Origin of the sequence: Allobosea sp. R86505, assembly GCF_042466375.1 — a bacterium.
Classification (GTDB): domain Bacteria; phylum Pseudomonadota; class Alphaproteobacteria; order Rhizobiales; family Beijerinckiaceae; genus Allobosea.
Genome location: NZ_JAXHPY010000001.1, coordinates 3020411 through 3074731, shown reverse-complemented (window position 1 = coordinate 3074731; position 54321 = coordinate 3020411). Strand labels below are relative to the sequence as shown.

Here is a 54321-nt window from a genome sequence, read left to right as displayed (position 1 = left end):
CTTTCCCTTCGTCTTCAGCATCTCGAAGGTGAAGAGCACGTCCTGCGCCGTGACGGGCGTGCCGTCGGAGAAGCGGGCGCGCTCGTCGATCTCGAAGGCGAGGCGGGTGCGCGCCTCGTTCAGTTCCACCCGCGAGGCGAGCAGGCCATAGGCGGTGAAGGGCTCGTCGGCCGAGCGGAAGAGCAGGCTCTGCTGGACATAGCGCGGCACCGCATCGGGCGCGACGCCGAGCACCACCAGCGGATTGAGGCTGTCGAAGGTGCCCTGCTGGCCGAAGACGATGCGCCCGCCCTTCGGCGCGTCAGGATCGGCATAGGGCAGATGCGCGAAGCCGCGCGGCAGGGCCGGCTCGCCATGCATCGCGATCGCGTGGTCGACCGGCGGCTGCGATTCGGCGCGAGCCGTCGTGGCCGAGGCGACGAGCAGGGCCAGCAGGGCGAGGAGGGCCATGGCGGCGGCCCTGAATGCCGTCTCGGCCGCGTGAAGCAAATGCATCGTCCAACCTGATTCTGGCTTTCAGGATAGCATGCCGGGCTGTCTCTTCGTCAGCTTTTCGGGCTGGAAACCCGCAGCGGAACTGGCTAAGCCGGATCAAGACGTCATGCTCACGCCGCATTCGCCCCTGATGCACCGCTTGCGATGGCCGGCAGGGATATGCGATGGGGGCTGCCGGTGGTGACGTGCGCGGCTTGCGAAGTCGTGATCCCGAATTCGCTGATAAGGAAAACTACATGTCCGCTTCGTTTCGCCTGTCCACCCGTGCCCTGAGCATCGCTCTCAGCACGGCGATCGGCCTCGCTCCGATGGCTTCCCTCGCGCAGCAGCCGCGCCAGGCTCCGCGCCCGGCCCAGCCGGCGCAGCCCGCCCAGCCGCCGGCCGGCACCGGCCCGACGGTGGTGCAGGTCAAGCCCGAGCCCTCGCAGACCACCTGGACCAAGGTCTGCGGCAAGGACGAGGCCGCCAACAAGGAAATCTGCTACACCACGCGTGATTTCGTTTCGGACCAGGGGCAGCCGGTGCTCGCCGTCGCGGTCTATGACGTGAAGGGCGATCCCAACAAGATCGTGCGCTTCCTGATGCCGCTCGGCCTGCTGCTGCAGCCCGGCATCCGCTTCGGCGTCGACACCGCCCAGCCGACCGCCGGCCGCTACGCGATCTGCTTCCCCAATGGCTGCTTCGCCGAGGCGCAGGTGAAGGACGACTTCATCAATGCGATGAAGAAGGGCAACACGCTCAGCGTCAGCGTCCAGAACCAGGGCGCCCGCGAGGTCTCCTTCGCCATCCCGCTGACCGATTTCGCCAAGGGCTTCGACGGCGCGGCGATCGACCCCAAGGTGCTGGAACAGCAGCAGAAGCAGCTTCAGGACGAGCTGGCCAAGCGCCAGGAGGAACTGCGCCAGCGGCTCGGCGGCGGCGGCGCCAATGCGGCGCCGGGCGCCGCGCCGGCGCCGGGAGCTGCCCCGGCGACCCCGCCGAAGCCCTGAGCGGTCACACGCCCCCATACGCAAACAGGCCGCCCGGAAGGGCGGCCTGTTTCGTTTCTGGTGAGGGTAAAGTCCGGAAGGGTCCCGGTCAGTTCAGGCCGGCGCGGTCGATCTGGTAGCGGCCCTTGCGGTCGCGGCGGAAGAACTCCTTCGCCTGCGGATGGCGCACGGGGCGCCCGGTCTCGTCGATGACGAGGTTCTGCTCCGAGACATAGGCGACGTACTCCGTCTCGTCGTTCTCGGCGAAGAGATGGTAGAAGGGCTGGTCCTTGGACGGGCGCAGATGCTCGGGGATCGCCAGCCACCACTCCTCGGTGTTGGAGAAGACCGGGTCGACGTCGAAGATCACGCCCCGGAACGGGTAGACCCGGTGCTTGACGACCTGGCCGATCCTGAACTTGGCGGAACGTGCTTCCATGGGTGGGCGATCCATCCTGTCTTGGGGCGCTGGTCTGAAGCGCTGTCTTTGGCGCGAGCGAGCCTGAACCTGCGCGCTTGCGTGAGAATTGCGTCGCAAATGCGTCGAAATCAACCGTTTTGACGCGCGCCGCCGATCACATCCCGTAGCGGGCCGCCAGATCGGGGTCGCGCGCGGCGACCTGGCGGGCGAGATCGACGATGACCTTGGCCTGTTTCCAGGTGGCGTCGTCCTGCATCTTGCCGTCGATCATCACCGCGCCCGAGCCGTCGGGCATGGCCTCAAGGATACGCATCGCGAAGGCGACCTCGGCCGGGTCGGGGCTGAACACGCGCTTGGCGATGGCGATCTGGGAGGGGTGCAGCGTCCAGGCGCCGGCGCAGCCGAGCAGGAAGGCGTTGCGGAACTGGGCCTCGCAGGCGGCCTCGTCGGAGAAATCCCCGAAGGGGCCGTAGAAGGGCTTGATGCCGGCCGCCGCGCAGGCATCGACCATCTTCGCCAGCGTGTAGTGCCAGAGATCCTGCTGGGCGACGGCACGCGGCCCGCCATCGGGCGTAGGGTCGGCGATGACCTTGTACTCGGGATGCCCGCCGCCGACGCGGGTCGTCTTCATGGCGCGGGAGGCGGCGAGATCGGCCGGGCCCAGGCTCATGCCGTGCATCCGCGGCGAGGCGGTGGCGATGGTCTCGACGTTCTTCACGCCCTCCGCCGTCTCCAGGATGGCGTGGATCAGGATCGGCTTGGGCAGGCAATGCTTCGCCTCGAACTGGGCGAGCAGCTGGTCGACATAATGGATGTCCCAGGGGCCCTCGACCTTGGGCACCATCACGACGTCGAGCTTGCCGCCGATCGCCGCTATGATCGCGGTGATGTCGTCGAGAAACCAGGGCGAGTTCAGCGCGTTCACCCGCGTCCACAGCCCGGTTTTGCCAAAGTCGACGGCCTGGCCCATGGCGATGAAGCCGTCCCGCGCCGCCTGCTTGGCCTCGACGGGGATGGCGTCCTCGAGATTGCCGAGCACGATGTCGACCTGGCCTGCGAGGTCGCCGACCTTGGCGCGGACCTTCTCGAGATGCGGCGGCACGAAATGGATCATCCGCTCGAGCCGCAGCGGCAGCTCCCGAAACGGCTCTGGCGCGCCGATCGCGAGAGGCCGGAAGAACTGGCGCGGCGTCTTGGTGGTCATGCGGGCGCTCCTGCTGCGGTGCAGCGAATGTGGCCCAGCAGGGAGGGCGCGTCCATCGTCCTTTGGGGGGCAGGCGAGTGGGGATAAGGATGAAAACCTAGGAAAACAATCCAAAGCCAAATTTCCTAGGAATCAGCTCCCCTACCTCGGACAGGGACTGCTTCTTAACGATGCGCTGTCGGAATTTCCGATCATTTCGACGTGGGTGGGCAATACTCAAACGAGCGCCGGGCAATTTTTAAGTCGCGAAGCGTCTACTCCTTCAATTCGCGAGCAATAACGTCGAAAAAACTCCTTACGTGATTCAGTACAGTAAGGGCCTGAGGCTCGCCATAAGTTGACCGGTTATGCGCAATATGATTGCGCCATCCATCCTTGAAATGGCTGAATTCCTTTGCCGCTTCTGATAGAAATTGTAGACGAGCAGCCTTTGCCGTCCCTGCCGGCAGTCTTTGCCCTTCGGTTTTGATGGCAGCTTCAATCTGGTCGATAATTGGCTGCCAGTTTTGGACGCCGGGTTTAACGACTACCTCTGCAGCGAGCGCATTAAGCCCAGTCTCTAGCGCACGCATACAATGGTAGGCACACGCGGTGGGAGCGCCTGCAGCGTAGCAATTTCCAGCAAGCCGAAGCTCAGCATCAGCAGTAGGAAAAGCGATTTTTGCTGAAGGTGTGATCAAGACATCGCTTTCATAATATTCCGATCGATGAGACGGAACGTATAAAAAAAAAGTCTATTATTCAATTCGTTGTATAGGCATTCGATCAGAAGATTGTATTCCCCCTCTGATTGTGGGAGGGCTTTTAAGCGAGGCTCGATTAATTGAGCTGTTGTTTTCAAATTTAACTCGTTAGCCAATTTGTAAATTCGGCCCAAATCACGCCTGAATTCGTCGTCATGGCGCGCACGTTCTGATTCATTCTTACTGCCTTCGCGCAAGCCAAAATGACCGGTCATATCGGTAATCAGGCCGCCCATGTTTAAATAGCGAGTAGCGTTAAAGCGCAGCATTTCTTGCAAGCTCCACGACTTACCGAGGAAGGAGCCGATTCCCCCGGTATGAGCACATCATAGCGCTTTTGGCCGTTTCTCGCTGTCCGCCACCCGCCCCGGCGCCGTTGCCGCTTGCGTGCGGGCCGGCACCGGCTAAACAGCGCCGGGCAGGTCGATCCCTCTCGCGGTCGGCGCCTCCGCTGGGACTGTCGACCGCATGGCCGATCTCGCCACCATCGCCAATCTCGTCGCGCCCTTCTTCGGGCTGATCCTGCTCGGCTTCGTCATCGGCCGGTGGAAGCGCCTGCCGGAGGCGGGGCTGGTCTGGCTGCAGTTCTTCCTGATCTATGTCGCGCTGCCGCCGCTGTTCTACCGGCTGATCGCCGACAAGCCGGTGACGGAGCTCGCCAATGGCCGCTTCATCCTGGCGACGACGCTCTCAACCTTCCTGGTCTTCATGCTCTCGCTGGTGGTGGGCCTGCGGGCGACGCGGGGCGACCTGCCGCAGGCGGTGATGCAGGGCGTCGCCGGCTCCTATTCCAATATCGGCTATATGGGCCCGCCTCTGCTGCTGGCGGCGCTGGGACCGGGCGCGAGCGCGCCGCTGGTGCTGATCTTCGTCTTCGACAGCCTGCTGCTGTTCTCGATCATCCCCTTCCTGATGGCGCTGGCCGGGGTCGAGAAGAAGAGCCCGCTCGAAACCGCCCGCCAGGTCGCCTGGCAGGTGGCGACGCATCCCTTCAACGTCGCGACGCTGCTCGGCATCCTCGCCAGCGCGACCCATTTCGAGCTGCCCTCGGTGCTCGACAAGATGACGCTGTGGCTCGCGCAGGCGGCCGCGCCCTGCGCGCTCTTCCTGCTCGGCGTCACCGTGGCGCTGCGGCCGATGAAGACGCTGCCGGCCGAGGTGCCGGTGCTGGTCGCGATCAAGCTCGTGCTGCACCCGCTGCTGATCTGGGTGCTGCTCTCGGCGATCGGCAATTTCCCCGACATCTGGATCTTCACCGGCGTGATCATGGCGGCGCTGCCGCCGGCGCTGAACATCTTCATGATCTCGACGCAGTACCGCGTCGGCATCGACCGCGCCTCGGCCTGCATCCTGATCGGCACCGTCGTCTCGATGGTGTCGCTGACGGGCTTCCTGTGGCTGGTGAAGACGGGCAGGATGGCGGCCGACCTCTTCCCCTGACGCCGGTGCGCCGGCCCCGCGCCGGATTTCCGATGCTGCCGCTGGACGACCTCACGGTCCTCGATTTCTCCACCCTGCTGCCGGGGCCCATGGCGAGCCTGTTCCTGGCCGAGGCGGGGGCCCGCATCATCCGCATCGAGCGGCCGGGCGGGGAGGAGATGCGCCGCTTTCCGCCGCGCTTCGGCGAGACCTCGGCCCCCTATGCCGTGCTCAACCGCGGCAAGGCCAGCGTCGAGATCGATTTAAAGGCGCGCGACGCCCTGGCGCGGCTGACGCCGCTTATCGCGCAGGCGGACATCCTGATCGAGCAGTTCCGGCCCGGCGTGATGGACCGGCTCGGCTTCGGTTATGAGGCGCTGGCAGCGATCAACCCGCGGCTGATCTACTGCTCGATCAGCGGCTACGGCCAGTTCGGCCCGCGCGCGCAGGAGGCCGGGCACGACATCAACTACCAGGCGATCGGCGGGCTGCTCGGGCAGTCGCTGCGGGCGGGCGCGCCGCCGCCGCTGCCGCCGCCGCTGGTCGCCGACATCGCCGGCGGCACGATGCCGGCCGTGCTCAACATCCTGCTGGCGCTGCGCCAGCGCGAGCGCAGCGGACAGGGCTGCCATCTCGACATCGCCATGGCTGACTCCATGCCGGCCTTCGCCTGGTACGGGCTGGCGCAGGGCCAGGTCACGGGGCGTTATCCCGAGGGCGGTGAGGGGCTGCTGACCGGGGGAAGCCCGCGCTACGGCCTCTATGCGACGCAGGATGGCTGGTTCCTGGCGGTGGGCGCGCTGGAGCCGAAGTTCTGGGAGGTGTTCTGCGAGGCGATCGGGCTTTCGCCCGCCCTGCGCGACGACCGCGCCGATCCCGAGGCCACGCGTGCCGCGATCGCGGCGATCATCGCCGGCCGGCCGGCCGCTCACTGGCGCGAGACGCTGGAGCCGCGCGATTGCTGCTGCACGGTGGTGCGGACGCTTGCAGAGGCGGTGGCCGATCCGCATCTGACGGCGCGCGGCCTGTTCGACGCACAGGCTCAGGAGCCCGGCGGGCGCCGGCTGGTCTCGACGCCCCTGCCGCTGGCGCCGGTGTTTCGCGAGCAGGCGGTGGCCCTGCGCGAGGTCGCGGCGAGCGGCGCGGATACGGAGCGGCTGCTGGGGTAAGGCGGAAACCTCAACCGTCATCCTGGCGCCAGTCGCGCAGCGACGCAGCGCCGGGATCCATCATGGGGCTGCGGCGGTGCTCGACGATGGATCCCGGGCCGACCTGCGGTCGTCCCAGGATGACGGGGAGAGGTTGGTCGGTCCGGAAAGCGCTACCGCGCCATCCCGCCTGCGAGCCCCTGCCGCATCACCAGCCGCCGCAGCGGGCCGATGCGGGACAGCGCCAGGAGACCGGCGCCGCGCAGCAGATCGGCCGGCATCAGATCGGTGAGCAGGGTCCGGTTCAGCGTGTCGACCGCACCGGTGCGCAGGCGCACATCGGCCTGCCGCGCCCGGTCATAGGCCGCGACCGCCACTGGGGCGCCGGGATCGGAGGTTTCGTCCACCGCATCGCGCAGAGCCATCACGTCGCGCAGGCCGAGATTGAGGCCCTGCGCGCCGATCGGCGGGAAGACATGGGCGACCTCGCCGACCAGAACCATGCGATCTGCGCCGAAGCGCTCAACCGAGAGCCCGCCCATCGGCACGCGGCCGCGCGGCCCGTCGAGCCGCATCGCGCCCAGCAGGGAATGCGCCTGACGCTCGACCCGGCGGGCGAAGGCGGCGTCGTCGAGCGAGGCGACCTCGTCGGCCTCGGCCGGATCCAGCAGCCAGACCAGCGACGAGCGGCGGCCGGGCAGGGGGACGAGGGTGAAGGGACCCTTGCGGGTGTGGAATTCGGTCGAGACGTCGCGATGGTCGCGGGTATGGGCGAAGATCGCGGTCAGCGCGCTCTGCGGATAATCCCAGTCGCGGGCGGCGATGCCGGCCGCCTCGCGCACCCGCGAGCGGCGACCGTCCGCACCGACGACGAGCCTCGCCCGCAGTGAAAACCCGTCTCCGGACACCACGACGCCGTCCTCGTCGGGCGCGATGCCGGAGACCAGCCCCGGCTCGTGCCGAATGGCAGGGGTCTCCCGGATCCTGGCCGCCAGCGCCGCGACCAGCTCGGCATTCTCGACATTCCAGCCGAAGGCGGGCAGCCTGACCTCGGAGGCGCGGAACTCGACCGGGGGCTGGCGGAACAGGCTGCCGGTGTCGTCGACGAGCCGCATCACGGCCAGCGGCGCGGCCTTGTCGGCCAGCGCGTCATACAGGCCGAGCTCGCCGAGCAGCCGCCAGGAGCCGTAGAGCAGGGCAACGGTGCGGCCGTCGCGGTGGGTCGGGACGGGGCCGAGCAGGGCGATGCGGCGCCCGCCCTCGGCCAGCGCGAGCGCGGCCGCGAGCCCGACGGCGCCGGCCCCGACGATGGCGATGTCGACCTGGTCCCTGCGCGGTGTCGTCATGACGTTCTGGTTACGCCAGACGGGCGGGATTGGCCACGGGGCGGGGCGTCGCAGGATCGCAGGGACGTGATGCGCCGGCCGCGCCCCTGCCCCGTTGCGCAGCCGCGCCAAGGCCTTATGGTCCTGCCCCAACGTTCAGGGAGATGACGACATGGTCAAGGCGATCCGCATCCACAAGACCGGCGGGCCCGAGGTGCTGCAGCTCGAGGACATCACGCTGCCGGCACCGGGGCCGGGCGAGTTGCGGGTGCGCAACCGGGCGATCGGCCTGAACTTCATCGACACCTATTTCCGCACCGGGCTCTATCCCACCCCGCATCTGCCCTTCGTGCCGGGCAACGAGGCGGCGGGCGAGGTTCTGGAGGTCGGGCCCAACGTCACCGAGTTCAAGCCGGGCGACCGCGTCGCCTATGTCGCGACGCTCGGCTCCTATGCCGAGGAGCGCATCGTCGCGGTCAACTCCACCGTCGCGCTGCCGGAGGCGGTCTCCTTCGAGGCCGCCGCGAGCATGATGCTGAAGGGCATGACGGCGGAGTATCTGCTGCACCGGACCTACAAGGTGAAGCCGGGCGACACGATCCTCGTCCATGCCGCGGCCGGCGGCACCGGGCTCATCCTCTGCCAGTGGGGCAAGGCGCTGGGCGCGACCGTGATCGGCACCGTCGGCTCGAAGGAAAAGGGCGAACTCGCCAAGGCTCATGGCTGCGACCATGTCATCCTCTATCGCGAGGAGGATTTCGTGGTGCGGGTGAAGGAGATCACCGGCGGCAAGCTCTGCGCCGTGGTCTATGACGGCGTCGGCAAGGACACCTTCCTGCCCTCGCTCGACTGCCTTCAGCCCTTCGGCGTGCTGGCGAGCTTCGGCAATGCCTCCGGCACGGTCGAGCCGTTCAATCTCGGCCTGCTTGGCCCCAAGGGCTCGCTCTATGTGACCAGGCCGACGCTCTTCACCCATATCGCCAAACGCGAGACCATGGTCGAGATGGCGGCGAACCTGTTCGGCGCTGTGGCGTCCGGCAAGGTCGTGGTGCCGGTCAACGCCCGCTTCGCGCTCGCCGACGCGGCCAATGCGCACCGCGCCCTGGAGAGCCGCGGCACGACGGGGTCGACGGTGCTGATTCCCTGACACGAGGCGCAGTGCCCTGAAATCTCGCCCCAATCGGCTGCTATCGCCGAACCGTCCCGCGGGTGCGGGATGGTTCGGGCAAAGGTCGCAGGCGGAATGAAACGGGTTGTGCTCGGCCTCGGGCTCGGGTTGTCGCTGGCGGCGGCCGGGTCGCTCGTGCTGCCGCAGGGCGTGCAACACTGGCGCGAGGTCGCGGCGGCGGAGAATCCCGCTGCGCTGGCCGACCTGCGCCTCGCGGGCGCGCTGACCGCTGCCCGGCTCGATGCCGAGATCGACGCGGCGCTGGCCGCGCGCGACACGGACCTGGCCGAGAGCTTCGTCGCTCTGGCGGCCGAGCGCGGTCTGCCGGTCTCGCCCGAGCGGCGGCAAAAGCTGCAGGCGCTGAAAGACGGCGCCATCATCCAGGCCGTCAGCGATTTCGGCCAGGGCTTCCTCGCCGGCGACCGCGAGAGCGGCGCGGCCTTTGCGGGCGCGCTCGTCGGTGACGTCACCGGCTATGGCGATCTGCGCGACCTCGCCGTCGAGGGCCGCAAATGGCTCGGCGGGGAGGGGGCGGACGGCACCGTGCTCGCCATCGCAGCGGCGGGGCTCGCCATCAGCGCCGCGACCTGGGTCAGCCTCGGTGGCGCGCTGCCAGCCCGCAATGGCCTGAGCGCGGTCAAGGCAGCCAGCAAGGCTCGGATCCTGTCGCCTGCCCTGAGCGCCCATCTGACGCGCAGCGCCGTCGACGCCCTCAACCGACCGGCCCTGAATGCCAGCCTTGCCGCAGCCTCCCGCCTCGATCTCGCAGCGGCGCGCGTCGCGGCCGGCGGCATCGTCAAGCCGGCGGCGATGGCGCGCTTCGCCGCGCTCGGCCAGGATGCCGGCGCCGTCTATACACGGACGGGCCAGCGTGGGCTGCGGCAGGTGCTCGCCGTCGCGGAGGATGCCGGCGACATCGGCAAGGCGGCGAAGCTCGGCGCGGCAAAGGGCACGACGACGCGGGCGATCCTCAAGGTGCTGGGGCGCGGGGCTCTGGTGCTGGGGGCGCTCAGCCTCAGCGCGGTCGGCTGGATGCTCGCCTTGATCGGCTATGCGATCGCGCTCGCCATGCTGGCGCAGCGTTTTGGCTGGTGGCTGGGACGAAGGGTGATGCCGCGGCGCGCTGCCCTGTCACAGGCGATGTGAACCCGCTGGCGCGCCGTGGCGACGAAGGAGTGTCAGCAGAACGCTGATGCTCATTCGGGTGACGTCCATGTCCCGCGCCCTTCGCCTCTGCGGTTTCTTCCTCGCCTCGCTCACCATCGCGACGGTCGCGCTCGCGCAGCAGGACGGCCGTCAAGGCCGCGTCACGCTGCCGGCCGGGGCGCCCCAGTTGACGCTCGCCATCGCAGCCGAGGACAGGGCGCGCCTGACGCGTCCCTCCGAGCCGCGGCGGGCGCGAACGGATTGTCCGACCGAGAGCTGCGACACGCCGCCGAAGGGTGCGAGGACAGCGCAGGACGCGACACGGCCCATGGGCGCCTGCAACGGCGACAACACGGTCGCGCGTGACCGCAACGGCAAAGCTATCCGCCGGATCTGCCAGACCTTCTGACGCTGATCGTCATTGCGAGCGCAGCGAAGCAATCCAGAAGGTCGCGCTCGACGTCCCCCGGATTGCTTCGCTGCGCTCGCAATGACGGGACAATGCTCAGACCGCGACGCCGTGCAGGTCGTAGGCGTCGGCGCGCTCGATCTTGACCGAGACGATGTCGCCCGGGCGCAGCGGACGGCGGCTGGCGACATAGACGCTGCCGTCGATCTCCGGCGCATCCCATTTCGAGCGGCCCTTGGCTACGGTCGGGCCGGCCTCGTCAATGATCACCTGGATGCGCTTGCCAACGCGGTTCCTGATGATGCGCGTCGAGATATCGGCCTGCGCCTTCATGAAGCGGTGCCAGCGCGCCTCCTTCTCCTCCTCGGGGACGAGGGTGAGGCCGAGGCCGTTGGCGGGCGCGCCCTTGACCGGCTCGTATTTGAAGGCGCCAACGCGCTCCAGCTTCGCCTCTTTCAGCCAGTCGAGGAGGAACTGGACATCTTCTTCCGTCTCGCCGGGGAAGCCAACGATGAAGGTCGAGCGGATGGCGAGGTCGGGGCAGATCTCGCGCCATTTCCTGAGACGGTCGAGCGTCCTGTCCTGGTGAGCCGGACGCTTCATCGCCTTGAGAACATTGGGAGAGGCGTGCTGGAAGGGGATGTCGAGATAGGGCAGGATCAGCCCCTCCTGCATCAGCGGGATGACCTCGTCGACATGGGGGTAGGGGTAGACATAGTGCATCCGCACCCAGACCCCCATCTGGCCGAGCTCGCGGGAAAGCTCGAAGAAGCGGGTGCGGACCTCGCGGTCCTGCCACATCGAGGGCTGGTACTTGATGTCGAGGCCGTAGGCGCTGGTGTCCTGGGAGATCACCAGCAGTTCCTTGACGCCGGCGCGCACCAGCTTCTCGGCCTCGCGCAGCACCTCGCCGATCGGCCGCGAGACGAGATCGCCGCGCAGCTTCGGGATGATGCAGAAGCTGCAGCGGTTGTTGCAGCCCTCCGAAATCTTCAGATAGGCGTAGTGGCGCGGCGTCAGCTTGATGCCCTGGTCGGGCACGAGATCGACGAAGGGGTCGTGGCGCGGCGGCAGGGCCTGGTGCACGGCCGAGACGACGCTCTCATAGGCCTGCGGGCCGGTGATCGCGAGCAGGTTGGGGAAGCGGTCGCGGATCTGCTCGGGCTCGGCGCCCATGCAGCCGGTGACGATGACCTTGCCGTTTTCCGCCATGGCGGTGCCGATCGCCTCGAGCGATTCCGCCTTGGCCGAGTCGAGGAAGCCGCAGGTGTTGACGATGACGAGGTCGGAGCCCGCATGGCTCTTGGACAGCTCATAGCCTTCCGAGCGCAGCGAGGTGATGATCCGCTCGGAATCCACCAGCGCCTTGGGGCAACCCAGCGAAACGAAAGAAATCTTCGGCGCGACGGCGTTCATCGGCGGCAAACTCGACAGCTCTGAATGGATGCGGCGCGGCCCGAGGCTCGCGCGCGCTTCCTTTGAACGCTTTCAGGCTGTTTGGCAAATGCGGCGGACTGTGTGCGAAGACGCCTCATCGTCATTGCGAGCGCAGCGAAGCAATCCAGGAGCGGCAGAGTTCGATGGTCCTGGATTGCTTCGCTGCACTCGCAATGACGGCCCTGTTGTCAGACGGCCCCTGTCACCACCGGCCGTTCGGGGTCCTGCGTCCAGTCGGTCATCGAACCGTCATAGAGCGCGACCTCCTCGCGCCCGAGCAGTTCCGACATCACGAACCAGTTGAGCGCGGCGGTGTGGCCGGTATTGCAATACGAGATGGCCGGGCCCTTCGGGAGGCCGGCGAAGAGCGCCGCCAGATCGTCGCGGGGCTTCAGCCGCCCGGTCGCCGCGTCGAAGGCCTGCGTGTAATCCCGCGAGACGGCGCCGGGGATGTGGCCGGCACGGGCCGCCTCCGGAGCCTTTTCGCGGCCCTCGAAATAGCTGGTCGAGCGGGCATCGACGAGCGTGGCGAGCTTGCTGCGGGAGGCCACTAGCGTGGCGTCGGCCGTGCTGCGCAGGCGCTGCTGCATCACGACAGGGTAGGGCGGGGCTGCGCGCTCGGGCGAGGGGCCGGTCTCGACCGGGCGTGCCGGGTCGACTGTCCAGCCGCGGAAGCCGCCGTCGAGGATGGCCTGCTGGCCATGGCCGATCGTCTTCAGCGTCCAGTAGACGCGGGCAGCGGCGGCGGCATCGGTGGCGCTGACGCCGGCGGGGACGATGACGACGTCGTCATGCGGCTTGATTCCGAGCCGGCCGACGAGCGCGGCGAGATGCTGCAGCGGCGGCAACAGGCCGGGCGCTTGCCCGACCTTGGTGCGCCAGCCATCGGCGACATAATCGGTATGCACGGCGCCGGGGATATGGCCCGCCTCATAGGCGGCCTTGCCGCCGCCGTCGATCGAGGAGCGGATGTCGAGCACGACGAGGGAGGGCTCGCCCAGCCGCGCCAGCAGGTCCTCGGGGGCGATAAGCCCAGCCAGTGCGGTCTTGCTCATGCTGTGGCCTCCTGGAGCTCGTCGACGACGTCGATCGCGTAGGTGAAGCTCGCGGTCGCGCCGAGCATGATCGAAGCCGAACAGTATTTTTCCTTAGACAATGTTACGGCCCGCTCGGCCTTGGCCCGCGACAGGCCGCGGCCGCTGATGCGGTAGGCGAGGTGGATCTGGGTGAAGACCTTGGGGTCCTCGGTGGCGCGCTGCGCCTCGACCTCGACCTCGCAGCCGGTGATCGGCTCGCGGCCCTTCTTGAGGATCTGCACGACATCGAAGCCGGTGCAGCCCGCCAGTCCGATCAGCAGCATCTCCATCGGACGGATGCCGAGGTTGCGGCCGCCATATTCAGGCGCCCCGTCCATCACGACGGCGTGGCCGCTGCCGGACTCGCCCATGAAGGCCATGCCTTCGACCCAACGCGCGCGCGCTTTCATGATTCGTCTCCCGCCATCGTTGCTTCGGACGCTGGCATAACCGTCCGGGCAGATTGAGGCGAGACGGCGGGGCGCATGGCGGGCGCGTCAGGCGCGGCGTCTCTCGGTGGAAACTGCGGCATCGGAGAGCGCCTCGCCCAGGGCCTGCCCGAGCATCACCAGAACCGGGCCGCCCTTCGGCAGCTCCGCCAGCCGTTCCGGCAGGGTCGCGATGGTCGCCCGGACCCGCGCCTCGTCGGGCCGTGTCGCCGACTGGACGGCGATGGCCGGCGTGGCGGGGTCGAGGCCCGCCGCGATCGCCCGATCCCGGAAGCCGGCGAGCGTGGCGCGAGCCATGTAGATCACCGTCGTCGCCCGGGGATCGGCCATCGCCTGCCAGTCGAGATCCTCCGGCAGTTCGCCGCTGCGGGCATGGCCCGTGACGAATTGCAGGCGTCGGGCATGGTCGCGATGGGTGAGCGAGACGCCGAGCGTCGCCGCCGCCCCCTGCGCCGCCGAGATGCCCGGCACGATCGTGACCGGAAGCCCAGCGGCCCTGCAGGCCTCGATCTCCTCGCCGGCGCGGCCGAAGATGCCGGGGTCGCCGCCTTTCAGCCGCACGACGTGCTTGCCCTGTCCGGCGAGCGAGACGATCAGCGCGTTGATGTCGCTCTGCTTGACCGAGGGGCCGTAGCCGGTCTTGCCGACCATCATGCGCTTGGCTTCGCGCCGTGCCAGCTCAAGGACGCCCGGCGAGACGAGGTCGTCATAGAGGATGATGTCGGCGCTCTGCAGCGCTCGGATCGCCTTCAGCGTCAGGAGTTCCGGGTCGCCGGGGCCAGCGCCGACCAGCGAGACCCGGCCGCGGCCAGGCGCCGCCTCGATGCGCTCAAGCGCCGAGAACAGCTCGGCGCGATCCGTCTCCGCCGGCAGTCGGCCGGATTCGCTCATCGCCCTGGCGGTGAACAGCTCCCAGAAGGCGCGGCGGATGGCGAATGGGAGGTTGCGGGCCTGCACGGCCGGGCGCCAGTCGCGGGCGGCCTGGGCCCAGGCCTTCAGCGTCTCCGGCAGCAGCGTCTCGATGCGGGTGCGGATCGCCTGGCCGAAGACCGGGGCGGCGCCGTCGGTCGAGATTGCCACGATCAGCGGCGAGCGGTTGACCAGCGTGCCGAAGGAAAAGTCGCAGAAGTCGGGCTTGTCGACGATGTTGACCGGTGCCCCGGCCTTACGGGCCGCCGCGACGAAGGCCTCGATCTCGTCGGCGTCCTCGATGTCGCCAATGGCGAGCGCGGCTCCGGCAAGGTCGTCGGCGTCCCAGGAGCGGGCATGCACCACGACCCGGCCCGCGGCCGGGGCTGCGGCAAGCGCGGCGAAATGGGCGGCGCCATCGCGTGCGAAGACCTCAACCTCTGCGCCGGTCGCCGCCAGCAGCTCGGCCTTCCACAGGGCGCCCTCGCTGTCGCCGACGAGGACGACCTTGCGGCCCGCCAGCTTGTGGAACAGCGGCAGGGTCGCGAGGGGTTCGATGCGGCGGCCGCTGGTGGCCTCGGGACGTCTTTGTCTCATCGTCTTCGTCTCTGGCGCATCGCGCCCGTCCTGTCACGCCGTCCCTTCGTCGCTTCCGGCCGGCGCCGCCTTCTCGTCCCGCTTGACCTGCTGCCAGAGCGCCTCGAGTTCGGCCAGATCGGCCTGCGCAGCACTGCGGCCCTGCGCCTCTAGCTTTTGCTCGATGCCCCGGAAACGGCGCTCGAACTTGGTGTTGGCGGCCTGGAGGCAGCCTTCCGGTTCGGCGTCGACATGGCGGGCGAGATTGGCGACGACGAAGAGCAGGTCGCCGATCTCCTCGGCAATCGCAGCCTTGTCGCCCGACGCCAGCGCCTCGTCGATCTCGGCGGTTTCCTCGCGGATCTTGTCGAGCACGAGCCGTGCATCGTTCCAGTCGAAGCCGACGGTGGAGGCGCGCGCCTGCAGCTTCCAGGCCCGGGTGAGGGCGGGCAGGCCCTGGGTGACGCCAGCCAGCAGCCCCTGGCCCTCTGCCTTCACGGGCAGGCCGGCGGCTTGGCGGGCGGCCGCCTTGTCCTGCTTCTCCTGCGCCTTGATGCGATGCCAGAGCGCCTTGACCTGCTCGGGCGCGAGGTCGCGCGCCTCGCCGAAGACATGCGGGTGGCGGCGGATCAGCTTGGCGGTGATCGCCTCGACCACGTCGGGAAAGGAAAAGGCGCCTTCCTCTTCCGCCATGCGGGCATGGAAGACGACCTGGAGCAGGAGATCGCCCAGCTCGTCCTTGAGGTCGACCCTGTCGCCGCGCGCGATGGCATCGGCGACCTCATAGGCCTCCTCAACCGTGTAGGGCGCGATCGAGACGAAGTCCTGTTCGATATCCCAGGGGCAACCGCTGCCCGGCGTGCGCAGGGCCGCCATGATCTCGATCAGGCGGGCGATGTCGGGGGAGGGCTGCAAAGGCTGAAACTCGCGCTGAAATCCTCTAGGGTTCCTCCCATGATTCAAGTCACCCCGTCCATTACGATCGACGAGAGCGAGATCGAGGAGAGCTTCGTGCGCGCCTCCGGTCCGGGCGGGCAGAACGTCAACAAGGTGGCGAGCGCGGTGCAGCTGCGCTTCGACGCGCGCCGTTCGCCCTCGCTGCCCAACGAGGTCGCGATCCGGCTGATGAAGCTCGCCGGCAGCCGGCTGACCCAGGACGGCGTCATCGTGATCGTGGCGCAGGCGCAGCGCAGCCAGAAGCGCAACCGCGAGGAGGCGCTGGAGCGTCTGCTCGAGATGATCCGCGAAGCCGCCGTGCGACCGCAGACGCGCCGCCCGACCAAGCCGACCAAGGCCTCCAAGGAGCGCAGGCTCGTCTCCAAGGACAAGCGCTCGGCGGTGAAGGCCGGGCGCTCCCGACCAGGCACCGACTGATGGCCTTCGGAGGAGGGTGCTCCGACCGGGGAAGGCCCGAGCGACGCGCGCCACGCAAGATCACCGCCTATGATCTCCAGCGGGCGGCGATGCACTATCTCGAGCGCTATGCGGCGCCGGCGGCGCAACTGCGTCGCGTCCTGGCGCGCAAGGTCGCGCTGAGCTGCCGCCACCACGAGCAGGACCCCGCCATCTTCGAGCCGATGCTGGACGAGGTGGTCGCCCGCTGTGTGTCGTCCGGCCTCGTCGACGATCAGCGCTTCGCGCAGGCGCGCGCGGCGACCCTCAAGCGCAAGGGGCGCTCGTCTCGGGCCGTCGAGGCCAGTCTTTCGGCGAAGGGCGTCCCGCGCGAGCTCGCACGCGAGGCGAGCGCCGGGAGCGAAGAGGACGAACTGGCTGCCGCGCGGAAGGCGGCCCGCCGGAAGCGGCTGGGCCCCTGGAGCCGCGGCGATCGGGCCGCCAGCCGCCAGAAGGACCTCGCTGCGCTGGCGCGGGCGGGCTTCAACATGACGATCGCCCGCGCCGTGATCGACGGCGCGGGCGATGAGGCGATGCAGGACTGACGGGGAAGGGTGCGGGCAGGGGCAGGGCCGCCCCGCCCGCGGCTTCGCTCACTCCAGCTTGACCTTGGCGTCCGCGACGACCTTGCCCCAGCGCGCCACCTCGGTGCCGACGAACTTGCCGAACTCGTCGCCGGCGAGGGTCGGGATCGGCGAGCCGTTCTTCTTCCAGGCCTCCGTGATCATCGGCGATTGCAGCGCCTTGGCGACCTCGGCCCGCATGCGGGTGACGATCTCGGCCGGCGTGCCCTTCGGTGCCCAGAGCGCGTACCAGGTGGCCACCTCATAGCCGTCGAGCCCGGCTTCCTTGGCGGTCGGGACGTCGGGAATGGCGGGGGAGCGGGTGGCGGCGGCGACCGCAAGCCCACGCAGGCGCCCGCTCTGGATCTGCGGCGCCGACGAGCCGAGCCCGTCGAACAGAACGTCGACCTGGCCGGCGACGATGTCCTGCAGCGCGGGACCGGCGCCGCGATAGGGGACATGGGTCATGCTGGTCTTGGTCTGCAGCTTGAACAGCTCGCCGGCGAGATGATGCGTCGTGCCATTGCCGGCCGAGGCGTAATTCAGCTTGTCGGGATTGGCCTTGGCATAAGCGATCAGCTCGGCCAGCGTCTTGGCCTCGACCTTGGGATGGACGACGATCACCTGCGGCGGCTGCGCGATCACCGCGATCGGGATGAAGTCGGTCTGGATGTTGTAGTCGAGCTTCGGATAGAGCGCCGGAGCGATGGCGTGATGGGCCGCGCCGACGAAAAAGCCGTAGCCGTCGGGAGCCAGCTTGGACGCCGCCGAGGCGCCGACGGTGCCACCTGCGCCGCCGCGATTCTCGATGATGATGCGCTGGCCGAGCTGCTGGTCGAGCTGGGCGGCGAGGGGCCGCGCGAAGGCATCGGTGCCGCCGCCGGCCGGGAAGGGCACGATGAAGGTGATCGGCCGCTGCGGCCAGGCCTGGGCATGGGCCGCGCCGGCGGCCGCGAGGGACAGCCCGGCCGCGGCGGCGAGGGCGACGAGAGAACGTGACGGGATCATGAAGACGGTTACCTCCCTGGGGACATGAAGACGGCTCTTGGCGGCCGCTTGTCGCCCGCAAAGCGGGACGACGGTTGGATCGGAACCGATAAGGCCATCGGGCGGGGGCGCTGACAAGTCCGTCGATGGCCGGGCTATCGGCCTGCGACCGTCCGCTGCTATGCGGGGTCTCCAGGAAGGCTACGCAGGCCGTCCGGATCGGAGCCCCGCATGAGCCGCCTCGACAGCTTTATTCGCCGCCTCGAGGCGCAGCGCCGCATGCTCGACTGGGCGGCGGGGGCGATCACCGGATGCGACGGCCTCGTGCTGGAACTCGGCCTCGGCAACGGACGGACCTACGACCATCTGCGCGAGACGCTGCCGGGACGGGCGATCCATGTCTTCGAGCGCGACGTCAGCCCGAATCCGGCCTCTATGCCGCCCGCCGACAGCCTGGTCGAGGGCGACATGGCGCAGACGCTGCCGGCCTTCGCCGCGCGCCACGGCCGCTGCGCCGCGCTGATCCATGTCGATGTGACGACCGGCGTGCCGGAGCGGGACGCCATCCTGTTCGCCTGGTTGCCGCAGCATGTGGTCGCGCTGGCCGCGCCAGATGCGCTGGTCGTCAGCGGCTGGGCGATCGAGCATCCGCTGCTCGAAGCGGTCGCGCTGCCCGACGGCGTGCCGGAGGGACGCTACTTCGCCTACAGGCGGCGCGACCAGGACTGATGGGTCGGGAGAGGGAGCCGTCCAGGCACCAGCAGGCCGCCCCACCTGCTGTCTTCGCTCGACAGAAAAGTCCTAATTGCCGCTCATTAGAGATGTCACAAGTATTATCTCGGGCACGACGGTCAGATTTTCTCGGAGCGAAGCTGGTCAGAGTTGCGTAGCCCCGAGATAATCGGATTATAAGTCAGCACTGACTTCCTTTCAATCTCGCGTGATGGTATTTTTGATAATGTGAAAATCCCAAACGAGAGTAGGAAAGCGATAGTTTCAGCTGTGATGGCTGTCATTTTTCTGGAAAGTCATGATTCCGATTTATGCGCTTTTTGAAACGAGCCTGCTTCTGGCTGGTTGCGCGACAAGCGATGGTGGATCAGCCCAGGTTGATGCTCAGATCGCTGCTGCCAGCCAAGTCTGCGGACAGTTCCCGTCCCGTAGCCGAGGGGCGACAGCGCGCGGCCTTCCACAATGAGCGCGGCCTTCCACAATGATTTGTTCATTCGAGGTTCACCCCCTGACGTTGAGTAATCGCGGCTGGGGGGCAAATGGTTTGCTCTCATATGCCCGATAGCGCGGACGAATTTTATTGACAGATTGTCCGGGACATCGGTTTGCTTCAAATCCCGGAAGGGGGAGCCGTCTCAACCGAGAACGGCTTGGCAGGGAGGAAAAAATGAAAAAGTATTTCGTAAGCGCGGCTTTGATTGCGTTGTGCATTGGCGCTCCACCCGCCATGGCGCAGCAGTTTCCACAAGCGTCGGTCGTGTCCCCTTACAATCTGCCACCTCAGCAGAGAGAACTGGCGAAACAACCGCCGAAGGGGTTTCAGGCGGCGCAAAAGAAAACGGTGCCGAAACAGAATGGCCAGTGCCCCGCCGGTTTCAAGCCGCGTGACGGTTTCACCTGCATCCAGAACTGAGGTCCAGACCCCAGAAAATTGGCTGGCCGGCCCTGTGCGATATTGCGATACATAGCTTTGAGGTGAAAGCATGGATCGGACGGGGCCGGTTCCGCCGTGCTAGCAGCGATTTGTCCACCTATGGGCATCAAGGCGATGGGTCGGCAGTCACAGGCCGGAAGGGCGTGCGATGCTATTGCGGCAACCAAAATACTCCCTACTAACCCTTGATTACTTAAAAATATGCCGTGGAACCTGACCTCGACGCCGAGGTGATTTTTTGGATCGTTGGTTTTCGATCTCGCTCTGACGCTCTGCAATATACGTAAGAACGTCACCTAGGCGTTTGTTCTCGACCATCGCGGCTTGCTCGACTTTCTGAAGCTTGTCGAAGATGCGGTATGGCAAAACTAGGCCTCGATGTTTGATGGCGAGACTGCCGTCAGGATAGTCGATAACGGTGACTCGCTGGCGGGCGAGGGGGCGCGTAACTGTGTTCGGCTCGAGTAGGAAAAGAACTTTGTCGTATTGCAGCGTGAGGCTGTTCGAAACAGTTCGCTCCTCCTTCCAAGCCAAAGCGTCGTCAACGTTTAGGTTGTCGGAGATCGGTCGATGGGAATCGATGGCGTCGAGCGGATCTTTGCTGAACTTCGCGTTGTAAATTGTCAGGAACCGGCCAAGGAAATCGTTGGCGGCTTCAATCGTCGAGACACCTTCCAGCCTAAGTTCCTTGACGAGGCGATCCTGGAGCGTGCCGAACGAGCGCTCAATCCGCCCCTTGGCTGATGGCGTGTTGGCGCAGATGATGTCGATGTTCAGCTCGTGCAGAGCGCGACCGAACTGAGTCATACCATCCCCACCTGCAGCGTCGCGATTGTTGACACGGAAGATGGCATGCTTGTCGGAATAGAAGGCGATTGGGCGGCCATGCTTGCCGATGTAAACCTTCGTCTGGCGCATATAGTCAAAAGCTGACTCGGACGGCACAAATGCTGCGTGTTGCAAACGGCTCGTGGCATCGTCCACATAAGCGAGGAGGGTGCATTCTGGGCCGCGATCTTCGAACCAGTGATGGATTGAGCCGTCGATTTGCACCAACTCACCAACACGATGGCGACGATAGCGGGGCTGATGCACCGGCTTTAGACGCTGTCGGCGATCTTTCCACAACCCCTCAGCCATCATCCAACGCCTAATCGTCTCGACGCCGAGTTGGATCTCGTGACGCTCACGGAGCTTCTCCGCGGCTAGCGTCGGGCCGAAATCCTCATAGTGCGTCCGAATGAGATCGATCGCCATCGAACGGAGTGCGGCCGGGTAAGAGCGATTGCTCGGTTTGCCCCGCTTCTTCGAAATTAATGCCGAAGGGCCTCCGGTTTTATAAGCGCTGATAATCCGACACACTTGGCGCCGCGTCACACCCAGCAACTGCATGGCGGCTTTCACTTTCATCCGCTTCGCCAGCAGATCCCGAACGACGTGTAACCGATCGATCTCCGTTCGGCTCATTGAGAGCACCGTCATGACCCGCTTCTCCCCAAGCGCTACGCCGCAGGGAGTGTGACACTTCTATCGAGGGGAGTCGGGACCTTTCTAATGAGCTTCTACATCTGCGATTCGCATAAGACATATTATGGAACCAAAATGTTCATCCCGCCAGGCTGGCAAGGCTCTCAAGCGGCCTGGATCGAGACCTTCATGCCGTCGAACGCGACATCAATCTCCGGCGGCAAGCGGTTGCGAAGTCGATTGTAATCCAGATCGGAATGGAGATTGGTCAGGATCGCGCGGCGCGGCCGCAGTTCAGCGATGGCAGAGAGCGACTGGTTGAGGTTGAAGTGGCTCGGATGCGGCGTCTCACGCAGGCAGTCGAGGATCAGGACCTGCAGACCGCTCAGGGCCTCCTTGGCCGCCGGCGGGATCAGGCTGACATCGGGCACATAGCCGAGATCGCCGAAGCGAAAGCCCAGGGCCTCGTAGTCCGGGCCATGCTCGACGGCGACCGGCAGCGTCGTGATGGCGCCACCGGCGCCGTCGATGGTCAGCCTCGTACCGGCCTGGAGCCCGAGGCGGTCGAGGACGGGCGGATAGGCGCTGCCGGGCGGCGTCTCGAACATGTAGCCGAAGCGCTGCATCAGCGAAGACGCGGTTCGTCCGTCGGCATGGATGGTCACACGTCTGCGGTTGTGCAGCACGAGTGAGCGCAGGTCGTCGATACCATGGGTGTGGTCGGCATGGTCGTGGCTGAACAGCACGGCGTCGAGATGGACAACGCCAGCGTCCAGCAACTGCTCGCGCAGATCCGGCGATGTGTCGACCAGCAGCCGGGTCGTTCCCGACGGACCGTCGCGCTCGACCAAGATCGAGCAGCGGCGCCGGCGGTTCTTCGGCTCACTCGGGTCGCAATCGCCCCAGCCGAGAGCCGGACGCGGCACGCCGCCGGACGAGCCGCAGCCGAGGATCGTCACCGTCAGGCTCGTGGCGGCTGCAGTCATGGCGGCGTCCTCAGGCGACCTGGGCCAGCGGCGCGGCGTGGTCCATCTTCCAGTAGCAGCGGCGGGCATTGGCCGTGGTCAGGGTAGCGACCTCGTCGAAGGTCAAGCCGATCGTCTCGCCAAGAACCTTCGCCGTCTCAATGACATAGGCCGGCTCGTTGCGCTTACCCCTGAACGGGACAGGCGCGAGATAGGGCGCGTCGGTCTCGACGAGGAGGCGGTCCTGCGGGACCATCCGGGCGATGCGGCGCAGCTCCTCGGAGGTCTTGAAGGTGAGGATCCCCGAGAAGGAGACGTAGAGGCCGAGTTCGACCCCAGTCATCGCCAGAGCCTCGCCGGCCGTGAAACAGTGCAGGATGGCGGGGAAGGCGCCCTTCCCCATCTCCTCGCGCAGGATCGCGATCATGTCGTCATCGGCCTGGCGGGCATGGATGACGAGCGGCAACTGGGTGATGCGGGCGGCGGCGATGTGGACGCGCAGCCCTTGAGCCTGCGCCTCGCGCGGGCTCTTGTCGTAGTGGTAGTCGAGCCCCGCCTCGCCGATGGCGACGCAGCGCGGATGGGCCGAGAGCGCCACGAGCTGCTCGGCAGTGACGTCCAATTCCTCATGCGCGCCATGGGGATGGGTGCCGACGCTGCACCAGACTGACGGAAAGCGCTCGGCGATCGCCGCATATTTGGAAAAGCGTGCGACCCGGGTCGAGATCGTCACCATGCGGCCGACGCCTGCGGACTCGGCCCGGCCGATATAGGCCTCGAGCTCCTCGGCGAAATCCGGGAAGTCGAGATGGCAATGCGTGTCGATCAGCATCAGGCGGCCTCGCCGCCTTCGGGCTCGACATAGCGCGGGAAGATGCCGCTCGGCGCCGGCAGGGCTGTGCCGGAGGCCAGTCGGCCGCCCTCGCCCAGCGCCGCGAAATCGCGCTTCTCGGCCGGGACGCCCAGCAGGTTGAGCAGCTTGGCCATGGCAGACGGCATCACCGGCTGGACCAGGATCGCGACCTGCCTGATCACCTCGGCGGTGACGTAGAGCACGGTGTCACGCCGGGCCGGATCGGTCTTGGACAGGCGCCAGGGCTCGTTGGCGGCGAAATAGCGGTTCGCTTCCGCCACCACGGCCCAGATTTCGGACAGCACGACATGCAGCGCGAAGTCGGTCATGGCTTCGCGCGCCTTGCCGAGAGCACTATCGACCAGCGCCAGCATGGCCTCGTCGCCCTCGTTCAGCGCGCCGCAGGGCGGCACCTTGCCCTCGCAGTTTTTGGCGATCATCGAGAGCGAGCGCTGGGCGAGATTGCCGAGGTCGTTGGCGAGGTCGGCATTGATGCGGCCGACGATCGCCTCGTGGCTGTAATTGCCGTCCTGGCCGAAGGAGACCTCGCGCAGGAAGAAATAACGCAGCTGGTCCACGCCATAGGCCTCCGCCAGCCCGAAGGGATCGACGACATTGCCGAGAGACTTCGACATCTTCTCGCCCTTGGAGAGCAGGAAGCCATGGCCGAAGACACGCTTGGGCAGAGGCAGCCCGGCCGACATCAGGAAGGCCGGCCAGTAGACGGTGTGGAAGCGCACGATGTCCTTGCCGATGATGTGAACATCGGCCGGCCAGTAATGCGCGCGCGGGCTCTGCGGATCGGGAAAGCCGGTTCCGGTGACGTAGTTGTTGAGCGCGTCGACCCAGACATACATCACATGCTTCGGGTCGCCCGGCACGGGCAGGCCCCAGTCGAAGGTGGTGCGACTGATCGAGAGGTCCTCGAGCCCGCTTTTCACGAAGGAGACGATCTCGTTCCTGCGCGTCGGCGGCGAGACGAAGTCCGGCACGTCCTCGTAGAGCTTCAGCAGGCGCTCCTGGTAGGCTTTCAGACGGAAGAAATAGCTCTCCTCCTCGACCCATTCGACCGGCGTGCCCTGCCCGCCCAGCCGCGTGCCATCGGCCAGGAGCGTGGTCTCCTCCTCGGCATAGAAGGCCTCGTCGCGGATCGAATACCAGCCGGCATATTTCGACAGGTAGATGTCGCCATTGGCCTCCATCCGCCGCCACAGCTCCTGCGTCGAGGGCAGATGGTCGGCGTCGGTGGTGCGGATGAAGCGGTCAAAGGAGCAGTTCAGCCGCTGCTCCATCTCCTGGAACCGGCTGGCGATGCCGTCGACGAAGGCCTTCGGCGACTGGCCGTTCTGCTCCGCCGTGCGCTGCACCTTCTGGCCGTGCTCGTCGGTGCCGGTCATGGCGAAGACGTCGAAGCCGTCGAGCCGCTTGAAGCGCGCGATCGCGTCGGACGCCACCATCTCATAGGCGTGGCCGATATGCGGCGGCCCGTTGGTGTAGTGGATCGCAGTCGTCAGATAGAATTTCGGGGCGGTCGCCATCGTCGATCCGGAGGTTCGCTTCACGCTGCGCGCGAGCGGGCAACCGCATCCGACAGATCATGAAACAGGGTCATCACCAGCGGGCGGCGGTCGAGATTATAGGTTTCGACGTCGCGGGCCGCATGTCCCAGCTTGTCCCATACCTCCGCCAGCGGTGCAAGACGTGCCGGTTGCGCTGCAGCATGCGCGTGGAGATGGTCGGAGAGCCAGCTCTGCACGGTTTCGACCATGATGGCGAAGTCGCTCTCCCCGGACTTGCCGGCGACGTCCTCGGCCAGCGCCATCAGCGCCGGCAGGTCGAGCCGCGGCAGCGCGTCGAGCCGCGCCCGAACCGCCTCGACCAGAGCCAGGGTTTCCGGATCGACATAAGTCAGGGCGCGGCGCACCGAGCCGTCGGCGAGGCGGGCCGCCCGGGCGATCGCCGCCTCGTCGAAGGGCCCGCCCATCCGCCGCAGCGCGGTCGCTCCGGCTTCGGCCACCTGCGCCTCCTCCAGCGCAGCGAAGCTCATCAGCCGGCAGCGCGAGCGGATCGTCGGCAGCATCCGCCCCGGGGCATGGGCGACGATCAGGAAGAGCGCCCGCGGCGGTGGTTCTTCCAGCAGCTTGAGCAGGGCATTGGCGGCGGAGCGGTCCATATCCTCGGCCGAATTGACGATGCAGACGCGCCAGCCGCCCTCGGCGGCGCTCGAGCCGAAGCGGTCGAGCACGCGCCGGACGGCATCGACCGGGATGTTGCTGGTGTAGCCCTTGCCGTCGGGCTTCGGGATGCGGCGCAGCAGATGCAGGTCGGGATGGGACTGCGCCATGATCCGGCGTGTCGCCGGATCGCTCTCAGGCATCGCCAGTGAGGTGGCCGACGAAGCGCGCGTCGTCGGGTCCCCCGCCGCCAGGACGAAGCGGGCGGCGCGATAGGCGAAGCTCGCCTTGCCGATGCCCTCCGGCCCGGCCAGCAGCCAGCCGTGATGCATGCGGCCCGAGGCCAGTGCCGCCAGGAAGGCGCGCTCCTGCGCCTCGTGCCCGACCAGCGCCAGCGTCTCGCGCGGATGGGGCGCGCTGGGCAGGCGGTCGGGTTCGTCGCTGGTGGGGAGCATAGCCGGTCCTTCGTCGCGCCTGTCCCGTCTTTGGGCCGCGGCCGGCGGCGGGGCAAGCCCCGATCGTCAGGCCGGCTGCGGCGCCGGCAGGCGCTCGCGGATCGCCCGCCATGCCGCCTCGGCGAGAGCCGCCGGCGGCTGCGCCGCATCGAGCACGACACAACGCGACGGTTCGGACGCGGCGATCGCGAGATAAGCCTGGCGCAGCCGGCGGTGGAAGGCCAGCGCTTCCCCCTCGAAACGATCAGCCCCTTCGCCGGGCGTGCGGCGACGCGCGGCGCGGGCGAGACCGACCGTCGGGTCAAGATCGAGGATCAGGGTGAGGTGCGGCTGCAGGCCGTCGACCGTCACGGCCTCGAGCTCGGCGAGCAGTCCAGGCTCGATCTGCCCGAGCGCGCCCTGGTAGACTCGGGTGGAGTCGATGAAGCGGTCGCAGATCACCCAATCGCCCCGAATCAGCGCCGGCCGGATCAGGCGGTCGATATGGTCGATGCGGGCGGCAGAGAACATCAGCGCCTCGACGAACGGGCCGTGCGGCTTGACCTGGCCGGACAGGATGACCTCCCGGATCGCCTCGGCCTTGGGCGAGCCACCGGGTTCACGCGTCAGCGTCACGTGGAGGCCGAGCGCCTCGATACGCTCCTTCAGCGCGCGCGCCAGGGTCGACTTGCCCGCCCCCTCCCCGCCTTCGAGCGTGATGAAGCGCCCCGCTGCCACGCCCGGGCTCAACTGCGGCTCAGGGCCTTGCGGACCCAGCCGGTCGCCGCCTCCATCAGCGCGTCGAGCGCCCGGCTCTGCAGGGTCCCGGTCTGAACCGTCTCGGCCGCGTAGAGCGGAATATCCAGCGTCTTGACGTCGCCGCGCGTGACGACCAGCCGGGCGACTTCGGCCCCCTCCTCCACCGGCACGGTCAGCGGGCCGCGATAGACGATGCGGGCGTTGAGGCGCTCGCTGCTGCCGCGCGGCAAGAGCAGGCTGACGGGGCCCTTCGCCTTCAGACCGACACGCCCCTTCTCGCCGCCGAAGACGCTGGCTTCCCCGACAATGTCGCCGGCCTCGAAGATGCGGCGCGGCTCGAAGGCGCGAAAGCCCCATTCCAGCAGCTTGCGGGCCTCGTTAGCGCGGTCGCGCGCCGTCTTGAGGCCGTTCACCACCACGATCAGGCGCTGGCCGTTCTGCACGGCGGACCCGACCAGCCCGAAGCCGGATTCATCGATGTTGCCGGTCTTGAGTCCGTCGGCGCCGATGTCCATTCCCAGCAGCGGGTTGCGGTTCTGCTGCCGGATCTTGTTCCAGGTGAACTCGCGCTCGCCGAAGATCCGGTAATGCTCGGGATAGGTCTTGATGATGTGGTCCGACAGCAGCGCCATTTCGCGCGCCGTGACCTTCTGCAGCGGATCGCCCATGCCGGTGGAATTGCGGAAGACCGACTTCGGCAGGCCGAGGCCGCGCATGCGCTCGGTCATGATCCGGGCGAAGGTCGCCTCGTCGCCCGCCACCGCCTCGGCCAGTGCGATCGAGGCGTCGTTGCCGGATTGGACGATGATGCCGTGCAGCAGGTCGTCCAGTTTCACCCGGCTGTTCAGCTGGGCGAACATGGTCGAGCCGCCCGACACGCCGCCGCCCTTGCGCCAGGCGTTCTCGGAGATGGAGATTTCGCTGTCGAGCGTCAGCCTTCCCTGGGCGATCTCCTGGAAGGCGACGAGCGCGGTCGCGACCTTGGCGATGCTCGCCGGCGCCATCAACTCGTCGGCGGCCTTCTCGTAGAGCACGGTGCCGCTGGCGGAATCGAGCAGGACGGCATAGGGCGCTGCCGACTGGAAGCTCTGGGCCTGAGCGGCGAGAGGCGCCGAGAGCAGCATCGCCGTGCTGACCACAAAGGCCGCAGCAGACGGATTGAGGCGCCCCAGGAACGGGCGAACCACATGTTCAGCGAACGACCTGAAGCAACTCATGCCTGATCTCAAGCAGAGCCGGGTGCGCCCGGTCAAGGCGCAAACGCGTCAGCGGCTGGAGAGCGGCTGCAGGTTGTGCGGCACGAGCGCCTTGTTGAGCGGGTGCGAGGCCGAGAAGCGCTGGGTCGGGCTGCGCTCGGGCGCCGCGAACAGGCTGGCGACGGAGGCGCGGCTCGGCGGCAGGGTCTGGCGCAGCACGGCCGGCATCAGGACCGGGGTGGCGGCATTGGCGATGGTGTCGAGATCGAAGGGGCGGCTGGGCGGCAGCGGCGCGGCGCGGACCGGAACGCCGCCGGTCGAGACCAGGCTGGCGGCCACCGGCGTGGCCGGCGAGATGGTGCGAACAGGTTCGACGGAGGCCGTGGTGAAGCCCGTCGGCGCATAGGCCCGGGCGACGGCCGGTGCGGGCTGCGGGGCGCGCGGGGCCGGCTCCGGGGCGATCTCGGCCGGCTGATCGTCGAGATCGGCGCTGCGCGAGCGTGCCGTCCCGACAGCGGCGGAGCTCGCGACCATGGTGCGGGCGCTGGTGCCCGGGATCGAGGCGGGCTGACCGTCGGTGCGCAGCGTCGCCAGCAGCAGCTTGTCGTCGGAACCGGCGAGAGAGGCCTGGCCGAGATATTCGAGCTTGATCCGGGCCGTGCCGAGATGGCGGAAGGCCAGCGCCTCGGCGGTCTTCTGCGACACGTCCATCACCCGGCCGCCATGATAGGGACCACGGTCGTTGACGCGCACGATGATCGAGCGGTTGTTGAGCATGTTGGTGACGCGGGCATAGGCCGGCAGCGGCATCGTCGGATGCGCGGCGCTGATGCCGTGGCGGTCATAGACCTCGCCATTGGCCGTCTTGCGGCCGTGGAAGGCTTCGCCATACCACGACGCGGTGCCGACCGCCGTGTAGCCCACCGGCTTGTCGTAAGGGGTGTAGCGCTTGCCGGCGACGGAATAGGTCTTGCCGATCATCTGCCGGCCGCCACCCTTCGGCACCTCCTGCCCCTCGGCGACGACGCGGGGGCTGGCGGGGCCGTATTTGGCCTGCGGAAAGGCGCCGATCTCCTTCGACTTGCCGCGACGCGCGACCTGGTCGTTGGCGCAATTGGCGAGGAACAGGCCGGCGAGCGCGACGCAGCCGAGGCGCAGCGCGCGCGAGGCGGAGCTGGGAGACGGGGAGGAGCCCGGATCGGTCGCGGCGGAATGGGTGTCCGGTGCCGAAGGGCGAGCGCCTCGCATCATGCCGTCGTTCCGCTTTCTGCGCCGCAAACTCGTCATGCCGGCCAAACCGCGACAGCGGCGAAGCCAGAGTTTTCGGTCAATCACGTTAAGGGATCGTTAGCGCCGGGCGACGAGTCGCGTCAACGTTAACGGGCTTGATCCCGCCCTCTCTTGAGCGGGCACAAAGGTGTCGGAAATGCGGCACCTGTCAACCCGCTCCACAGCGTCGCCATTTTTCAGGCGGGCGTGGCCGGGAGGTCACGGCCGGGAACGCTTGCGTGCGGGTGGCGCAGAAGCGGTCGACAGGCCCTGTATCAGGGGAAGAAGGGCGAGTGCGAAATGCGGATCGATCTGGCGGAAGGGGTGGGATTCGAACCCACGGTGGGCTTGCACCCACGGCGGTTTTCAAGACCGCTGCCTTAAACCACTCGGCCACCCTTCCCTGCCGCAGTCATTGCCGCCGGGCGCGCGGTTTGGCAAGCGGGTTCGATCAGGGCCGCTTCAAACCCTGCAGCAGCTCGTAAGCCACAGGGTTGTCGGGACACAGGCCGGCGCCGCATTCCAGCACCGTCGAGACGCCGTTCGCGAGAGCCAGGGTCGCCGCGAGACCGACCATGGCCATTCCGAACGTCGTGGCGCGTGCGGGCGCCGTCTCGGGTTGCTCAAACTGGCGTTCGAAGAACAGCAGCGCTGTGCAGCCCAGCACGATGGCGCCGAAGACCAGCAGCGCCCAGCTGTAGAAGTGCAGGCCGAGGATGGCGCTGCCATAGGTCCCGGTGCCCGGCACGATATGGCCGAGGATCTGGCGGATCGAGACCATGCCGCCGAAGCAGGCGGAGAGGATCGTCACGGCGTAGTGCGACGGGCGCGGTCCGAAACGGATGTTCAGCGCCAGTCCGAGCGCCGCGCCCATGAAGCCGACGCGCTGCAGCAGGCAGAGCGGACACGGCAGTTCGCCCAGCAGGACCTGGTCGAGGAAGGCCGCGATCAGCACAAGCCCGACGGCGAGCAGGCCGAAGGCGTTGAGCGTGCGGGCGATCGACGGGGTCATCTGCACGGCCTCACAGCACGATCGTCAGCGCATCGGTGACGTGCAGCCTAAACAGCACGAGCATCACCACCATCGAGACCGCCCAGAGCAGCAGGGCGGCGCCGCGCTGCCCCGCCAGGACGCAACCGAAGCCCGCGAGCAGGCCGAAGAAAGGAAGGCTCATCATCGCGCCGGTCCCTTGTCGCCGCCGGCCGCCGTGTCGGCGAGGCGGATCACTCCCACTCGATCGTGCCGGGCGGCTTGCTGGTGATGTCGTAAACGACGCGGTTGATGCCCTTGACCTCGTTGATGATGCGCGTCGCCGTGCGGCCGAGGAAGGCCATGTCATAGGGGTAGAAATCCGCCGTCATGCCGTCGACCGAGGTCACGGCGCGCAGCGCGCAGACATGGTCGTAGGTGCGGTGGTCGCCCATCACGCCGACGGTGCGCACCGGCAGCAGCACCGCGAAGGCCTGCCAGATCACGTCGTAGAGCCCGGCCTTGCGGATCTCGTCGAGATAGATCGCATCCGCCTTGCGCAGGATGTCGAGCTTCTCCCGGGTGATCTCGCCGGGGCAGCGGATCGCCAGACCCGGTCCCGGGAAGGGATGGCGGCCCACGAAAGCCTCTGGCAGGCCGAGTTCGCGGCCGAGCACGCGCACCTCGTCCTTGAACAGCTCGCGCAGCGGCTCGACGAGCTTCATCTTCATGCGCTCGGGCAGGCCGCCGACATTGTGGTGGCTCTTGATCGTGACGGAGGGGCCGCCCGAGAAGGAGACGCTCTCGATCACGTCGGGATAGAGCGTGCCCTGGGCGAGGAAATCCGCGCCGCCGATCTTGGCGGCTTCCGCATCGAAGACGTCGATGAAGAGCCGGCCGATGGTCTTGCGCTTGGCTTCGGGATCGGCGCCGCATTTGGCGAGCTCCGACAGGAAGAGCTCTTCCGCCTCAACATGCACGAGCGGGATGTTGTAGTGGTCGCGGAACAGGCGCACGACCTCCTCCGCCTCGTTCATCCGCATCAGCCCGTGATCGACGAAGACGCAGGTCAGCTGGTCGCCGATCGCCTCGTGGATCAGCACGGCCGCCACCGCGGAGTCGACGCCGCCGGAGAGCCCGCAGATGACGCGGCCGCTGCCGACCTGTTCGCGGATCTTCTTCTGCATCTCGGCGCGATAGGCCGACATGCTCCAGTCCGGCGTGCAGCCGCAGATGGTGACGACGAAGTTGCGCAGCAGCTTGCCGCCATCGGGCGTGTGCACGACCTCGGGGTGGAACATGGTCGAATAGAAGCGCCGGGTCTCGTCGCTCGCCACCGCATAGGGCGCGTTTTCGGAGGTCGCCTTGACTGTGAAGCCGGCGGGCAGCTGCGTGACGCGGTCGCCATGGCTCATCCAGACGGGGTAGCGACCGCCCTCCTCCCAGACGCCCTCGAACAGCGCCGACGGCGTGACGATCTCGACATCGGCGCGGCCGAATTCAGCGGCATGCCCGCTCTCGACAGTCCCGCCGAGCTGATGGGCCATGGTCTGCTGGCCATAGCAGATGCCGAGCACCGGCAGCCCGGTGGAGAAGACCTCCTGCGGCGCCCGCGGCGAGCCTTCGTCGGGAACCGAGGCCGGCCCGCCGGAGAAGATCACGCCCCTGGGCTTCAGGCGCTGGAACGCCTGGGAGGCCGACTGGAACGGCGCGATCTCGCAGTAGACGCCGATCTCGCGGATGCGCCGCGCGATCAGCTGCGTCACTTGGCTGCCGAAGTCGATGATCAGGATGGAGTCGTGATGGGGCTGAGCGCTCGTCATCGCGCCCGGTTAAGCCATCGCGCGATGGCACGCAACGGCTGTCGCGCGGGTTCAGTCCCCGCGCCGCACGCAGGCCAGATAGAAGCCGTCGGTGCCGGTTCGGCGGGGCGAGAGCTGGAGGCCGCGTATCGTTGCGAAGCGGCCGAGCAGGCTGAAATCGCCGTGTTCCGAGTTGAGCATCTCATTCTGCGGGACGGCAGCGAAGCCCGGGTTGCGGCCGAGGAAGGCCTCTATCGCCGCGTCGTTCTCCTCGGGCAGGACCGAGCAGGTGATGTAGGCGATGCGCCCGCCCGGCTTCAACAGCCTTGCGGCCCGCGCCAGCACCTCGGCCTGGTCCTTGACGCGCTCGGCCAGCGCGCCGGGGCGGACGCGCCATTTCGCATCCGGATTGCGCCGCCAGGTGCCCGAACCGGTGCAGGGGGCGTCGACCAGGACGAGGTCGGCCTGGCCCTCGATCTCGGCCAGCGGCTCGTGGCCGCGCGAGCGTGGAATGCGGATCTCGACGATGGAGGCGCCCGACCGTGCCAGCCGTTCATGCAGCGGGGCGAGCCGGCGCGCATCGAGATCGGTCGCGAAGAGGCGGCCGCTATTGGCCATCAGCGCGGCCAGAGCCAGCGTCTTGCCGCCCGCGCCGGCGCAGAGGTCGACCACCGTCTGGCCGGGCTTCGCCCCTGAGAGCAGGGTGACCAGCTGCGAGCCCTCGTCCTGGATCTCGAAGCCGCCGGCGAAGAAGGCCGGTTCGGCCTGGAGCGAGGGCCCTCGCCCGTCCGCGCCGGGCTGGAAGCGCAGCGCATCGGGCGACCAGCTGCCGGGCTCGGGGGCGGCGTGGGCGAGTTCGCCCGCCAGCGTCTCGCGCGTCGTCTTCAGCCGGTTGGCGCGGATGTCGATCGGCGCGCGCCCGGCGAGAGCCTCGCCTTCCGCAACGGCCTCGACCCCAAAGGCGCTGGAAAAGCCGGGCCAGAGCCATTCGGGCACGTCGGCCCGCACCCAATCCGGCGCGCCCGCCAGCGAGAGCGCCACGAGCCGATCGACCTCCTCGCTCTCCAGGGGCGCGGGCGCGTGGTGCTCGCCGGTGCAGAGCGCGGCGATCTGCTCGAGATCGAGACCACGCTGGCGCGCGAGCATGCCGAGCATCAGGGCGCGGGGCGTGTCCGAGCCCATGAGGTAGGCGCTGGAGGATTTCCGGCGCAGCGCGTCATAGACCAGCGAGGCGATCGCGGCGCGATCCTTCGATCCGGCGAAGCGGCGCGACAGCCCCCAATCCTTGAGCGCGTCGGCCGCCGGTCGGCGCCGCTGGATGATGTCGTCCAGCACCTCGATGGCGGCGCTGATGCGGGCGGCGGGCGTCATGGCGTGAGCGATTCCGGAAACAGAGGCGGCGAAGCGCCGGCACAGGGCAAGACTGGACCCATTCCATCATGACGCCCAGTCATGGCGCGCCCGACGAGATCCCCTTGACGCGCTCCTTCCACAGGCGGAAAGACGAGGCAACTGCCTCTCTCAACAAAAGGTGACCTTCATGCTGCGCGCCGGCCAGATCATCCTCGCCTCCGTCCTCGCCCTGTCGCTGGCGGCCTGCGCCACGCAGCCCGCGCCGGACCTGACGCCGCCGGCCAAGCGCCTGGACGCGAAGACGACCCTGGAGAGCGGGCGCCGCTGAGCCGGCCTTCGCCTGTCTGCCCCCCGGCTCGCCAGGCCCGCCGCGCGGGCGGCGAGCACCGGGTTCAACGGCCTGTCACATCGCCCGATCATGGATTGCGTTCCCACCGAATGCGATGAGGGTCGACGCCATGAGGACGAAGCTGCTGATGACCGCGGGGTTGGCGATCGGCCTCGCCGTCTCCGCCCCCGCAACTGTGTTCTCGCAGGCCGCCGCGCCGGCGCCGACAGGCCAGAAGCCGCTGATCGTCGGCCATCGCGGCGCCAGCGGCTATCTGCCCGAGCACACGCTCGAAGCCTACCGGCTCGCCATCGCCCAGGGGGCCGATTTCATCGAACCGGATCTGGTCGCGACGAAGGACGGCGTCCTGATCGCCCGTCACGAGCCGATGCTGGGCGGCACGACGGATGTCGCCGGCCGGCCCGAATTCGCCAGCCGCAAGACCACGCGCCGCGTCGACGGCGTCGAGACGACCGACTGGTTCGCCGGGGACTTCACCCTGGCCGAGATCAGGACGCTGCGCGCCAAGCAGGCCTTTGCCGACCGCGACCCGTCCCATAACGGCAAGTATCAGATCCCGACCTTCCAGGAGGTCGTCGATCTCGCCAAGGCCGAGAGCGCGCGGCTCGGCCGCAGCGTCGGCGTCTATCCGGAGACCAAGCACCCGATTTTCCACGCCGCGATCGGGTTGCCGCTGGAAGACCGGCTGCTCGATGCACTGAAGGCTGCGGGCTGGACCGAGAAGAGCGCGCCGGTGATCATCCAGAGCTTCGAGACCGCCAACCTCAAATATCTGCGCGGCAAGACGCAGGTGCGGCTGTTCCAACTGGTCGACGCCGACGATGTCGACAAGGATGGCGGCATCGTCCTCGCCGCTCCGTTCGACAAGCCCTATGACTTCGTCGTCACCGGCGACAAGCGGACCTTCAAGGACCTCGTCACCGCCGAAGGGCTCAAGGAGATCGCGACCTATGCCGACGGCGTCGCCCCCTGGAAGCCCTATCTGATGGCGGGCAAGCAGGTGATCGGCGCCGACGGGAAGCCGCAGGACCTCAACAAGGACGGGGTCATCGACGAGCGCGACCGCGTCCTGCTGCCGCCGAGCGATGTGGTGAAGAACGCCAAGGCGGCAGGCCTGCAGGTCCACAGCTGGACGTTCCGCAACGAGGCCAAACGGCTGGCCTCGGATTTCAAGGGCGACCCGGCGGCCGAATACAAGGCGTTCTTCGCGCTCGGGATCGACGGTCTGTTCTCCGACTTCCCCGACACGGCGGTCGCGGTGCGCGACGGAAAATAGGCGACCGCGGCGCCGCTGCGTGCTGCCATCAAAAAGCCCGCCGGGCGGATCGCGCGGTGGGCTTGTTGATGGGCGCGAGGGATGGGATCAGTCGCAGACGCGCTCGGTGCTGCGGACCTCGCCCCGCCGTGTCTCGCGAATGGTCGTGACGGTCCGACAATTGTCGCGCTCGCGGACCCGCTCCTCGCGGCGGATGTCGCGTTCGACGGCGCGGTCGCGCTGTGAGCGCGGATCGACCTCGATGCCGCCCGGGCCGATGTTGATCGACTGGGCGTAGGCTCCGCCCGTGGCGACCAGGGCGGCCAGCAGAACAGGAATGAAGCGTTTCATGGTTGTCCTCCGATGTGGGAGGACAACCTCGGTCCGCGGTCCTTGTTCCCCTGCGTCGCCGCCGCGACGGGCGCGGCGGCGACGAGGAGGCGTTCGCCTCAGTGCAGGATCTGGCTCAGGAAGAGCTTGGTGCGCTCGTGCTGCGGGTTCTTGAAGAAGGCCTCGGGCTTGTTCATCTCGACGATCTGGCCGGCATCCATGAAGATGACGCGGTCGGCGACCTGCCGGGCGAAGCCCATCTCGTGGGTGACGCAGAGCATGGTCATGCCCTCCTCCGCCAGCGAGACCATGGTGTCGAGCACCTCCTTGACCATTTCGGGGTCGAGCGCCGAGGTCGGCTCGTCGAACAGCATGATCTTGGGGCTCATGCAGAGCGAGCGGGCGATGGCGACGCGCTGCTGCTGGCCGCCGGAGAGCTGGCCCGGATACTTCGCCGCCTGCTCCGGGATCTTGACGCGCTTGAGATAGTGCATCGCGATCTCCTCGGCGTCCTTCTTGGGCAGCTTCTTCACCCAGATCGGTGCCAGCGTCAGGTTCTCGAGGATCGTCAGATGCGGGAACAGGTTGAAGTGCTGGAAGACCATGCCGACGTCGCGGCGGATCTCGTCGATCTTCTTGAGGTCGTTGGTCAGCTCGGTGCCGTCCACGATGATCGAGCCCTTCTGGTGTTCCTCCAGCCGGTTGATGCAGCGGATCATCGTCGACTTGCCGGAGCCCGAGGGGCCGCAGATGACGAGCTTCTCGCCGCGCTCGACCTTGAGGTTGATGTCGCGCAGCACGTGGAACTCGCCATACCACTTGTTGACGCCGACCATCTCGACGGCCGTCGGGGTGTTGAGCGAGGTCGGCTTGAGAGCCGCCGGGCGGGTGCTGGTGGTTTCTGCCATGGCCATGAGGGCTGGTCCTTTCAACGCTTCTGACCGGCGGCGAGCCGCTTCTCGACCGCGATCGAGTAGCGGGACATGCCCCAGCAACACAGGAAATAGAAAACCGCGGCAAAGGCGTAGCCCGTCGCGCGGGTGGTCGGCGTGGCCCAGGTCGGATCGACCAGGGTCGCCTCGATGGTGCGCAGGAAGTCGAAGATGCCGACGACGGTGACCAGCGTCGTATCCTTGAACAGCCCGATGAAGGTGTTGACGATGCCGGGGATCACGATCCGCAGCGCCTGCGGCAGGATGATCAGCCGCATCATCTGCCAGTAGCCGAGGCCGAGCGACATCGCGCCCTCGTACTGACCCTTCGGGATCGCCTGCAGGCCGCCGCGGATGACCTCAGCCATATAGGCGGCGGCGAAGAGGGCGACGCCGATCAGCGGGCGCAGCAGGCGGTCGGGCGACCATTCCTGCGGCACGAAGAGCGGCAGCATGGTGTTGGCCATGAACAGCACCGTGATCAGCGGCACGCCGCGCACGAACTCGATGAAGATCACCGAGAGGAGCTGGATGATCGGCAGCCGCGAGCGGCGCCCCAGCGCCAGCAGGACGCCGAGCGGCAGCGAGAAGACGATGCCGACCGCCGCGATCAGGAAGGTGACCATGATGCCGCCCCAGAGGCCGGTATCGGCCCGCGGCAGCCCCGCCGTGTCCGCCAGCACCGCAATCAGGCCGAAGACGACGAGCGCCAGCAGGATCAGACGCTTGGGGTTCTGGAAGCGCTGCAGGGGCGTCGCCGCCATCTCAACCTCGAGCAGCGGTGCCGGGGTCCAGACGCGCGCGAGACCGGGAACGAAGGAGAGGACGAGGTAGAGCACCGCCAGCCCCAGCGTGATCATGATCACGGTGCGCAGGACGCCCTCGGCGCCCGCCCCGCCCACCAGCAGCACATAGGCGCCGAGCGGCATCACGACGAAGAAGAAAAACGCGCCGAGCTTCTTCAGCGGAGCACGGTCCCACAGCATCCAGACGACAGCCAGCGCGAACATCAGGAACACGATGTTCACGCGCCAACGCTGCGACACCGGATAGGAGCCGTAGATGAAGTACTGGAAGCGGTCGGCGACATAGGCCCAGCAGGCGCCGACCGGACGGCCGACCTTGTCGGCGAGGCAGGCGTCGCGGTTGGTGCCGCTCCAGACCGCGTCGATGAAGTAGAAGCGGATCAGGTCGGGCAGGCTGGTGGCGACCACATAGACGCAGATCAGCGTCATGAAGCTGTTGACCGGTCCCGAGAACAGGTTGTTGCGGACCCAGGCCAGGGGCCCCGCCACGGAGAGCGGCGGCGCCTCCTGCTCCAGGTTCTGCTTGCGGACGAAGGCGTGGGGGGCGTTTTCGAGTGTCGCGTCGGTCATCGGGGCGCCCTCACCGTTCCACCAGCGCCATGCGCTGGTTGTAGATGTTCATGAACAGCGAGGTGACGAGCGAAATCGTCAGATAGACCGCCATGGTGATGGCGACGACCTCGACCGCCTGCCCCGTCTGGTTCAGGACAGTGCCGGTGAAGACCTGGACGAGATCGGGATAGCCGATCGCGACCGCCAGCGACGAGTTCTTGGTCAGGTTGAGATAGTTCGAGGTCAGCGGCGGGATGATGACCCGCATCGCCTGGGGAATCACGACCAGCTTCAGCGTCGGCCCCGGGCGCAGCCCGAGCGCATGGGCGGCTTCGGTCTGGCCCTTGGAGACGGCGAGAATGCCGGCGCGGACGACCTCGGCGATGAAGCCCGCGGTATAGGTGGTCAGGCCGATCAGCAGGGCGACGAATTCGGGGAAGATCTGTAGGCCGCCGGTCAGGTTGAAGCGGCCCTGCTGCGGCAGTTCGAAGGAGAGCGGGCTCCCGGCGACGAAGAACACTAGCAGCGGCACGCCGAGGATCAGCCCCAGGGTGATCAGGCCGTTGGGATACTGGGTTCCGGTGCGTGCCTGTTGCGTCTTCGACCAGCGATAGAACAAGAACGCCACCACGACGGCGACGAAGAAGGCGATCACCACCGCCTGAAAGGCGGGCCCGAATTGCGGATTCGGTAGGATCAGGCCGCGGTTGTTGAGGTAGATCGAGCCGGGCAGCGCGATCGAATTGCGCGCGTCGGGCAGCGGCTTGAGCACCGCATTGTACCAGAAGAAGAGCTGCAGCAGCAGCGGCAGGTTGCGGATGACCTCGACATAGATCATCGCCAGCTTCGCCAGCACCCAATTGCTCGAGAGCCGCGCCACACCGACGAAAAACCCGAGAAAGGTAGACAGGACGATGCCGATCGAAGCGACCAGCAGCGTGTTGAGCAGGCCCACCCAGAAGGCCTGTCCATAGGTCGAGGCGGCGGCGCTGAAGGGGATCAGCTTCTGGTTGACGTCGAAGCCGGCCGCGTTGTTCCAGAAGCCGAAGCCGGAGGCGATCTTCTGGGCGCGGAGGTTCTCGATCGCGTTCGAGGCGGCCGACCAGATCAGGAAGGCCACGACCGCCAGCAGCGCGATCTGATAGACATAGCCCCGGATCTTGGGATCGTAGAACAGCGAGGCCCTGCCGGGTTTGACCGCATCGGTCGGAATGCTCGACACCTTTTACGCCCTTTTTTCGTTGTCATTGCGGCTGGCGAACCGGCGGCGGCTCGGGGCTGCCGCCGGTTCGCCCGACCGTTCTCGCCGTGGAAAGCCGTCGATCAGCGGATCGGCGGGGCGTATTGCAGGCCGCCCTTGGTCCAGAGCGCGTTCTGGCCGCGGGCGATCTTCAGCAGCGAGCCGGCGCCGACATTGCGCTCGAAGGACTCGCCGTAATTGCCGACATGCTTGATGATCCGGTAGGCCCAGTCATTGGTCAGGCCGATCGCCTCGCCGAACTTGCCCTCGGTGCCGACCAGACGCTTGATCTCCGGATTGTCGGACTTCAGCATCTCGTCGACATTCCCCTTGGTGACGCCGAGTTCCTCGGCGTTCAGCATGGCGTTGTGGGTCCATTTCACCACGTCGAGCCAGTTGTCGTCGCCATGGCGAACCACGGGGCCGAGCGGCTCCTTCGAGATGATCTCCGGCAGGACGATGTGGTCGGCCGGGGCCGAGAGCTTCAGGCGCTCGGCATAGAGGCCGGAGGCGTCGGTCGTGAAGGCGTCGCAGCGGCCGGATTCATAGGCCTTGATCGTCTCGTCGGCCGAGGCGAAGGCGACGACCTCGTACTTCATCTTGTTGGCGCGGAAGTAGTCGGCGAGGTTCAGCTCGGTCGTGGTGCCCTGCTGGGTGCAGACCGAGGCGCCGGCGAGCTTGAGCGCGGAATCGATGCCGAGCTTCTTTCGGACGAGGAAGCCCTGGCCGTCATAATAGTTCACGCCGGCGAAGTTCAGCCCGAGCGAGGTGTCGCGCGACATCGTCCAGGTCGTGTTGCGCGAGAGCAGGTCGACCTCGCCCGACTGCAGCGCGGTGAAGCGGTCCTTCGAGGACAGCGGGACGTACTTGACCTTGTTGGGGTCGTTGAAGATCGCGGCCGAGATGGCCTTGCAGAGATCGACGTCGAGGCCGCTCCAGTTGCCCTGGGCGTCGGGGATACCGAAGCCGGCGAGGCCGGGGCCGACGCCGCAGGTCAGCACGCCCTTGCTCTTGATCTGGCCGAGCAGCCCGGTCTGTGCCTGCGCCCCGCCGACGCAAACGGACGTTGCGGCAGCGACAAGCGCTGCAGCGATAAAGGTCTTCATTCGTGTTTTCCCCTGTTGGCGGAACGGGTTGCTCCCGTTCTCGATGAGCTAGCAAGTCCCGGACCAAGCCCCTCGGTCCCCCGTTCCTCCCAGGATTCGCGGCCTTGCCGCGATCGACGAAAGCGGGCGCCGGCCCTGAAAGCCGGCGCCCGTCAGATCAGGCTCAGCGGATCGGCGGAGCGTATTGCAGGCCGCCCTTGGTCCAGAGCGCGTTCTGGCCGCGGGCGATCTTCAGCAGTGAGCCGGCGCCGACATTGCGCTCGAAGGACTCGCCGTAATTGCCGACATGCTTGATGATCCGGTAGGCCCAGTCCGTGGTCAGCCCCAGGCCATCGCCGAACTTGCCCTCGGTGCCGAGCAGGCGCTTGATCTCGGGGTTGGGCGACTTCAGCATCTCGTCGACATTCGCCTTGGTGACGCCGAGTTCCTCGGCGTTGATCATGGCATAATGGGTCCACTTGACGAGGTTGAACCAGACCGTGTCGTTGTTGCGGGTCGAGGGGCCGAGCGGCTCCTTGGAGATGATCTCTGGCAGGATCATGTGCTCGTCGGGCGCCGTCAGCTTCAGGCGCTCGGCATAGAGGCCGGAGGCGTCGGTGGTGAAGGCGTCGCAGCGGCCGGCGTCATAGGCCTTGATCGTCTCGTCGGACGAGGCGAAGGCGACGACCTCGTATTTCAGGTTGTTGGAGCGGAAGAAGTCCGCGAGGTTCAGCTCGGTCGTGGTGCCCTGCTGGGTGCAGATCGAGGCACCCGACAGCTGCAGGGCCGAGTTCACGCCCAGCTTCTTGCGGACCATGAAGCCCTGGCCGTCATAATAGTTCACGCCGGCGAAGAGGATGCCGAGCTGGGTGTCGCGCGACATCGTCCAGGTCGAGTTGCGGACGAGCAGATCGACCTCGCCCGACTGCAGCGCGGTGAAGCGGTCCTTCGAGGACAGCGGGATGAACTTGACCTTCTCGGGATCGTTGAAGATCGCGGCCGAAACCGCCCGGCAGAGATCGACGTCGAGGCCGGACCAGCGGCCCTGGCCATCCGGCACGCCGAAACCGGCGAGACCGGTGTTGGAGCCGCAGATGACCTGATTGCGCTGCTTGACCTGAGCCAGCGTCGAGGGCGACTGCGCCGTCGCGGCGGTCGCCGCCAGCGTCAGACCGAGCCCCGCGACGGCGGCCGTCATGTACTTCTTCATTGAACTCTCTCCCGTTGAAATGCGCCTGACCGATATCGGACGGCAGGAACCGTCGGTTTCGTCACTCGCGGATCGTCGTCCGCTCGGTGCACAGAAATTGAGCGACATCCCGTCCGTCGATTGCCAGAGCCCCGTATGAGCGTCAAGCCGAGGCATCTTGCGACGCCGCCCCTTGTCCACTGCATACATCACATGCGAGTTTGTGGGGGCGGTCAAGCCTTCCGGCCTCCCTCCCGACCGCTGTCCCGGCGACCGTTTCGATGAAAAAGCTGTCCGATTCCGATTTTGCGCGCCTTGGCGAACGAACCCGTCTGGTGATGGCGGGGCGCGATCCGGCCGACAGCTACGGCTTCGTCAACCCGCCGATCCAGCGGGGTTCGACCGTCGTCTACCCCAATACCGAGGACTTCCTGGCGCGGCGCGCGCGCTACACCTACGGCACCCAAGGCAACCCGACGATCGACGCGCTGGTCGCGGCCTGCAACACGATCGAGGGCGGCGCGGGCACGGTGGTGACGCCGTCGGGTCTGCTTGCCTGCACCCTGCCCTTCCTCGCCTTCCTGTCGGCCGGCGATCACGTCCTGGTGACCGACAGCGTCTACCGGCCGACGCGGAATTTCTGCGCGACGATCCTGAAGCGGATGGGCATCGAGGCGACCTATTACGACCCGGCGATCGGTGCGGACATCGCGGCGCTGTTCCGGCCGAACACGCGCGCAGTCTGGACCGAGGCCCCCGGCTCCCAGACCTTCGAGATGCAGGACATTCCGGCGATCGTGGCGGCGGCCCATGCCCGCGACATCCTGGTGATGATGGACAACACCTGGGCGACGCCCCTGTTCTTCGACAGCCACAGGGCCGGGGTCGACGTCACCGTCCAGGCGGGAACGAAGTACTATGCCGGCCATTCCGACGTGCTGATCGGGACGATCTCGGCGCGGACTCCCGACCTCTACAGGCAGTTGCGGGCGAGCTGGGAACAGCTCGGCGTGATCATCGCGCCGGAAGACGCCTTCCTGACGCTGCGCGGCATGCGCACGATGGCGATCCGGCTGAAGGAGCAGATGCCCGCCGGCATCGCCATGGCGCAATGGCTGGCGGCCCGGCCCGAGGTCACGCGGGTGATGCACCCGGCGCTGCCGGAGGACCCCGGCCACGCACTCTGGCGGCGCGATTTCACCGGCGCCTCCTCGCTGTTCGGCTTCGAGCTCGCGCCGGTCTCGATGACGGCGGTCGCGGCCATGCTGGACGGGCTGACCCTGTTCGGGATGGGGGCGTCCTGGGGCGGCTATGAGAGCCTCGTGCTGCCCTTCGACTGCCGGGCCTACCGCACGGCGACGACGCCCGCCTTCAAGGGCCCGACCATCCGCATCCATATCGGCCTGGAGGACCTCGACGACCTCAAGGCCGATCTCGACGCCGGCTTCGCCCGGCTGCGCGCGGCGGCGTGAGCGGGGACCCGGCGCCTGATCACTCCGCGGAATGGCGCTCGCGGCGCCGGTTGCGGAAGATCAGCACCAGGTTGCGGGTGTAGATCACCATCGCCAGCGCCTGGCCCATGATGATGATCGGTTCGCGCCGGACGATGCCGTAGATCAGGGTCATCAGCCCGCCGGCCATCGAGAAGTACCAGAAGGAGAGCGGCATCACCGAGTTGCCCTCCCGCTCGCTCGCCAGCCACTGGACGAGAAACCGGGCGGTGAAGAGCAGTTGCGCGACGATGCCGAAGGCGAGCCAGAAGTCGAATTTCAGCACGAAGACGTCGTAGAGATAGTCCGAGACGGCATGGCCGATCGAAATGATCATGGCTGCGCCTCCGGCACGATCTGGGGCACGCGGCGGCGGCGCCGGATCAGCCACCAGACGCCGACCAGGTCGAGGATGCCGACCCAGAGCCGGTCGAAGAAGCCGTAATTCGACACGCCCGTCAGCCGCGGCCGGTCGCGCACATCGAGATGCACGACGCGGTAGCCCTCCCGCACCATCAGCGCCGGCATGAAGCGGTGCAGCGCGTCGAAATAGGGCAGCGCCAGATAGGCCTCGCGCCGGAAGCATTTCAGCCCGCAGCCGGCGTCGCGGGTGCCGTCCTTGAGCAGGCGCCCGCGCACGCCGTTGGCGATGCGTGACTGCAGCTTCTTGAAGCCGGTGTCCTTGCGGCCGACCCGCTGGCCCTGGACGAGCCCAGTCTGCAGCCCGGCCCGCTGGAGCGCCGCCAGCATGGCCGGCAGGAAGGACGGATCGTTCTGGCCGTCGCCGTCGAGCGTCGCGACGATGGGCGCGCGGGCATGCCGCACGCCGCTGCGCACGGCAGCGCTCTGCCCGCAGGATTGCGCGTGGGTCACGATCCGCAGCCAGGGGCGCTCGGTTGCCAGCGCGGCGAGCGCCGCCGCCGTCCCGTCGGTCGAGCCGTCATTGACGTAGATCACCTCGAAGGCGGCGAGGTCGCGGCAGGCCGCCTCGATGTCGGCCACCAGCGGCCCGACATTGCCGACCTCGTTGCGGACGGGCACGACGACGCTGAGCAGCGGCGCAGGCGAAGCGGTTTCAGGCGGCGGGAGCGGCTCGGTCAACAGACGATCATCCGGAAAAACGGCCCGCAACCTGCGTCAGGGCGGCCGACAGGGCAAGGAACTTTCAGGCGCGGCGCAACGGCAGGGTGGTCATGGCCGGGCCAGGACCGCGATCTCGAGGCGGCGGCCGCCATTGAGGTTGAAGCCGCGCAGCGTCGTCACCAGCCGGGGCGTCACGCCGGTGGCCGGCAGCGCGGCCTGGAAACTGGCGGCGTGGCGGGCTTCCACGAGCGCGATGCGGCAGCCTGGCTGGGCCAGGAAGGCGGCGGCGGCGGCGCCGTCCGGGCCCATGGCGAGATCGGTGCCGACGAGGAAGACGAGGCTCGGCTCGCGGTAGCCGACGGTGATCACCGAAGGGTCCGTGCAGCCGACGGAACGCACCGCCTCGGCCAGGCGCGGCGAGAGCTTGAAGGCGCGCAGGCTCTCGACCGCGAAGCCGTAGACCCCCAGGCCGAGCAGCAGGCTCGCCACGACCCCGCGCCAGAGCGCGCCTTCGAAGTCGCTGCGGCGGAAGGCGGCCACCACCGTGGCGGCGACGAGGAGCGCCAGCAGCAGGAACGGCAGGGCCAACGTGGGAATGGTGCCGTCGAGCGACCAGTTGGCCGCGACGATGACGCCGGTCAGGGCGAGCGGCACGATCACCACCAGCAGCGCCGTGGCGACGGAGCCGCGCCGGAACCGGTCGATCCCGCCATTGACGAGCGCGAGCAGCAGCAGCCCGGTGACCGCCGGATAGAGCGGCAGCACGTAATGCGGCAGCTTCGTCGGCACCGCCTCGAAGAGGAGCCAGGACGGCACGATCCAGGCCAGCAGGAACAGCACCTGCGGCTCGCGCCGGCGCGCCCAGGCGAAGGGCACGGCCATGGCGGCGAAGGCGGCGGCCGGCCAATAGGTCCCGAAGAAGATCAGGAGGTAGAGACCCGGCGGCCCCCAGTGCTTCTCCTGCCCCTCGGCGACCTTGCCGAGCATGTCCTGCCCGACGCTCTCGGCGAAGAAGCTGCCGCCGGTCTTCCAGGCGATCGCCAGGAACCACGGCAGGACGACGACGAGGCACAGCAGCAGGCCGCGGCCGAAGCGCAAAGGTGCCAGCCAGCGGACGCTGCGCTCGCGCAGGCTGAGCACGAGAATGGCGAGGCCCCAGACCATCGGCACGATCGGGCCCTTGAGCAGCAGCCCCAGCGCCGTCGCGCCCCAGAACACCAGCCAGTTGCGCGAACTCGGGACGAAGGCGAGCGAACGCGTCCAGTCCAGCCAGGTCCGCGCCAGCGCGCCCATGGTCGCGACCGCGCAGGCCGCCAGCAGCGCGTCGGTCTTGGCGATGCGGGCCTCGACGCCGAGCAGGACGCAGGCCGCCATCAGCGAGGCGCCGAGCAGCGCCATCCGCGCGCTCACAAAAGCGAGCAGCGCCCAGTACGTCAGCAGCACCGTGGCGATGGCGCCGATGAGCGAGGGAATGCGGTAGAGCCAGATCTGCGTGCGCGCCTGCGGCACGCCCAGCGCCTCGGCGGCGGCGACGGTCGCGCTCTGCAGCCAGTAGATGCCGACCGGCTTCTTGTGGCGCGCCTCGTCCTGGAAGCGGATGTCGACGAAATCGCGCGTCTCGAGCATCTGCTTGCTGGCCTGGGCGAAGCGGGGTTCGTCACGGTCGAGCGGCTGCAGCGTCTGGAAGCCCGGCAGGAAGGCGGCCAGCGACAGCAGCACCAGGAACGCGCAGGCGCGGGCGTGGCTGGCACAGGCCAGCGTCGCGAGACGGTCGAGCGCGGAGGTGAGCGACGGCATGGACATCCTCGCGACCGCAGCGATCGCAATTGGCTTGGGGCCGGAAAGGCCGGGCGGTCTCACCCGCGGGACGGCGCGGCGATGACCGGCCTTTCGGGCATGATCAAGGCGGAGGCCGCCAGGAGCGGCCGGCGCGGTTTACGCCGCATGCCGCGTCGCGGCAAGCGCATGGACCTCCCGCCCGCCCCGTGACAGCATCGCGCGGGGACGCCAGCCAGGCGTCTCCGGGAGAAGCGACATGGGCCAGCTGTTCCTCAAGGCGCTGCGCACCGGCCTCTGGGGCCTGCTGATCGGCCCGCTCGCGGCCATCATCCTCGTCTTCGGCGCGATCATCTTCGATCCGAAATGCGGCGCCGGGGATTCCGGCGGCTGCGCCATGGGCGTCGTCACGGCACCCATCGCGGTGGCGCTGCCGAGCTTCGGCCTGTTCTTCCTCGGCGGGCTGCTGCACGGACTGTGGCAGCGCCGCCCCCCAGACCCCGCCGCCGCGATCCGGCGGCTGCGCAACTGGGGCCGCGAGGAGTGAGGCGGGCCCCTGCAGGCTGCGGGTGCGCCCGCGACGACGACGCGGTGAAACAGGAAAAAAATGGCGAGCCCGGCTGGATTCGAACCAGCGACCAGCAGCTTAGAAGGCTGCTGCTCTATCCATCTGAGCTACGGGCCCGAAGACGAAGGCCGCGGCCTTCGCCTGTCTCATGGAGAGCGAAGGCGGATGCCCTCACTCCGTCAAACCGTCAATGCGTCCACTGTCCGCGGCGCGAGAACTTGAAATTATCGGAATAGGCCACCGTCCGGCGCAGCGGCTCCTGCGGCTGCTCGACACGGAAGGGGATGCCGTTGCGCGTGGCGTAGGTCACGGCCTCGGCCTCGCTGTCGAACCAGAGCTTGACCTGGCTCTTCATGTCGCCCGACGACGTCCAGCCCATCAGCGGCTCGATCTGGCGCGGCTGCTCCGGCTCATATTCGAGGAGCCAGCGCTCGGTCTTGGCGGTGCCGGACTGCATGGCCGTCCGGGCGGGGCGATAGATGCGTGCGGTCATGGCTCTCGCTCGACGCTCACCTGAAATCCTGGCCGTCTGACACGGCTCGCCACCGGGATAGATCCGGCTGCGAGACGCCCGGAATGGTCGGGGCACCAGGATTCGAACCTGGGACCCTCTGCTCCCAAAGCAGATGCGCTACCGGGCTGCGCTATACCCCGACTTGGCCATTCCACGCGTGGCGGTTGGCTATCACGTCCCTTGCCTGCGCCGCAAGCGAAAGCGGCCCGCGATCAGCGCCTGAACAGCGGGTGCTCGACCCGGTCGCCCGGCTTGAGGCCGAGTTTGCGGCTGACCCCGCCATTCACTTCGAGCACCGAGAGCACCGGCTCGCCGGAGGGAATCGTCCGCCGCGACAGGGGCTCCGTGTCCTCGGCGATGCGCGCGATCGTGCCATCGGCCCGGATGAACAGCATGTCGAGCGGGATGTAGGTGTTCTCCATCCACATCGCGACCGGTTCGGTGCGCTCGAAATCGAACAGCATGCCGCGGTCGGACGGCATGTAGCGGCGGTGCATCAGCCCCCTCGCCCGCTGCTCGGGTGTGCGCATCACCTCGACCTGGAAGGCGTGGCGCTTGTCGCCGCTGACGATCGAGAGCGCCTCGAGCGCCGTCGCCTGTCCGGCCGGCGCGGCCTGGGCGAGGGTCAGGGGCGGTGCCGCGCGCGTCGGCAGCGCCAGCCCCAGGGTCGCGGCCAGCGCGAGGCCGGCGGCGGCGAGACCGGCGAGAAACGAACGGGTTCGGGCCTGGATCGGCATGGTGTCTCCGGGAGCGCCGGCTGCGGGGCGGTTCGGGTTGCGCATCCTGCAAAGCTATGACGGCGCAGATGGCGAATCTGCGACAGATGGCGGCCAAGCTCCCCAAGCGGTCAAGCCTTTCGTCAGCATGCAAGCCTTTCGTCAGCATGTCCGCCCGGCTCGGCTTTTCTTCACCGCCGGCTTGGGGCAGGGTCGCCGCCACACATCAGGAGACCGTCATGACCGCTCCGCGCCCGCGCCGCCCGCTTCGCGCCGCCCTCGCCGCCTGCCTGCTCGTGCTGTCGCTTCCGGCCGCGGCCGCCGATTTCCAGCTCGACAATGTTCGCCTCGACTTCGGTGGCATGGCGATCTCGGCGCCCCGGCTCGTCGTGAAGGGTGCCAGCCTCAACCGCGAAGCCTTCCGCGCGCTGCTGGACACCAAGAGCAGCGAGAGCGCGGTGGCGCGGATCAACCGGGTCTCCGCGACCGAGATTACCGCCCCCGAACTCGTCTTCGAGCACAGCCAGGGCCGGCAGAAGCAGGTCACCACCTATCGCGACGTGCGCCTGACGGACCTCCGCGACGGCCGGATCGCGCGCGGCGAATCCGCCGGAGGCTCGTTGGCCGGGGAAAGCCCCGCGTCCGGAAAGATCACCGGCACGCTGCTGCGCATGGCCTTCGAGGCGTTCGACATGCGCCAGACCGCGCGCGTCCTGACCGAGCGCACCCAGCCCGGCCAGAGCGAGCCGATGCGGCCGCTGTTCGGCCGCTTCGAGCAGGACGGCTACACGATGGACCTCGGGCCGGCCGGCAAGATCGCGCTGGGCCGGATGGTCGGACGGAATTTCGCCGCCGCCGTCGGCGAGGAGCCGCTCGGCGACCTGCTCGGCCGCGTCATGGCGATGTCCGAGGAGGTCACGCCTCCCGGCGGCAAGCCGAATCCCGCGCGCCGCGAGGCCGAGAAGCGCATGGGGCAGTCGCTGCTCGCGCTCTACGACCGGGTCGACTACGGCAGCGGCGAGATCCGCGACATGACGATGACCGTCATCGAGCCCCAGGCCGCCAGGCCCGGGGCGAGGCCAGGAGCCAAGCCGGGGGCCAATCCCGGACCGGTCGACGTCAAGATCGCCCGCATCGCCTATGGCGAGGATACGCCGGCGAAATCGGGCTTCGTGATGGAGGGCCTGGAGTTCGCCGGTGGCGGTGCCAAGGGCCTGATCGATTCGATCAGCTATGCCGGCTTCTCCTACGGCCCGGTGATCAAGGCACTGCGCGAGGATCTCGCGAAGTCCACGGACGCAAACGCCGCCATCGACTGGCGCCGCTACATTCCCACGATCGGCACGATCCGCATGACCGGCCTCTCGGTCGAGGCCCCGCCGATGCTGCCCGGCGGCCAGCCGGTCCGCCTCGGCCTCGGGCTGTTCGAGCTGAAGGCCGGCGAGCAGCTCAACGGCATCCCGACGAGCCTCGCCCTGACGCTCGACAAGCTGGTCGCGCCGATCACCGAGGGGGCCGGCAATCCCGCCGCCCGCGACCTGATCGCCATGGGCATCCGCTCGCTCAACCTGAATGCGCGGATCGACCTCGCCTGGGAGGCCGCGCGCAGCGAACTGGCCATCCGGCAGATCGCGCTCGGCGGCGAAGGGCTGGCGCGGCTCGAGGCATCGGCGACGCTCGGCAACGTCACCAAGGACCTGTTCTCGAACGACGTCGCTCTGGCTCAGATCGCGGCACTCGGCGCCACGGCCCGTGGCCTGACCGCGAAGCTGGAGAACTTCGGCCTCGTCGAGAAGCTGATCGCCAACGAGGCTCGCAAGGCCGGGCGCAAGCCCGAGGAGATGCGCCAGCAATTCGCGATGATCGCGAGTCTGGGGCTGGCCTCGATCCTCGGGCCGTCCGACGCCGCCAAGGCCCTGACGGCGGCGGTGTCGCGCTTCGTCGCCCGGCCGGGGACGCTGATTCTGGAGGCCAAGGCGAGGTCGGCGAGCGGGCTCGGCCTGGCCGACGTGATCACCATCACCGACCCGACCGAGATCCTCGACAAGATCGACCTCAAGGCCGAAGCGCGGTGACGCACCCGCTCGACGCGGCGGATCGGCTGCCGCAGGAGGATCTGTCGTGGCGGCCCGGCCCGCTCGCGGCCTGGTGGGCGGGGCTCCCGCCGGTCGCCAGGGGGCTGCTGCGCAAGCGCGTCAACCCGCACAACCAGACCCGGCTTCATCTGGCGAAGCTGATCGGGCGACGTCCGGGCCAGATCGCGGTGGGCGCCTGGACCTATGGTCGACCGAAGGTTCGCTTTCCCGAAAGCGGGGCCCGGCTGACGATCGGCCGCTACGGCTCGATCGCCGACGGCGTCGAGATCCTGCTCGGTGGCAACCACCGCACCGACTGGGCGACGACCTATCCGTTCCCGGAACTGCCGGGGTTATGGCCGGAGGCTGCCGGCATCGCAGGCAGCCACACCACGCGTGGCGACGTCACGATCGGACACGACGTCTGGCTCGGCTCGCAGGCGATGATCCTGTCCGGCGTGACCATCGGCACCGGTGCGGTGGTGGCGGCGCGGGCGGTGGTGACGCGGGACGTGCCGCCCTATGCCATCGTCGGCGGCAATCCGGCACGCGTTCTGCGGATGCGCTTCGACGAGGCTCAGGTGGCTGATCTGCTGGCCAGCCGCTGGTGGGAGTTGCCGCGCGAGGCGGTCAAGGAGATGCTGCCGCTCCTGATGTCGGGCCGGGTCGCGGATCTCGCGGCGGCGGTGGCTCTGAAGCGATCAGCCGGCGCTTGAGGCCGAGCGCGGGCTTCTCGACCAGGTGCCAGGACAGCCAGGCGATGGCGAGCGTGACGAGCAGTCCCGGCCAGAACAGCGTCATCGCGCCGGCAGCGGGGAACAGGGCGTGGCTCGCCTGCTGGATCGGCCAGCCATAGAGATAGACGCCATAGGACAGGTCGGAGGGTGGCTCGCTGCGCCGCCGGGTCAGCGCGGGGGCGAGCGCGAGCACCAGCACGCCCCAGGCGGTGACCAGATAGAGGGCGGGCTTGTAGAGCGGCGTCGGCGACAGCAGAGCGAGCGCGACGAGCCCCAGCGCCAGCCCCGGCAGGGACAGGGGGACACGATCCCGGAACAGGTAGATCAGCCCGCCCGCGAGGAAGATCAGCGGCAGGCGCAGCGCCGTCTCGACGCCCTTGGGGCCGTCTGGCGTTGCGATCTCGCGCAGCAGCGTCGCGGCCAGCAGCAGGCCGCCGGCCGCGAGCGCCAGCTTCGGCCGGCCCAGCAGGCCCAGCAGCCCGCCGACGAGCACGCCGAGATAGCAGAGCGTCTCGTATTTCAGCGTCCAGACGGTCCCCATCGGAAAGGGCAGCGGGTTCTTGTCGAAGACGCCGGGCAGTGCCGAGGCGCTCTTGAAGGTCGTCAGCGTGCCCGTGATGAAACGGCGCAGCTGCGGATCGGTCAGATAGGCGCCGAGATCGAGGCGGGTCATCGCCGCGCCGAGGCCGAGCGCGACGACCAGCGTCGCGGCCACGAGGCCCGGCGCGATCCGCAGCGTGCGGGAGACGAGATAGTCGCGCCAGCCGCGGCGATCATAGCTCATCGTCACCAGGAAGCCCGAGATCGCGAAGAAGCCGTTGACCGCGTGTTCGCCGAGCGTGAAGCCCGTCGTCTGCGCCCAGGGCTCATCCTCGACACGCCCGGTGGCGACGCTGAAGGCGTGCGAGACGACGACGGCGAGCGCCAGCACGAGCCGCAGCAGGCCGAAATTGTTGTGCGGACCGGCCAGGCCCTGCGCCACGCTGACGCCCGAGAGCCTGGTCATGGCGATCCCTCCAGCCCTTCGCGGGCGAGCGCGGAGCGGCCGCGGAGCCAGGCGAGCGCGCCGGCCGCCGAACCGGCATGGGCGGCCATCTTCTTGCGCTGCAGGATCAGGCCGTAACCTACTGCCTTGGCGAGGTTTTCGAGGATTTTGGCGGCGGATGGCGGCGACAGGCCATATTTGCGGGCGACATAGCCCTCCGACCAGGCAAGGTGCCAGCGCGCCCTGAAGCGGCGCGTGATTGACGGCGCGCTCGAACGCCCTCGCCCATGGCCGGCCTCCGCGGCATGGACATGAACCAGCGCGTGGCCGGCGTCGCGCAGGCGCCGGCAGAGGTCGTCGTCTTCGTAGAACAGGAAGATCGCAGGGTCGAAGCCGCCGAGCGCCCGAAAGACGTCGCGGCGGATCAGCAGGCAGGCGCCCGAGAGGAAGGGCAGGCAGGCGTCGCCCTCGGGGATCGCCATTGCCCCGTTGCGGTTGAGATGGGGCGGCGAGAGCAGCGATCGCGGCTGCAGGAAGATGCGGCCCGAGGGCTCGACGAGGCGCGGGGCGAAGAGAGCCGCGTCCGGATAGCGCTCCGCGGCTTCGAGCAGCGCCGCGACGGCGCCTGGCCGGATCTCGACGTCCGGATTGACGATCATCACGAAGGGCGTGGCGCTGGCGGCGACGCCGCGGTTGTTGGCGCGGCCATAGCCCTCGTTGCGCGGGCTCGCGATGACGATCGCGCCCCGCTCACGTGCGATTGCGGCGCTGGAATCGCTGCTGGCATTGTCGACGACGATCGCCGGGACGCCCTCGGCGGCCAGCGCCGACAGGCAGGCCGGCAGCACCTCGGCACTGTCATGGCTGACGACGATGGCGGTGATCAGGCTCGCGGCGGGCATCGGCGCCTTGTGGCCGCGTTGGCCGACCCGAGGCAAGCGAATTCAGCGCCGGGCCAGCGCCGCGACATCGCGCTGCACGGAGGCGCGCTCGGCCGCACCGCAGGCCCGCGGCGCCTTGTAGGATTTCACTGCATAGGCGGCGTTCGCCATGGCGAAGCGCCGCCGCTCCTCCTGCGGCATCCGGCGGACGACCCGGCTGCGATCGACCCGCAGGCCGCAATCATAGGCGCGCGACACCTGCGCCGCCGCGAATTCCGGCGTGCCCGGCGGAGGCCCCGCCGTGGTGCAAGCGCAAAGCCCCAGCATAAGCGACAGGGCGACGAGCCGTGAGAACAGCCTCATGGTGCGGTCGCAGGACGTCAGAGGGCGCTGAAGTCGCCGGCGCGGATGCGCGTCATCTTCTCGCGGACCTCCGCGCGCTCCTCGGCGTCGCAGGCGCGCGGCTTGATGCCCTGGTTGATCGTCTCCGCCTCCGAGACCGTGACATAGGTCGAGCGTGCGGAGGCGAGTTGCTCGGCCGTGGCGCCGCGGGCCTTCTCGGCCGCGATGAAGCCGTCGAGCGTGCTGCGCTTCGGGGCCCCGGCGCGGCAGGCGACGGAGCGCGACACCAGGCTCGCCAGTTCCGAGGCGCGCGACGCGCTCGGATTGGCCGGACCGGTGACGCAGGCCGAGAGCGGCAGCGCCGCAAGGCAGACGAGCGCGAACACGCGCGCCGGAACGGAAGCGGTCATGTCGGTCAGCCGTTCTTCTCGGGCGCGTTGATGCGCAGATGCGCCTCGCGCAGCTGCTTCGGAGAGGCCTCGGCCGGTGCGCCCATCAGCAGGTCGACCGCCTGCTGGTTCATCGGGAACAGGGCGACCTCGCGCAGGTTGGTGGCGCCGGCCAGCAGCATGATGATGCGGTCGACACCGGCCGCCATGCCGCCATGGGGCGGCGCGCCGTACTGGAAGGCGCGATACATGCCGCCGAAACGCTCGATCACCGTCTCCTCGCCATAGCCGGCGATCTCGAAGGCCTTCACCATCGCTTCGGGCTTGTGGTTGCGGATGCCGCCAGAGGCCAGCTCGAAGCCGTTGCAGGCGATGTCGTACTGGAAGGCCTTGAGCGACAGCGGATCCTGGCTCTTCAGAGCCTCCAGTCCCCCCTGCGGCATCGAGAAGGGGTTGTGCGAGAAATCGACCTTCTTCTCGTCCTCATTGTACTCGAACATCGGGAAATCGACGATCCAGGCGAAAGCGAAGGCGTTCTCGTCGATCAGCCCGAGCTCCTGGCCGACCTTATTGCGGGCGGCTCCGGCGAATTTGTAGAACTTGTCGGGGTTGCCGGCGGCGAAGAAGCAGGCATCGCCCGGCTGCAGGCCCATCTGGGCGATGATCGCCGCCACGCGCTCCGGTCCGATGTTGTTGGCGATCGGTCCCTGCCCTTCGCCATCCTCCTTGATCATCAGATAGCCGAGCCCCGGCTGGCCCTCGCCCTGCGCCCAGGAGTTCATGCGGTCGCAGAAGGCTCTGGAGCCACCCTTGGGGCCGGGAATGGCCCAGACGCGGTTCTTCTCGTCCTCGAGGATGCGCGCGAAGACCTTGAAGCCCGAGCCGCGGAAATGCTCCGAGACGTCCTGCATCACCAGCGGGTTGCGCAGATCCGGCTTGTCGGAGCCGTATTTCGCGATCGCCTCGGCATAGGGGATGCGCGGCCAGTTCTTCGTCACCGACTTGCCGTTGCCGAACTCTTCGAAGATGCCGCCGATGACCGGCTCCATCGTCGCGAAAACGTCCTCCTGCTCGACGAAGCTCATCTCGACGTCGAGCTGGTAGAACTCGCCCGGCAGGCGGTCGGCGCGCGGGTCCTCGTCGCGGAAGCAGGGTGCGATCTGGAAGTAGCGGTCGAAGCCCGCCATCATCAGGAGCTGCTTGTACTGCTGCGGCGCCTGCGGCAGCGCGTAGAACTTGCCGGGATGCAGGCGGCTCGGCACCAGGAAGTCGCGCGCGCCTTCCGGCGAGGAGGCGGTCAGGATCGGCGTCTGGAACTCCGAGAAGCCCGAATCCTTCATGCGCCGGCGCATCGAGTCGATGACCTTGGTGCGCAGCATGATGTTGGCGTGCAGCTTCTCGCGGCGCAGATCGAGGAAGCGGTACTTCAGCCGCGTGTCCTCGGGGTATTCGAGATCGCCGAAGACCGGCAGCGGCAGTTCGCCGGCCGCGCCCAGGACCTCGATCTCTGTCGCGAAGACCTCGACGGCGCCCGTCGGCAGGTTGGCGTTCTCGGTGCCGGCGAGGCGCGCCTTGACCTTGCCGTCGATGCGCACGACCCATTCCGAGCGCAGCGTCTCGGCGGTGGCGAAGGCCGGCGAATCCGGGTCGATCACGACCTGCGTCATGCCGTAATGGTCGCGCAGGTCGATGAAGAGCACGCCGCCATGGTCGCGGATGCGGTGGCACCAGCCGGAGAGACGGGCCTGCGAGCCGATGTCGCTCTCACGAAGGGCGCCGCAGGTGTGGGAACGGTAGCGATGCAGGGTCACGGGGATGATCTCTTTCGGGGTCGCCCTGGGGCGAGCCGCGGGCGGTCGATTCTGCCGGCGTAAGCACACGCGGGGGCGCGGCTTGTCAAGGATTCAGGTGGGATTGTCGGCCTGCGGACTCGACGGGGCGCCCCCTGCTCCGGTAAGCCCGGATCATGAACCTGATCACGACCACGGCCGACCTCGCCGACGCCTGCGCGCGCCTCGCCAGCCACCCCTTCGTCACGGTCGATACCGAGTTCCTGCGGGAGACGACCTATTATCCCAAGCTCTGCCTGATCCAGCTCGCCTCGCCCGACGAGGCGGTGCTGGTCGATCCGCTGGCGCCCGAACTCAACCTCGCCCCGTTCTTCGGGCTGATGGTCGATGACGCCGTGGTCAAGGTCTTCCACGCGGCGCGGCAGGATCTCGAGATCGTCTGGATGCTCGGCCGGGTGCTGCCGAGCCCGCTCTTCGACACGCAGGTCGCGGCC

58 protein-coding genes and 3 tRNA genes (2 of these 61 only partly in view) are annotated in these 54321 nt (G+C 67.9%); 17 read left to right on the top strand and 44 right to left on the bottom strand.

Annotated features, from left to right (window positions below):
• A protein-coding gene (locus tag SJY11_RS14860) for an extracellular solute-binding protein (protein ID WP_376987344.1) crosses the window boundary here: on the bottom strand, window positions 1–450 show its start. It extends 1362 nt beyond the left edge of the window; 450 of the gene's 1812 nt are visible here — the first part of the coding sequence; it begins with the start codon at window positions 448–450; the stop codon falls past the left edge of the window.
• 281 nt (window positions 451–731) lie between these two features.
• Between SJY11_RS14860 and SJY11_RS14855 the strand changes: the two genes are divergently transcribed.
• Window positions 732–1484 (top strand): invasion associated locus B family protein, encoded by a 753-nt coding sequence (locus SJY11_RS14855; RefSeq protein WP_376987343.1) that lies wholly within the window; start codon window positions 732–734, stop codon window positions 1482–1484.
• Between the two features lie 88 nt (window positions 1485–1572).
• Here SJY11_RS14855 and hspQ read toward each other — a convergent pair whose 3' ends face one another.
• The 4 genes from hspQ to SJY11_RS14835 all read right to left on the bottom strand — a co-directional run bounded on the left by hspQ (window position 1573) and on the right by SJY11_RS14835 (window position 4100).
• Window positions 1573–1902: a heat shock protein HspQ gene (gene hspQ, locus SJY11_RS14850; RefSeq protein ID WP_069055336.1), complete on the bottom strand. Its 330-nt coding sequence runs from the start codon at window positions 1900–1902 to the stop codon at window positions 1573–1575.
• Between the two features lie 136 nt (window positions 1903–2038).
• Window positions 2039–3088 (bottom strand): HpcH/HpaI aldolase/citrate lyase family protein, encoded by a 1050-nt coding sequence (locus tag SJY11_RS14845; protein WP_376987342.1) that lies wholly within the window; start codon window positions 3086–3088, stop codon window positions 2039–2041.
• Window positions 3089–3342: 254 nt separating this feature from the next.
• The gene (locus tag SJY11_RS14840; RefSeq protein WP_376987341.1) at window positions 3343–3768 is read right to left on the bottom strand and encodes a hypothetical protein; all 426 of its coding nucleotides are present in this window, start codon (window positions 3766–3768) and stop codon (window positions 3343–3345) included.
• Complete coding sequence (locus tag SJY11_RS14835; RefSeq protein WP_376987340.1) at window positions 3765–4100, bottom strand: hypothetical protein; 336 nt, start codon at window positions 4098–4100, stop codon at window positions 3765–3767. Before SJY11_RS14835 ends, SJY11_RS14840 begins: the two co-directional genes overlap by 4 nt.
• A gap of 199 nt (window positions 4101–4299) precedes the next feature.
• On the opposite strand from SJY11_RS14835, the gene SJY11_RS14830 reads away from it, so the two are divergent.
• Together SJY11_RS14830 and SJY11_RS14825 are read left to right on the top strand one after the other, a co-directional pair.
• The gene (locus tag SJY11_RS14830; RefSeq protein ID WP_376987339.1) at window positions 4300–5271 is read left to right on the top strand and encodes an AEC family transporter; all 972 of its coding nucleotides are present in this window, start codon (window positions 4300–4302) and stop codon (window positions 5269–5271) included.
• A 32-nt stretch (window positions 5272–5303) separates the two neighbouring features.
• Window positions 5304–6419 (top strand): CaiB/BaiF CoA transferase family protein, encoded by a 1116-nt coding sequence (locus tag SJY11_RS14825; RefSeq protein WP_376987338.1) that lies wholly within the window; start codon window positions 5304–5306, stop codon window positions 6417–6419.
• A gap of 152 nt (window positions 6420–6571) precedes the next feature.
• On the opposite strand, the gene SJY11_RS14820 is transcribed toward SJY11_RS14825, so the two are convergent.
• Window positions 6572–7744 carry a UbiH/UbiF family hydroxylase gene (locus SJY11_RS14820; RefSeq protein WP_376987337.1) on the bottom strand — a complete coding sequence of 391 codons (1173 nt, stop codon included), beginning with the start codon at window positions 7742–7744 and terminating at the stop codon, window positions 6572–6574.
• 151 nt (window positions 7745–7895) lie between these two features.
• Here SJY11_RS14820 and SJY11_RS14815 point away from each other — a divergent pair, with 151 nt between their 5' ends.
• The 3 genes from SJY11_RS14815 (at window position 7896) to SJY11_RS14805 (ending at window position 10446) form a co-directional block, all read left to right on the top strand.
• Window positions 7896–8870: a quinone oxidoreductase family protein gene (locus SJY11_RS14815; protein WP_376987335.1), complete on the top strand. Its 975-nt coding sequence runs from the start codon at window positions 7896–7898 to the stop codon at window positions 8868–8870.
• 96 nt (window positions 8871–8966) lie between these two features.
• Window positions 8967–10037, top strand: coding sequence for a hypothetical protein (locus tag SJY11_RS14810; RefSeq protein WP_376987334.1), 1071 nt, complete (start codon window positions 8967–8969; stop codon window positions 10035–10037).
• A gap of 67 nt (window positions 10038–10104) precedes the next feature.
• Window positions 10105–10446, top strand: a complete 342-nt coding sequence (locus tag SJY11_RS14805; RefSeq protein WP_376987333.1) for a hypothetical protein — start codon at window positions 10105–10107, stop codon at window positions 10444–10446.
• A 96-nt stretch (window positions 10447–10542) separates the two neighbouring features.
• On the opposite strand, the gene rimO is transcribed toward SJY11_RS14805, so the two are convergent.
• The 5 genes from rimO to mazG form a co-directional block, all read right to left on the bottom strand.
• The gene (gene rimO / locus SJY11_RS14800) at window positions 10543–11862 is read right to left on the bottom strand and encodes a 30S ribosomal protein S12 methylthiotransferase RimO (protein WP_376987332.1); all 1320 of its coding nucleotides are present in this window, start codon (window positions 11860–11862) and stop codon (window positions 10543–10545) included.
• 209 nt (window positions 11863–12071) lie between these two features.
• Window positions 12072–12938, bottom strand: a complete 867-nt coding sequence (locus SJY11_RS14795; protein ID WP_376987331.1) for a sulfurtransferase — start codon at window positions 12936–12938, stop codon at window positions 12072–12074.
• A complete protein-coding gene (locus tag SJY11_RS14790; protein ID WP_376987330.1) occupies window positions 12935–13369 on the bottom strand; it encodes an OsmC family protein in 435 nt (144 codons plus the stop codon). The genes SJY11_RS14795 and SJY11_RS14790 overlap by 4 nt, the downstream gene beginning before the upstream one ends.
• 87 nt (window positions 13370–13456) lie before the next feature.
• Entirely contained in the window at window positions 13457–14914 is a 1458-nt protein-coding gene (gene cysG / locus SJY11_RS14785; RefSeq protein WP_376987329.1) for a siroheme synthase CysG, read from the bottom strand.
• Window positions 14915–14947: 33 nt separating this feature from the next.
• A complete protein-coding gene (gene mazG / locus SJY11_RS14780) occupies window positions 14948–15808 on the bottom strand; it encodes a nucleoside triphosphate pyrophosphohydrolase (protein ID WP_376987328.1) in 861 nt (286 codons plus the stop codon).
• 39 nt (window positions 15809–15847) lie between these two features.
• Here mazG and arfB point away from each other — a divergent pair, with 39 nt between their 5' ends.
• Together arfB and SJY11_RS14770 are read left to right on the top strand one after the other, a co-directional pair.
• Window positions 15848–16267, top strand: coding sequence for an alternative ribosome rescue aminoacyl-tRNA hydrolase ArfB (gene arfB / locus SJY11_RS14775; RefSeq protein WP_376987327.1), 420 nt, complete (start codon window positions 15848–15850; stop codon window positions 16265–16267).
• The gene (locus SJY11_RS14770) at window positions 16267–16830 is read left to right on the top strand and encodes a regulatory protein RecX (protein WP_376987326.1); all 564 of its coding nucleotides are present in this window, start codon (window positions 16267–16269) and stop codon (window positions 16828–16830) included. The genes arfB and SJY11_RS14770 overlap by 1 nt, the downstream gene beginning before the upstream one ends.
• 48 nt (window positions 16831–16878) lie before the next feature.
• Here SJY11_RS14770 and SJY11_RS14765 read toward each other — a convergent pair whose 3' ends face one another.
• Window positions 16879–17856: a Bug family tripartite tricarboxylate transporter substrate binding protein gene (locus tag SJY11_RS14765; RefSeq protein WP_376987325.1), complete on the bottom strand. Its 978-nt coding sequence runs from the start codon at window positions 17854–17856 to the stop codon at window positions 16879–16881.
• Window positions 17857–18066: 210 nt separating this feature from the next.
• Here SJY11_RS14765 and SJY11_RS14760 point away from each other — a divergent pair, with 210 nt between their 5' ends.
• Window positions 18067–18564: a class I SAM-dependent methyltransferase gene (locus SJY11_RS14760; RefSeq protein WP_376987324.1), complete on the top strand. Its 498-nt coding sequence runs from the start codon at window positions 18067–18069 to the stop codon at window positions 18562–18564.
• Between the two features lie 299 nt (window positions 18565–18863).
• Here SJY11_RS14760 and SJY11_RS14755 read toward each other — a convergent pair whose 3' ends face one another.
• Window positions 18864–19061, bottom strand: a complete 198-nt coding sequence (locus SJY11_RS14755; RefSeq protein WP_376987323.1) for a hypothetical protein — start codon at window positions 19059–19061, stop codon at window positions 18864–18866.
• Between the two features lie 173 nt (window positions 19062–19234).
• Between SJY11_RS14755 and SJY11_RS14750 the strand changes: the two genes are divergently transcribed.
• A complete protein-coding gene (locus SJY11_RS14750; protein ID WP_376987322.1) occupies window positions 19235–19480 on the top strand; it encodes a hypothetical protein in 246 nt (81 codons plus the stop codon).
• Window positions 19481–19690: 210 nt separating this feature from the next.
• On the opposite strand, the gene SJY11_RS14745 is transcribed toward SJY11_RS14750, so the two are convergent.
• From SJY11_RS14745 to SJY11_RS14685, 13 genes are all read right to left on the bottom strand, one after another.
• Complete coding sequence (locus tag SJY11_RS14745; protein ID WP_376987321.1) at window positions 19691–20983, bottom strand: ISNCY family transposase; 1293 nt, start codon at window positions 20981–20983, stop codon at window positions 19691–19693.
• Between the two features lie 149 nt (window positions 20984–21132).
• Window positions 21133–21954, bottom strand: a complete 822-nt coding sequence (locus SJY11_RS14740) for an MBL fold metallo-hydrolase (protein ID WP_376987320.1) — start codon at window positions 21952–21954, stop codon at window positions 21133–21135.
• 10 nt (window positions 21955–21964) lie between these two features.
• Complete coding sequence (locus tag SJY11_RS14735; RefSeq protein WP_376987319.1) at window positions 21965–22765, bottom strand: TatD family hydrolase; 801 nt, start codon at window positions 22763–22765, stop codon at window positions 21965–21967.
• Window positions 22765–24324: a methionine--tRNA ligase gene (gene metG / locus SJY11_RS14730; protein ID WP_376987318.1), complete on the bottom strand. Its 1560-nt coding sequence runs from the start codon at window positions 24322–24324 to the stop codon at window positions 22765–22767. Before metG ends, SJY11_RS14735 begins: the two co-directional genes overlap by 1 nt.
• A 20-nt stretch (window positions 24325–24344) precedes the next feature.
• Window positions 24345–25415, bottom strand: a complete 1071-nt coding sequence (locus SJY11_RS14725) for a DNA polymerase III subunit delta' (RefSeq protein WP_376987317.1) — start codon at window positions 25413–25415, stop codon at window positions 24345–24347.
• Window positions 25416–25481: 66 nt separating this feature from the next.
• The gene (tmk, locus tag SJY11_RS14720; RefSeq protein WP_376987316.1) at window positions 25482–26132 is read right to left on the bottom strand and encodes a dTMP kinase; all 651 of its coding nucleotides are present in this window, start codon (window positions 26130–26132) and stop codon (window positions 25482–25484) included.
• 8 nt (window positions 26133–26140) lie between these two features.
• On the bottom strand, window positions 26141–27277 hold the full coding sequence (locus SJY11_RS14715) for a D-alanyl-D-alanine carboxypeptidase family protein (RefSeq protein WP_376989335.1): 1137 nt from the start codon (window positions 27275–27277) through the stop codon (window positions 26141–26143).
• A 141-nt stretch (window positions 27278–27418) separates the two neighbouring features.
• Window positions 27419–28600: a septal ring lytic transglycosylase RlpA family protein gene (locus SJY11_RS14710; protein ID WP_376987315.1), complete on the bottom strand. Its 1182-nt coding sequence runs from the start codon at window positions 28598–28600 to the stop codon at window positions 27419–27421.
• 331 nt (window positions 28601–28931) lie between these two features.
• A tRNA-Ser gene (locus SJY11_RS14705) sits at window positions 28932–29021 on the bottom strand.
• A 48-nt stretch (window positions 29022–29069) separates the two neighbouring features.
• On the bottom strand, window positions 29070–29630 hold the full coding sequence (locus SJY11_RS14700; RefSeq protein ID WP_376987314.1) for a disulfide bond formation protein B: 561 nt from the start codon (window positions 29628–29630) through the stop codon (window positions 29070–29072).
• Between the two features lie 10 nt (window positions 29631–29640).
• On the bottom strand, window positions 29641–29796 hold the full coding sequence (locus SJY11_RS14695) for a DUF5993 family protein (protein WP_197426553.1): 156 nt from the start codon (window positions 29794–29796) through the stop codon (window positions 29641–29643).
• Window positions 29797–29842: 46 nt separating this feature from the next.
• Window positions 29843–31411 carry a glutamine-hydrolyzing GMP synthase gene (guaA, locus tag SJY11_RS14690; protein ID WP_376987313.1) on the bottom strand — a complete coding sequence of 523 codons (1569 nt, stop codon included), beginning with the start codon at window positions 31409–31411 and terminating at the stop codon, window positions 29843–29845.
• 51 nt (window positions 31412–31462) lie between these two features.
• A complete protein-coding gene (locus SJY11_RS14685) occupies window positions 31463–32761 on the bottom strand; it encodes an RsmB/NOP family class I SAM-dependent RNA methyltransferase (protein ID WP_376987312.1) in 1299 nt (432 codons plus the stop codon).
• Between the two features lie 169 nt (window positions 32762–32930).
• Here SJY11_RS14685 and SJY11_RS14680 point away from each other — a divergent pair, with 169 nt between their 5' ends.
• Together SJY11_RS14680 and SJY11_RS14675 are read left to right on the top strand one after the other, a co-directional pair.
• On the top strand, window positions 32931–33071 hold the full coding sequence (locus tag SJY11_RS14680; protein ID WP_171905166.1) for a hypothetical protein: 141 nt from the start codon (window positions 32931–32933) through the stop codon (window positions 33069–33071).
• 130 nt (window positions 33072–33201) lie between these two features.
• Entirely contained in the window at window positions 33202–34368 is a 1167-nt protein-coding gene (locus SJY11_RS14675) for a glycerophosphodiester phosphodiesterase (RefSeq protein WP_376987311.1), read from the top strand.
• Window positions 34369–34455: 87 nt separating this feature from the next.
• Here the strand turns inward: SJY11_RS14675 and SJY11_RS14670 are convergent, their stop codons facing one another.
• From SJY11_RS14670 to SJY11_RS14645, 6 genes are all read right to left on the bottom strand, one after another.
• A complete protein-coding gene (locus SJY11_RS14670) occupies window positions 34456–34698 on the bottom strand; it encodes a hypothetical protein (RefSeq protein ID WP_376987310.1) in 243 nt (80 codons plus the stop codon).
• 98 nt (window positions 34699–34796) lie between these two features.
• Entirely contained in the window at window positions 34797–35585 is a 789-nt protein-coding gene (locus SJY11_RS14665; protein ID WP_069057209.1) for an amino acid ABC transporter ATP-binding protein, read from the bottom strand.
• A gap of 20 nt (window positions 35586–35605) precedes the next feature.
• A complete protein-coding gene (locus SJY11_RS14660; RefSeq protein ID WP_376987309.1) occupies window positions 35606–36985 on the bottom strand; it encodes an amino acid ABC transporter permease in 1380 nt (459 codons plus the stop codon).
• Window positions 36986–36995: 10 nt separating this feature from the next.
• A complete protein-coding gene (locus SJY11_RS14655) occupies window positions 36996–38180 on the bottom strand; it encodes an amino acid ABC transporter permease (protein ID WP_376989334.1) in 1185 nt (394 codons plus the stop codon).
• 110 nt (window positions 38181–38290) lie between these two features.
• Entirely contained in the window at window positions 38291–39313 is a 1023-nt protein-coding gene (locus SJY11_RS14650; protein WP_376987308.1) for an amino acid ABC transporter substrate-binding protein, read from the bottom strand.
• Window positions 39314–39476: 163 nt separating this feature from the next.
• Window positions 39477–40502 carry an amino acid ABC transporter substrate-binding protein gene (locus SJY11_RS14645; RefSeq protein WP_376987307.1) on the bottom strand — a complete coding sequence of 342 codons (1026 nt, stop codon included), beginning with the start codon at window positions 40500–40502 and terminating at the stop codon, window positions 39477–39479.
• 260 nt (window positions 40503–40762) lie between these two features.
• Here SJY11_RS14645 and metC point away from each other — a divergent pair, with 260 nt between their 5' ends.
• A complete protein-coding gene (metC, locus tag SJY11_RS14640) occupies window positions 40763–41953 on the top strand; it encodes a cystathionine beta-lyase (RefSeq protein WP_376987306.1) in 1191 nt (396 codons plus the stop codon).
• 19 nt (window positions 41954–41972) lie between these two features.
• On the opposite strand, the gene SJY11_RS14635 is transcribed toward metC, so the two are convergent.
• The 3 genes from SJY11_RS14635 to SJY11_RS14625 all read right to left on the bottom strand — a co-directional run bounded on the left by SJY11_RS14635 (window position 41973) and on the right by SJY11_RS14625 (window position 44851).
• On the bottom strand, window positions 41973–42308 hold the full coding sequence (locus SJY11_RS14635) for a lipid-A-disaccharide synthase N-terminal domain-containing protein (RefSeq protein ID WP_376987305.1): 336 nt from the start codon (window positions 42306–42308) through the stop codon (window positions 41973–41975).
• Complete coding sequence (locus SJY11_RS14630; RefSeq protein ID WP_376987304.1) at window positions 42305–43072, bottom strand: glycosyltransferase family 2 protein; 768 nt, start codon at window positions 43070–43072, stop codon at window positions 42305–42307. The genes SJY11_RS14635 and SJY11_RS14630 overlap by 4 nt, the downstream gene beginning before the upstream one ends.
• 90 nt (window positions 43073–43162) lie before the next feature.
• Complete coding sequence (locus SJY11_RS14625) at window positions 43163–44851, bottom strand: ArnT family glycosyltransferase (RefSeq protein WP_376987303.1); 1689 nt, start codon at window positions 44849–44851, stop codon at window positions 43163–43165.
• Window positions 44852–45089: 238 nt separating this feature from the next.
• Between SJY11_RS14625 and SJY11_RS14620 the strand changes: the two genes are divergently transcribed.
• Window positions 45090–45377, top strand: a complete 288-nt coding sequence (locus tag SJY11_RS14620; protein WP_376987302.1) for a hypothetical protein — start codon at window positions 45090–45092, stop codon at window positions 45375–45377.
• A gap of 61 nt (window positions 45378–45438) precedes the next feature.
• Here SJY11_RS14620 and SJY11_RS14615 read toward each other — a convergent pair.
• The 4 genes from SJY11_RS14615 to SJY11_RS14600 form a co-directional block, all read right to left on the bottom strand.
• Window positions 45439–45515, bottom strand: a tRNA-Arg gene (locus tag SJY11_RS14615).
• A 70-nt stretch (window positions 45516–45585) separates the two neighbouring features.
• Entirely contained in the window at window positions 45586–45891 is a 306-nt protein-coding gene (locus tag SJY11_RS14610; protein ID WP_066735117.1) for an ETC complex I subunit, read from the bottom strand.
• A gap of 84 nt (window positions 45892–45975) precedes the next feature.
• Window positions 45976–46052, bottom strand: a tRNA-Pro gene (locus SJY11_RS14605).
• 72 nt (window positions 46053–46124) lie between these two features.
• Window positions 46125–46649: a DUF192 domain-containing protein gene (locus SJY11_RS14600; RefSeq protein WP_376987301.1), complete on the bottom strand. Its 525-nt coding sequence runs from the start codon at window positions 46647–46649 to the stop codon at window positions 46125–46127.
• A 218-nt stretch (window positions 46650–46867) separates the two neighbouring features.
• Between SJY11_RS14600 and SJY11_RS14595 the strand changes: the two genes are divergently transcribed.
• Window positions 46868–48703, top strand: coding sequence for a hypothetical protein (locus SJY11_RS14595; RefSeq protein ID WP_376987300.1), 1836 nt, complete (start codon window positions 46868–46870; stop codon window positions 48701–48703).
• Window positions 48704–48810: 107 nt separating this feature from the next.
• Window positions 48811–49419: a CatB-related O-acetyltransferase gene (locus SJY11_RS14590; RefSeq protein WP_376989333.1), complete on the top strand. Its 609-nt coding sequence runs from the start codon at window positions 48811–48813 to the stop codon at window positions 49417–49419.
• On the opposite strand, the gene SJY11_RS14585 is transcribed toward SJY11_RS14590, so the two are convergent.
• Genes SJY11_RS14585 through aspS form a run of 5 tightly spaced genes read right to left on the bottom strand, consistent with a single transcriptional unit; the run spans window position 49334 to window position 53842 of the window.
• On the bottom strand, window positions 49334–50446 hold the full coding sequence (locus SJY11_RS14585) for an acyltransferase family protein (protein ID WP_376987299.1): 1113 nt from the start codon (window positions 50444–50446) through the stop codon (window positions 49334–49336). The genes SJY11_RS14590 and SJY11_RS14585 overlap by 86 nt on opposite strands.
• On the bottom strand, window positions 50443–51327 hold the full coding sequence (locus SJY11_RS14580) for a glycosyltransferase family 2 protein (RefSeq protein ID WP_376987298.1): 885 nt from the start codon (window positions 51325–51327) through the stop codon (window positions 50443–50445). The genes SJY11_RS14585 and SJY11_RS14580 overlap by 4 nt, the downstream gene beginning before the upstream one ends.
• Before the next feature lie 42 nt (window positions 51328–51369).
• Window positions 51370–51669 carry a hypothetical protein gene (locus SJY11_RS14575; protein WP_376987297.1) on the bottom strand — a complete coding sequence of 100 codons (300 nt, stop codon included), beginning with the start codon at window positions 51667–51669 and terminating at the stop codon, window positions 51370–51372.
• A 17-nt stretch (window positions 51670–51686) separates the two neighbouring features.
• The gene (locus SJY11_RS14570) at window positions 51687–52058 is read right to left on the bottom strand and encodes a hypothetical protein (RefSeq protein ID WP_376987296.1); all 372 of its coding nucleotides are present in this window, start codon (window positions 52056–52058) and stop codon (window positions 51687–51689) included.
• Window positions 52059–52063: 5 nt separating this feature from the next.
• Window positions 52064–53842, bottom strand: a complete 1779-nt coding sequence (gene aspS, locus SJY11_RS14565; RefSeq protein ID WP_376989332.1) for an aspartate--tRNA ligase — start codon at window positions 53840–53842, stop codon at window positions 52064–52066.
• A gap of 161 nt (window positions 53843–54003) precedes the next feature.
• Here aspS and rnd point away from each other — a divergent pair, with 161 nt between their 5' ends.
• Window positions 54004–54321: the 5' portion of a ribonuclease D gene (gene rnd / locus SJY11_RS14560; protein WP_376987294.1), read on the top strand. Its footprint extends 822 nt past the window's final position; only the first 318 of its 1140 coding nucleotides appear in the window; it begins with the start codon at window positions 54004–54006; its stop codon lies off the right edge, out of view.

Bases quoted from the DNA above. Each gene is read 5' to 3' on its own strand.
- SJY11_RS14725 (WP_376987317.1), bottom strand. From the start codon at position 25,415: ATGCTCCCCACCAGCGACGAACCCGACCGCCTGCCCAGCGCGCCCCAT.
- rimO (WP_376987332.1), bottom strand. From the start codon at position 11,862: ATGAACGCCGTCGCGCCGAAGATTTCTTTCGTTTCGCTGGGTTGCCCC.
- SJY11_RS14600 (WP_376987301.1), bottom strand. From the start codon at position 46,649: ATGCCGATCCAGGCCCGAACCCGTTCGTTTCTCGCCGGTCTCGCCGCC.
- SJY11_RS14645 (WP_376987307.1), bottom strand. From the start codon at position 40,502: ATGAAGAAGTACATGACGGCCGCCGTCGCGGGGCTCGGTCTGACGCTG.
- SJY11_RS14680 (WP_171905166.1), top strand. From the start codon at position 32,931: ATGCTGCGCGCCGGCCAGATCATCCTCGCCTCCGTCCTCGCCCTGTCG.
- metG (WP_376987318.1), bottom strand. From the start codon at position 24,324: ATGGCGACCGCCCCGAAATTCTATCTGACGACTGCGATCCACTACACC.
- SJY11_RS14570 (WP_376987296.1), bottom strand. From the start codon at position 52,058: ATGACCGCTTCCGTTCCGGCGCGCGTGTTCGCGCTCGTCTGCCTTGCG.
- SJY11_RS14715 (WP_376989335.1), bottom strand. From the start codon at position 27,277: ATGCTGCTCTCGGCGCCTCTCGCCGCTCAGGCCCAGAGCTTCCAGTCG.
- SJY11_RS14670 (WP_376987310.1), bottom strand. From the start codon at position 34,698: ATGAAACGCTTCATTCCTGTTCTGCTGGCCGCCCTGGTCGCCACGGGC.
- metC (WP_376987306.1), top strand. From the start codon at position 40,763: ATGAAAAAGCTGTCCGATTCCGATTTTGCGCGCCTTGGCGAACGAACC.
- SJY11_RS14735 (WP_376987319.1), bottom strand. From the start codon at position 22,765: ATGCTGATCGACACGCATTGCCATCTCGACTTCCCGGATTTCGCCGAG.
- SJY11_RS14635 (WP_376987305.1), bottom strand. From the start codon at position 42,308: ATGATCATTTCGATCGGCCATGCCGTCTCGGACTATCTCTACGACGTC.
- SJY11_RS14695 (WP_197426553.1), bottom strand. From the start codon at position 29,796: ATGATGAGCCTTCCTTTCTTCGGCCTGCTCGCGGGCTTCGGTTGCGTC.
- SJY11_RS14755 (WP_376987323.1), bottom strand. From the start codon at position 19,061: ATGAACAAATCATTGTGGAAGGCCGCGCTCATTGTGGAAGGCCGCGCG.
- SJY11_RS14765 (WP_376987325.1), bottom strand. From the start codon at position 17,856: ATGATCCCGTCACGTTCTCTCGTCGCCCTCGCCGCCGCGGCCGGGCTG.
- hspQ (WP_069055336.1), bottom strand. From the start codon at position 1,902: ATGGAAGCACGTTCCGCCAAGTTCAGGATCGGCCAGGTCGTCAAGCAC.
- SJY11_RS14650 (WP_376987308.1), bottom strand. From the start codon at position 39,313: ATGAAGACCTTTATCGCTGCAGCGCTTGTCGCTGCCGCAACGTCCGTT.
- SJY11_RS14795 (WP_376987331.1), bottom strand. From the start codon at position 12,938: ATGAGCAAGACCGCACTGGCTGGGCTTATCGCCCCCGAGGACCTGCTG.
- SJY11_RS14770 (WP_376987326.1), top strand. From the start codon at position 16,267: ATGGCCTTCGGAGGAGGGTGCTCCGACCGGGGAAGGCCCGAGCGACGC.
- SJY11_RS14760 (WP_376987324.1), top strand. From the start codon at position 18,067: ATGAGCCGCCTCGACAGCTTTATTCGCCGCCTCGAGGCGCAGCGCCGC.
- SJY11_RS14675 (WP_376987311.1), top strand. From the start codon at position 33,202: ATGAGGACGAAGCTGCTGATGACCGCGGGGTTGGCGATCGGCCTCGCC.
- guaA (WP_376987313.1), bottom strand. From the start codon at position 31,411: ATGACGAGCGCTCAGCCCCATCACGACTCCATCCTGATCATCGACTTC.
- SJY11_RS14855 (WP_376987343.1), top strand. From the start codon at position 732: ATGTCCGCTTCGTTTCGCCTGTCCACCCGTGCCCTGAGCATCGCTCTC.
- SJY11_RS14790 (WP_376987330.1), bottom strand. From the start codon at position 13,369: ATGAAAGCGCGCGCGCGTTGGGTCGAAGGCATGGCCTTCATGGGCGAG.
- SJY11_RS14830 (WP_376987339.1), top strand. From the start codon at position 4,300: ATGGCCGATCTCGCCACCATCGCCAATCTCGTCGCGCCCTTCTTCGGG.
- SJY11_RS14585 (WP_376987299.1), bottom strand. From the start codon at position 50,446: ATGACCAGGCTCTCGGGCGTCAGCGTGGCGCAGGGCCTGGCCGGTCCG.
- SJY11_RS14710 (WP_376987315.1), bottom strand. From the start codon at position 28,600: ATGATGCGAGGCGCTCGCCCTTCGGCACCGGACACCCATTCCGCCGCG.
- SJY11_RS14685 (WP_376987312.1), bottom strand. From the start codon at position 32,761: ATGACGCCCGCCGCCCGCATCAGCGCCGCCATCGAGGTGCTGGACGAC.
- SJY11_RS14815 (WP_376987335.1), top strand. From the start codon at position 7,896: ATGGTCAAGGCGATCCGCATCCACAAGACCGGCGGGCCCGAGGTGCTG.
- SJY11_RS14820 (WP_376987337.1), bottom strand. From the start codon at position 7,744: ATGACGACACCGCGCAGGGACCAGGTCGACATCGCCATCGTCGGGGCC.
- SJY11_RS14665 (WP_069057209.1), bottom strand. From the start codon at position 35,585: ATGGCAGAAACCACCAGCACCCGCCCGGCGGCTCTCAAGCCGACCTCG.
- SJY11_RS14660 (WP_376987309.1), bottom strand. From the start codon at position 36,985: ATGACCGACGCGACACTCGAAAACGCCCCCCACGCCTTCGTCCGCAAG.
- SJY11_RS14745 (WP_376987321.1), bottom strand. From the start codon at position 20,983: ATGACGGTGCTCTCAATGAGCCGAACGGAGATCGATCGGTTACACGTC.
- SJY11_RS14805 (WP_376987333.1), top strand. From the start codon at position 10,105: ATGTCCCGCGCCCTTCGCCTCTGCGGTTTCTTCCTCGCCTCGCTCACC.
- cysG (WP_376987329.1), bottom strand. From the start codon at position 14,914: ATGAGACAAAGACGTCCCGAGGCCACCAGCGGCCGCCGCATCGAACCC.
- SJY11_RS14610 (WP_066735117.1), bottom strand. From the start codon at position 45,891: ATGACCGCACGCATCTATCGCCCCGCCCGGACGGCCATGCAGTCCGGC.
- SJY11_RS14835 (WP_376987340.1), bottom strand. From the start codon at position 4,100: ATGCTGCGCTTTAACGCTACTCGCTATTTAAACATGGGCGGCCTGATT.
- SJY11_RS14625 (WP_376987303.1), bottom strand. From the start codon at position 44,851: ATGCCGTCGCTCACCTCCGCGCTCGACCGTCTCGCGACGCTGGCCTGT.
- SJY11_RS14810 (WP_376987334.1), top strand. From the start codon at position 8,967: ATGAAACGGGTTGTGCTCGGCCTCGGGCTCGGGTTGTCGCTGGCGGCG.
- SJY11_RS14845 (WP_376987342.1), bottom strand. From the start codon at position 3,088: ATGACCACCAAGACGCCGCGCCAGTTCTTCCGGCCTCTCGCGATCGGC.
- SJY11_RS14750 (WP_376987322.1), top strand. From the start codon at position 19,235: ATGAAAAAGTATTTCGTAAGCGCGGCTTTGATTGCGTTGTGCATTGGC.
- SJY11_RS14575 (WP_376987297.1), bottom strand. From the start codon at position 51,669: ATGAGGCTGTTCTCACGGCTCGTCGCCCTGTCGCTTATGCTGGGGCTT.
- SJY11_RS14580 (WP_376987298.1), bottom strand. From the start codon at position 51,327: ATGCCCGCCGCGAGCCTGATCACCGCCATCGTCGTCAGCCATGACAGT.
- SJY11_RS14595 (WP_376987300.1), top strand. From the start codon at position 46,868: ATGACCGCTCCGCGCCCGCGCCGCCCGCTTCGCGCCGCCCTCGCCGCC.
- SJY11_RS14620 (WP_376987302.1), top strand. From the start codon at position 45,090: ATGGGCCAGCTGTTCCTCAAGGCGCTGCGCACCGGCCTCTGGGGCCTG.
- arfB (WP_376987327.1), top strand. From the start codon at position 15,848: ATGATTCAAGTCACCCCGTCCATTACGATCGACGAGAGCGAGATCGAG.
- SJY11_RS14825 (WP_376987338.1), top strand. From the start codon at position 5,304: ATGCTGCCGCTGGACGACCTCACGGTCCTCGATTTCTCCACCCTGCTG.
- SJY11_RS14740 (WP_376987320.1), bottom strand. From the start codon at position 21,954: ATGACTGCAGCCGCCACGAGCCTGACGGTGACGATCCTCGGCTGCGGC.
- SJY11_RS14700 (WP_376987314.1), bottom strand. From the start codon at position 29,630: ATGACCCCGTCGATCGCCCGCACGCTCAACGCCTTCGGCCTGCTCGCC.